Source organism: Chloroflexota bacterium (genome assembly GCA_020850535.1).
GTDB lineage: Bacteria > Chloroflexota > UBA6077 > UBA6077 > JACCZL01 > JADZEM01.
In genome coordinates this window covers 1-53,439 of record JADZEM010000194.1, presented here as the reverse complement: position 1 = coordinate 53,439, position 53,439 = coordinate 1, and the positions used below count along the sequence as shown (strand labels likewise).

Annotated in this window: 40 protein-coding genes; 11 read left to right on the top strand and 29 right to left on the bottom strand. The window is 68.9% G+C overall.

Annotated features, from left to right (window positions below; translation table 11 throughout):
- Positions 1–441 precede the first annotated feature (441 nt).
- Together IT306_28080 and IT306_28075 are read left to right on the top strand one after the other, a co-directional pair.
- The gene (locus IT306_28080) at positions 442–1,785 is read left to right on the top strand and encodes a DUF1800 domain-containing protein (GenBank protein ID MCC7372306.1); all 1,344 of its coding nucleotides are present in this window, start codon (positions 442–444) and stop codon (positions 1,783–1,785) included.
- 63 nt (positions 1,786–1,848) lie between these two features.
- Positions 1,849–3,438, top strand: coding sequence for a DUF1501 domain-containing protein (locus IT306_28075; GenBank protein ID MCC7372305.1), 1,590 nt, complete (start codon positions 1,849–1,851; stop codon positions 3,436–3,438).
- 142 nt (positions 3,439–3,580) lie between these two features.
- On the opposite strand, the gene IT306_28070 is transcribed toward IT306_28075, so the two are convergent.
- Positions 3,581–3,970 (bottom strand): hypothetical protein, encoded by a 390-nt coding sequence (locus IT306_28070; protein MCC7372304.1) that lies wholly within the window; start codon positions 3,968–3,970, stop codon positions 3,581–3,583.
- 252 nt (positions 3,971–4,222) lie between these two features.
- Here IT306_28070 and IT306_28065 point away from each other — a divergent pair, with 252 nt between their 5' ends.
- Positions 4,223–4,591, top strand: a complete 369-nt coding sequence (locus IT306_28065; GenBank protein ID MCC7372303.1) for a cupredoxin domain-containing protein — start codon at positions 4,223–4,225, stop codon at positions 4,589–4,591.
- Between the two features lie 59 nt (positions 4,592–4,650).
- Here IT306_28065 and IT306_28060 read toward each other — a convergent pair whose 3' ends face one another.
- From IT306_28060 to IT306_28015, 10 genes are all read right to left on the bottom strand, one after another.
- Complete coding sequence (locus IT306_28060; GenBank protein MCC7372302.1) at positions 4,651–5,577, bottom strand: SH3 domain-containing protein; 927 nt, start codon at positions 5,575–5,577, stop codon at positions 4,651–4,653.
- Between the two features lie 212 nt (positions 5,578–5,789).
- Positions 5,790–6,413, bottom strand: a complete 624-nt coding sequence (locus IT306_28055) for a dCTP deaminase (protein ID MCC7372301.1) — start codon at positions 6,411–6,413, stop codon at positions 5,790–5,792.
- Positions 6,414–6,614: 201 nt separating this feature from the next.
- On the bottom strand, positions 6,615–6,929 hold the full coding sequence (locus IT306_28050; protein ID MCC7372300.1) for a hypothetical protein: 315 nt from the start codon (positions 6,927–6,929) through the stop codon (positions 6,615–6,617).
- A complete protein-coding gene (locus tag IT306_28045; GenBank protein MCC7372299.1) occupies positions 6,926–7,576 on the bottom strand; it encodes a hypothetical protein in 651 nt (216 codons plus the stop codon). Before IT306_28045 ends, IT306_28050 begins: the two co-directional genes overlap by 4 nt.
- A 40-nt stretch (positions 7,577–7,616) precedes the next feature.
- Positions 7,617–8,234: a phosphoribosylglycinamide formyltransferase gene (locus tag IT306_28040; protein MCC7372298.1), complete on the bottom strand. Its 618-nt coding sequence runs from the start codon at positions 8,232–8,234 to the stop codon at positions 7,617–7,619.
- A gap of 93 nt (positions 8,235–8,327) precedes the next feature.
- A complete protein-coding gene (locus tag IT306_28035; GenBank protein MCC7372297.1) occupies positions 8,328–9,437 on the bottom strand; it encodes a phosphoribosylformylglycinamidine cyclo-ligase in 1,110 nt (369 codons plus the stop codon).
- The gene (gene purF / locus IT306_28030; protein MCC7372296.1) at positions 9,437–10,888 is read right to left on the bottom strand and encodes an amidophosphoribosyltransferase; all 1,452 of its coding nucleotides are present in this window, start codon (positions 10,886–10,888) and stop codon (positions 9,437–9,439) included. The genes IT306_28035 and purF overlap by 1 nt, the downstream gene beginning before the upstream one ends.
- Positions 10,889–10,940: 52 nt before the next feature.
- On the bottom strand, positions 10,941–13,205 hold the full coding sequence (gene purL / locus IT306_28025) for a phosphoribosylformylglycinamidine synthase subunit PurL (GenBank protein MCC7372295.1): 2,265 nt from the start codon (positions 13,203–13,205) through the stop codon (positions 10,941–10,943).
- A complete protein-coding gene (gene purQ, locus IT306_28020; GenBank protein MCC7372294.1) occupies positions 13,202–13,975 on the bottom strand; it encodes a phosphoribosylformylglycinamidine synthase I in 774 nt (257 codons plus the stop codon). The genes purL and purQ overlap by 4 nt, the downstream gene beginning before the upstream one ends.
- Positions 13,976–14,156: 181 nt before the next feature.
- Positions 14,157–15,089 (bottom strand): hypothetical protein, encoded by a 933-nt coding sequence (locus IT306_28015; protein MCC7372293.1) that lies wholly within the window; start codon positions 15,087–15,089, stop codon positions 14,157–14,159.
- 212 nt (positions 15,090–15,301) lie between these two features.
- Here IT306_28015 and IT306_28010 point away from each other — a divergent pair, with 212 nt between their 5' ends.
- A complete protein-coding gene (locus IT306_28010) occupies positions 15,302–16,027 on the top strand; it encodes an RraA family protein (protein MCC7372292.1) in 726 nt (241 codons plus the stop codon).
- A gap of 357 nt (positions 16,028–16,384) precedes the next feature.
- On the opposite strand, the gene IT306_28005 is transcribed toward IT306_28010, so the two are convergent.
- The 7 genes from IT306_28005 to IT306_27975 form a co-directional block, all read right to left on the bottom strand.
- On the bottom strand, positions 16,385–17,332 hold the full coding sequence (locus IT306_28005; protein MCC7372291.1) for a hypothetical protein: 948 nt from the start codon (positions 17,330–17,332) through the stop codon (positions 16,385–16,387).
- A complete protein-coding gene (locus IT306_28000; protein ID MCC7372290.1) occupies positions 17,329–18,087 on the bottom strand; it encodes a molecular chaperone TorD family protein in 759 nt (252 codons plus the stop codon). Before IT306_28000 ends, IT306_28005 begins: the two co-directional genes overlap by 4 nt.
- Positions 18,074–19,150: a nitrate reductase gene (locus IT306_27995; protein MCC7372289.1), complete on the bottom strand. Its 1,077-nt coding sequence runs from the start codon at positions 19,148–19,150 to the stop codon at positions 18,074–18,076. The genes IT306_28000 and IT306_27995 overlap by 14 nt, the downstream gene beginning before the upstream one ends.
- A gap of 307 nt (positions 19,151–19,457) precedes the next feature.
- Positions 19,458–20,594, bottom strand: a complete 1,137-nt coding sequence (locus tag IT306_27990) for a dehydrogenase (protein MCC7372288.1) — start codon at positions 20,592–20,594, stop codon at positions 19,458–19,460.
- A gap of 6 nt (positions 20,595–20,600) precedes the next feature.
- On the bottom strand, positions 20,601–23,990 hold the full coding sequence (locus tag IT306_27985) for a molybdopterin-dependent oxidoreductase (GenBank protein MCC7372287.1): 3,390 nt from the start codon (positions 23,988–23,990) through the stop codon (positions 20,601–20,603).
- 150 nt (positions 23,991–24,140) lie between these two features.
- A complete protein-coding gene (locus IT306_27980; protein MCC7372286.1) occupies positions 24,141–25,289 on the bottom strand; it encodes a hypothetical protein in 1,149 nt (382 codons plus the stop codon).
- Entirely contained in the window at positions 25,286–25,648 is a 363-nt protein-coding gene (locus IT306_27975; GenBank protein MCC7372285.1) for a cupin domain-containing protein, read from the bottom strand. The genes IT306_27980 and IT306_27975 overlap by 4 nt, the downstream gene beginning before the upstream one ends.
- A gap of 317 nt (positions 25,649–25,965) precedes the next feature.
- Here IT306_27975 and IT306_27970 point away from each other — a divergent pair, with 317 nt between their 5' ends.
- The 3 genes from IT306_27970 to IT306_27960 all read left to right on the top strand — a co-directional run bounded on the left by IT306_27970 (position 25,966) and on the right by IT306_27960 (position 31,412).
- A complete protein-coding gene (locus IT306_27970) occupies positions 25,966–27,150 on the top strand; it encodes a radical SAM protein (protein MCC7372284.1) in 1,185 nt (394 codons plus the stop codon).
- A complete protein-coding gene (locus tag IT306_27965; protein ID MCC7372283.1) occupies positions 27,143–28,456 on the top strand; it encodes a TIGR04053 family radical SAM/SPASM domain-containing protein in 1,314 nt (437 codons plus the stop codon). Before IT306_27970 ends, IT306_27965 begins: the two co-directional genes overlap by 8 nt.
- A 310-nt stretch (positions 28,457–28,766) precedes the next feature.
- Positions 28,767–31,412: a hypothetical protein gene (locus tag IT306_27960; protein ID MCC7372282.1), complete on the top strand. Its 2,646-nt coding sequence runs from the start codon at positions 28,767–28,769 to the stop codon at positions 31,410–31,412.
- A gap of 127 nt (positions 31,413–31,539) precedes the next feature.
- Here IT306_27960 and IT306_27955 read toward each other — a convergent pair whose 3' ends face one another.
- Positions 31,540–33,186, bottom strand: a complete 1,647-nt coding sequence (locus tag IT306_27955) for a thiamine pyrophosphate-requiring protein (GenBank protein MCC7372281.1) — start codon at positions 33,184–33,186, stop codon at positions 31,540–31,542.
- Between the two features lie 435 nt (positions 33,187–33,621).
- Between IT306_27955 and IT306_27950 the strand changes: the two genes are divergently transcribed.
- The 3 genes from IT306_27950 to IT306_27940 all read left to right on the top strand — a co-directional run bounded on the left by IT306_27950 (position 33,622) and on the right by IT306_27940 (position 36,977).
- On the top strand, positions 33,622–34,515 hold the full coding sequence (locus tag IT306_27950; protein ID MCC7372280.1) for a sugar ABC transporter permease: 894 nt from the start codon (positions 33,622–33,624) through the stop codon (positions 34,513–34,515).
- Complete coding sequence (locus tag IT306_27945) at positions 34,512–35,432, top strand: carbohydrate ABC transporter permease (protein MCC7372279.1); 921 nt, start codon at positions 34,512–34,514, stop codon at positions 35,430–35,432. The genes IT306_27950 and IT306_27945 overlap by 4 nt, the downstream gene beginning before the upstream one ends.
- Positions 35,433–35,522: 90 nt before the next feature.
- Positions 35,523–36,977 (top strand): hypothetical protein, encoded by a 1,455-nt coding sequence (locus tag IT306_27940; protein MCC7372278.1) that lies wholly within the window; start codon positions 35,523–35,525, stop codon positions 36,975–36,977.
- A gap of 55 nt (positions 36,978–37,032) precedes the next feature.
- Here IT306_27940 and IT306_27935 read toward each other — a convergent pair whose 3' ends face one another.
- The 5 genes from IT306_27935 to IT306_27915 form a co-directional block, all read right to left on the bottom strand.
- Positions 37,033–39,858 (bottom strand): chemotaxis protein CheW, encoded by a 2,826-nt coding sequence (locus IT306_27935; GenBank protein ID MCC7372277.1) that lies wholly within the window; start codon positions 39,856–39,858, stop codon positions 37,033–37,035.
- A gap of 189 nt (positions 39,859–40,047) precedes the next feature.
- Positions 40,048–41,517, bottom strand: coding sequence for an undecaprenyl-phosphate glucose phosphotransferase (locus IT306_27930; GenBank protein ID MCC7372276.1), 1,470 nt, complete (start codon positions 41,515–41,517; stop codon positions 40,048–40,050).
- 215 nt (positions 41,518–41,732) lie between these two features.
- Positions 41,733–42,731: a glycosyltransferase gene (locus IT306_27925; protein MCC7372275.1), complete on the bottom strand. Its 999-nt coding sequence runs from the start codon at positions 42,729–42,731 to the stop codon at positions 41,733–41,735.
- Positions 42,732–42,763: 32 nt separating this feature from the next.
- Positions 42,764–44,377, bottom strand: coding sequence for a glycosyltransferase family 39 protein (locus tag IT306_27920; GenBank protein MCC7372274.1), 1,614 nt, complete (start codon positions 44,375–44,377; stop codon positions 42,764–42,766).
- A gap of 96 nt (positions 44,378–44,473) precedes the next feature.
- A complete protein-coding gene (locus IT306_27915) occupies positions 44,474–45,442 on the bottom strand; it encodes an amidohydrolase (GenBank protein ID MCC7372273.1) in 969 nt (322 codons plus the stop codon).
- A 393-nt stretch (positions 45,443–45,835) separates the two neighbouring features.
- On the opposite strand from IT306_27915, the gene IT306_27910 reads away from it, so the two are divergent.
- Positions 45,836–47,365 carry an extracellular solute-binding protein gene (locus IT306_27910; protein MCC7372272.1) on the top strand — a complete coding sequence of 510 codons (1,530 nt, stop codon included), beginning with the start codon at positions 45,836–45,838 and terminating at the stop codon, positions 47,363–47,365.
- A 143-nt stretch (positions 47,366–47,508) separates the two neighbouring features.
- Here IT306_27910 and IT306_27905 read toward each other — a convergent pair whose 3' ends face one another.
- The 5 genes from IT306_27905 to IT306_27885 all read right to left on the bottom strand — a co-directional run bounded on the left by IT306_27905 (position 47,509) and on the right by IT306_27885 (position 53,038).
- The gene (locus IT306_27905; protein ID MCC7372271.1) at positions 47,509–48,447 is read right to left on the bottom strand and encodes a PAC2 family protein; all 939 of its coding nucleotides are present in this window, start codon (positions 48,445–48,447) and stop codon (positions 47,509–47,511) included.
- A 326-nt stretch (positions 48,448–48,773) separates the two neighbouring features.
- Positions 48,774–49,604, bottom strand: coding sequence for a carbohydrate ABC transporter permease (locus IT306_27900; protein MCC7372270.1), 831 nt, complete (start codon positions 49,602–49,604; stop codon positions 48,774–48,776).
- A complete protein-coding gene (locus IT306_27895) occupies positions 49,595–50,536 on the bottom strand; it encodes a sugar ABC transporter permease (protein ID MCC7372269.1) in 942 nt (313 codons plus the stop codon). Before IT306_27895 ends, IT306_27900 begins: the two co-directional genes overlap by 10 nt.
- Before the next feature lie 76 nt (positions 50,537–50,612).
- Complete coding sequence (locus IT306_27890; protein MCC7372268.1) at positions 50,613–52,121, bottom strand: sugar ABC transporter substrate-binding protein; 1,509 nt, start codon at positions 52,119–52,121, stop codon at positions 50,613–50,615.
- A 167-nt stretch (positions 52,122–52,288) separates the two neighbouring features.
- On the bottom strand, positions 52,289–53,038 hold the full coding sequence (locus IT306_27885) for a GntR family transcriptional regulator (GenBank protein ID MCC7372267.1): 750 nt from the start codon (positions 53,036–53,038) through the stop codon (positions 52,289–52,291).
- Positions 53,039–53,439 lie beyond the last annotated feature (401 nt).

Genomic DNA, 53,439 nt, shown 5'->3' with positions numbered 1-53,439 from the left:
GCGCCAGCAGCTCGAAGCGCCGCTTGATTGCCTCCAATGGCTCCATCGCCCGATAGTCTAGCTCGCGCCGCCCCTGCCGCCCGTCACACTGCCATCACAATGCGACACTTATTTCTCGGCGATTCCTTTACGTCGTTTTCGCCACCTTTACGCACGCTTAACGTCCACCTGTCTGGGCCAGTAGTACGATCGCGCTATTCCTGGTCGGACGCCCCCAATCTGGCCCACCGGGCCGTCTCTGAATCGCCCGTGATCTCGTTACCTCGGAGCACACGGCGGCGGGATCTGGTGAGCCTGCCTGTCACCACCTGACCGATCTGGGATGCGGGACACACTCGATATGGATAGGCGCCTGGGCTTCCCTGGGAGCGAACGGGTTTACAACGCGAAGTGCTGGCACGCGGAGCTGCTCGGAGCCGCGGCGTGGCGGAGGTGGGACCGATGGCCGAGCTGACAGGGCGACGCCGCTTCAACCACCTGTTCCGGCGAGCTGGCTTCGGCGGCACGCTGAATCAGGTCAGCGATGCGATGGCACGGCACCCCGACGAGGACACGGCGTTCGCGATGACGGTGGACGCCCTGCTGAACTACAACGCCGTGGCCGAGGTGCCCGATCAGGTCACGGTCGATCCGGCGAACAAGGACACCCTGATTCGCTGGTGGCTGGACCGGATGGTCCGCACGAGCCGTCCCCTGCTCGAAAAGGTGGTGCTGTTCTGGCACGACCATTTCGCCACCTCGTTCGACAAGGACGGCATCGACGTGCCGAAGATGCAGGCGCAGAACCTCCTCTTCCGCACGATGGGGATGGGGCAGTTCGAGCCGTTCTTGAACGCCGTCTCGCGCGATCCGGCCATGATGATCTGGCTGGATCTAACGCTGAACCGCAAGAACAGCCCGAACGAGAACTACGCCCGCGAGGTCATGGAGCTGTTCGCGCTGGGGATCGGCAACCCGAACGACCCAAACTACACCGAGTCCGACATCCGTCAGGCGACGAAGGCCTTTACTGGCTACACCCTGGACACCAACGGCAACTGGATCCTCAACGCCAACCAGCATGATGGCTCCACGAAGACGGTGCTCGGGACGACCTGCGAGTCGGGCGATCAGGTCCACTCGATCCTGGTGGCGTACACGAAGAACGGCCGGAAGGTCTGCGCCCACTACCTGACGGCCAAGCTGTTCAGCTGGTTCGCCTACCCGGTCACCCCCGACGATGCGGTGGTCACGCGGTTGGCTCCTGGCTTCGCCGCCAGCGGCCACAGCATCATCTGGCTGGTGGAGATGATCCTCAAGTCGCCGGAGTTCTCCTCGAACGCCGCCTACCGGGCGCTCATCAAGTCGCCGGTCGAGCTGGCCGTCGAGACGCTCCACATCCTGAGCGCCGAGCGCATCCCGAACGGCGGCGTGCTGAGCCGCCTCACCGAGCAGGGCATGCGGCTGTTCCACCCGCCGGACGTCTCGGGCTGGCCGAGCGGCTCGTCATGGATCAACGCCAGCACCGTCCTCTCGCGGTGCAACATGGGCGCATCCATCGTGAACAGCATGGGGAAGGTGGCGGCGACCGAGGCCGGCGGGCCGGCTGTCGCATCGCACCTGACCGGCCAGACAACGGCGGCCGGCAAAGTCGACCTGATCCTCGCGATGCTCGTCGACTCGAGCGTGAACACGGCCACCCGTGACGCCTTGATCGCCTACGCCAACAGCATGGGGACCAGCGACGAGAAGATTCGCGGCCTGTTCAACCTGATTCTGGCGCTGCCGTCACACCAGCTCAACTGACCCCGTCCGCACGTTGGCGGCTGGCGGCGCGCACCCGTCAGCGCCAGTCTGGAGCACCGAGCCGTGGCCATCCTCTCCAACACGATCTCGCGGCGCAGCCTGCTGGCGAAGGGCGCGACGCTGGTCGCCGCCGGCATGGCGGTGCCGTCGTTCATCGCCGAGACCGCCCGCATCTTCGAGAGCGGCATCCAGTTGACGCCAACGGTCCACGCGGCCGGCCGCCGCATCCTGGTCATCATCCAACTGGCGGGTGGCAACGACGGCCTGAACACCGTCATCCCGATCAACAACGCGGCCTATACCGCCGCCCGCCCGGGCATCGCCATTCCGAACGCGCAGATCCTCTCGCTGAACGGGTCGGTGGGGCTACACCCCAGCCTGACCCGCCTCAAGTCCCGCTACGACCTCGGGCAGGTGGGCGTGGTGCAGGGCGTCAGCTACCCGAACCCGAACCGTTCGCACTTCCGGGGCACGGACATCTGGGAGTCGGCGGTTCCGACGCGCCTGGAGGCGAAGGGGTGGGTGGGCCGCTACCTGGAGACCTGCGGCTGCCAGCGGGCCGACCACCTGGAAGCGATGACGGTCGGGAGCAGCCAGACGGCCGGCGCCTTCTGGACCGAGATGGCGCTGGTGCCGGCCGTGGCGAGCATCAGCAACTTTCGCTACACCAGCGTGAACAACGGCAACACGACGCAGCGCAGCTCGGAGATCGCGACGCTGCGGACGGCGCTGGCCCAGTCCGAGGGGACCCAGCAGGGCGAGCTGTTGCGCCAGTCGATCCTGACGGCGCTCACCGACGCCGACATCCTGGCGGCGGCGGCAGCCAGCTACACTCCACGGGGCACCTACCCGGCCAACGGCTTCGGGAACAGCATGAAGCTGATCTCGCAGCTGGTGGCGGCGGACGTGGGCACCTCGATCTTCTACGTCTCGCTGGGCGGCTTCGACACCCATTCCGGCCAGCTCGCGGCGCATGCCAGCCTGATGGCGACGCTCGACCAGGCGGTGGATGGCTTCCTCTACGACATGGAGCAGATCGGCAAGCTGGACGACGTCACCCTGATGACGTTCAGCGAGTTCGGGCGGCGGGTGGCCCAGAATGGCAGCTCCGGGACGGATCACGGCGTCGCCGCGCCGATGTTCGTGATCGGCGGCGGGGTGCAGGGCGGCCTGCACGGGACCTACCCGAGCCTGACCGACCTGACCAGCGGCGACCTGAAGATGTCCGTGGACTTCCGCTCGGTGTACGCGGCGGTGCTGGAGAAGTGGCTCAACGTGCCCTCGGCCACGCTGCTGGAGGGCACGTTCCCGACGCTGAGCCTGTTTGAGGAGCCGGTCAACTGCTCGCCGCGACCGCAGGTGCGCGTCGCCACGAGCGTCTCGGGTGGTCGGATGAACGTGACGGTCACGGCGGGCGGCGGCAAGGTCCGCTCGATCCGCTTCGGACCGACCCAGAACGCGCTCATCGACGTGGACGGGCTGACCTCGCAGACGGGGACGTTCACGCGGACGTTCGCCTCGCCGGCGACGGCCCAGGCGTTCTACGTGCGGCGGCAAGCGCCCGGCCCGGTGACGGTGCCCATCGTGGTGACCGACGACTGTGGCGCGTGGAACACGTTCGTGGGCGGCGGGGCCGGCACAACAGGCTTCTGAGCCGGCTGGGAGGGTTTCCGGAAAGCCCGTACATGGTTCGCCGGGGAAGATCCCTCGACTGCGCTCGTTCCTCGCTGCGCTCGGGATGACGGAGGAAACGCCGTCAGCGAGGCGACCCGACAGCTCACGATTGACAGGGTATCTAGCGTTGGTCGGCGAACAGGGCCTTTGTCTCGTCCTTCAGCAGCACCACCAGCGCCCACACTCCGAGCGGCAGCGACACCACGCAGCAGAACGTGCAGGGGATGCAGGCGGCCACCGCGCCGGCCATGCTCCAGTTCCAGTTGCGGAGGCTCCGCATCTGCAGCCCGCCGTAGATCGTCACGCCGTCGAGCACGACGCGCAGCAGCGCCAGCACGACCCAGAGGCCGACGCCGAACAGCGCGTCTTTGCTGTCCTCCGAGACGAAGATCAGCGTGCTGGCCGAGAGCAGCACGATCAGCCAGACGACGGTCCCGGCGAGGCTGAGCCCCCCTGCCACCAGCAGCCCGATGGCTGGCGCGCTGACCGGCTGTGCCGGGTCTTGTTGCATGACACCCTCCGTACCCTCGGTGCGTTGAACTGTGCAGAACGGCAGGCCGGGCGGCCCGAATCGCCCTGACCGATGGGCAGCAGAACCCCCGAGGCGGCCACCGTAAGCCGCAACCGAGGTCCGAGACGTCCGTTTCCCCTAATGCGCGCGGAGATGGACAACCGAACGACGGTCCTTGCGCGTACATTCATCGTCACCAGGAGCATGCCGCCCGACGCGGCACGCTTTGACGCGATCGGAGACGTTTCGCTGATGCTCGTGTTGCGGCTGGTTCACACGTCCTGGCGCAGGTGGTTGACGCTCCTGTTCGCCGTGGCGGTGATCGTCGGACTTCCAGGCGACGCGCTCGCCGCCGACGCCCAGATCTCGATCGTCCAGCCGGGCGACACGATGACGTTGCGCTACGAGCCGTCGTCCCAGTCGATCTCGGTTGGCTCCTCGGTGACCTGGGTCAACAGTGGATCGACGCCCGTGACGATCACCTCGCCTGATGGCCTCTTCGACTCTGAGACGGTCGCGCCCGGCGGCTCGTTCAGCCATGTGTTCGATACGCCCGGCACCTTCCGCTACTTTTGCGTGCCGTACCCGCACATGAAGGGCGTGATCGTCGTCACGCCGTAGCGGCAGCAACCGGTTCTGGCTGTGCAAGAGGGGGCGTCCGAAGCGCGGACGTCCCTTTCTCATGAGATGACGATCGGCACTTCGCGGGTCGCGCGGCCATCGCCCTCGCCGGCGCTGATCCGGTAGCGCCAGGTCCCCGGGATCGCATCCTCGGGCACCTTCCAGGTCCAGGAACAGAAGCCGTCGGCGTCGGCGGTTGTGAAGCCCAGGCCATCCGTCGGCGCGGTCTGCGGCCCGAAGATGAACACGCGCAGCTCGCACCTGGTGCCCGGCCGCGTGACGATCTTGAGCGTCGCCTCGCCGCCGCGCGCTGCTGGCGAGGTGATCTCCTCGACGCGGATCGACGGCGGCGGCAGCAGAGCAGGCTGCCCCGGGGTGGACTGGATCGGCTGGAGATACTCGACGATCACGAAGCCGGTGCTGCCGTCCACGTCGCGGACGTTGCGCCAGGTGTAGCCGTCGCCACGCTGCTCGCCGCCGACCAGCTCCACGACGGTCCCCTCGGGGACCACCTTCACGCGCTGGGCCGAGACACTGGCGGCACGGCGCATGTTCGCGCCCTGCCCCTCGGTGTTCACGATGCGAGCGCTGCGGGCCGGCTCCGGAGTCGGGGTGCTGGTGGCTGTGGGGCTGGCAGCCGGCGTTGGGGAGACGGCTGCGCCGGGGCTGGCGTCGCGGCCGGGCACCAGCACGGCCTGTGTCGGGGCCAGGGTGGCAGCGGCCGGCGCACTGGTTGCCGTGGCGATGACCACCACGCTCTGCGAGCCAGGCCGCGGCGTCGGCGTCGGGTTCGGCTGCGCGGCAGCAGCGGGGGCTGGCGTCGGCGGGGTCGGCTGCGCGCCAGCAGACCGAGCCACGGACCAGACCATCAATCCGCCAAGCACCACCAGCGCCGCGACGATCACCGGCGTCGCCAGCATCGCGACCCGTAGAGCTGGTGGCTGCGCCTGGAGCCAGCGCCAGAATCCTCCGAGCTGCTGCAGCACGTCCCCCTCGTTCGAACCTCGCGGCGGGCGAGAGGTCGCCAGTCGCTGAGGGCACCGCTAGGATACCGAAGTGTAGACCCCACAACACGCCGTTCTGACAGGCCGTAGGGACATTGTTATGGTCAGTTTGTGCGGGCCACGGCGAGTGCTCGCGCCAGAGCGGATCGTGCAGCGGCAAGGTCCGAGGGCGCGAGCGCGTCGCGGGCGGCATGTCAGTGCAGGCGGCCGTTGGCGACGGGGTCGGGGCCGGCCGCGCAGGTCTCGGGCGGCAGATTCCGCAGCTCCAGGTGGTAGCGGCTCGGCGTCGGCTCGGTGTCGCCCTGGTACTTGCTGGCGAGACCGCCGCCGCCGTACGGGTTGTCCACGGGGCTGGTCATCTGGATGAACGAGATCTGGCCGATCTTCATCCCGGCAAACAGGGTGATCGGGAACGGCGCCAGGTTCATCAGCTCCAGGGTCAGCCGGCCTTCCCAGCCGGGATCGACCAGGCCGGCCGTCGCGTGGATCAGCAGGCCGACCCGCCCCAGCGAGCTCTTGCCGTCGAGCCGGCCGACGAGGTCTTCGGGGATCGTGATGTGCTCCATCGTGACGCCGAGCGCGAACTCCAGCGGGCGCAGGAAGAACGGCTGGCCCGGCTTCAGCTCGACGACCTCGGTGAGATCGGCGGTGTCGTTCCGCAGGTCGATGTGCGAGATGTGGCTGTTGTGAAAGACGCGGATCTTGTTGTCCATCCGCAGGTCGATGCTCGACGGCTGGATCGCGTCCTCGGCGAGCGGCTCGACGCGGATGCGTCCGCGAGCAATCTCCTCTCGCATCGTGCGGTCGCTCAGGATCACGGTCAACTCTCCCAGGGCGTAAGGGATACGGCGCAGTGAGCGGGCAGCCCGCTGCGGCAAGTGGGCCGATGGTACGGGGAGCAGCGGCGCTGGAGAGCAGATGTCGGTGCGGTGTGATGGGCGGTTGACGCCGCTGGTGCGATCTCGTGACCTGGCCCCGGAACGCGGCTGTGCGCTCCGGGGCCAGGAGGCGCGCAGGCTCTACAGCCCGAGGGTCCGCCGTGCCGCGAGGTACTCGCGGTCGTCGGCGAAGACGGTCTCTGGCTCGGAGATGGGCGCGAACGGGGCGAGCGTTGGAGCATCGCGCGCCGCGTCCCAGGAGAGCCAGAAGCTGTGGACGGCCGCCGTGCCCTCGAGGACGAAGCCGGAGACTGTCTCCAGGCCGTTCGGCAGCAGGCGGCCTTCCTGCTGCATCAGGAACAGCGCGTACCGGCGGATGCCGTGCTCGGCCAGCAGACGGTGGATAGCCTGCCGCTCGGGTGAGCGGGCGCGGCCACGCTCCTGACGGCCGGTCATGGGCGGTACGTCGAGCGGGTCAGGCCGCGCACGTACGCTTCGCCACGGTCCGGGCGGAAGTGGGTGGTGATGCGGCGACCGTCCTGCGTCAGGCTGGTGAAGCGGTTGCCGGACTTGTCGTAGAAGCCAAGCCGCTGGGCGTTGGACTCACGATCCACGTAGGTGAAGAGCGTCCCGCCGCGGACCGTCTCACGGGCCGAGGCGTCGTAGGCGGACTCGGAGGCCCAGGGGCCTTCGTCGCCATGCTTCTCGAAGTGCGAGGCCAACTGGCCGGGCGTCCAGGTCGCCTCGCGGACGATGCGCTCACGGTCGATACCGGCCGGATCGGCCGGCTTCGCGGGGGCAGCAGCGGTCGGCTGCGCCGCCGACGCGGCGGTCGGCTTCGTGGCCGAAGCAGCGGTCGGTTTGGCAACCGATGTGGCGTTCGGCTGAGCAGCGGCTGCAGCGGTTGGTTTGGCCTGTGCCGCTGCTGACGGACTGGCTGCCGCTGACGGGCTGGCTGGGCGCTCGGTGGCCGTCGCTGCCACTGGTGCGACCGGTGCGACCGGCGGCGTGCCAGCCCGCCCGGCCATAAAGAACAGCGCGCCGGCCACGAACAGCAGCAGGATCCCGACGACGACAGCCGCCCGCACAATTGGAGATCGCATGGCCCAGAGTGTACCGGGCGGGGACCGCGCATCTGCGAATTCAGGCCAGGATGCGTACGCAGCGGCCGTCGAGCGTCAGGCGGCCCTCGGCGAACAGGCGGACCGCCTCCGGCAGGGCCTGGTGCTCCTCCGCGAGGATGCGCGCCGACAAACTCTCCACGGTGTCGTCTTCGAGGATCGGGACGGCCCGTTGCAGGATGATCGGGCCGGCGTCGAGGTCGTCGGTGACGAGGTGGACAGTGCAGCCGCTGACCTTGGCGCCGTAGGCCAGCGCCTCGGCCTGGGCGTGGAGCGTCTGCCCGAAGGCCGGCAGCAGCGACGGATGCACGTTGAGCATGCGCCCGGAGAAGTCGCCTACGATGGACGGCTGGAGGATCTCGTCGAAGCCCGCGCACACCACGAGGTCGATGTCCGACGCCAGCAGCGCTGCCCGGATGCGCTCCTGGCGGGCTGCGCGTTTCGGGAAGCGGGCGCGGTCGGCCACGAGCGTGGGGATGGCGCGGCCGCGGGCGTACTCCAGGCCGCCGGCGTCGGGGCGGTTGGCGGCCACCAGGACGATCTCAGCGGGCACGTCGCCGCGCTCGATGGCCTCGATGAGGGCCAGGAGGTTGGAGCCGCGGCCGGAGATCAGGACGGCGACGCGGCAGAGGTCAGGCATGTGTCCTCTCACGACGGGAGGTGAGCGGCATCCCCGGAGTGCGGGAGAGGGGCGTCCGCCCACACCTGGTGGTGAGGGCCTCCCGGCGTTCCGTCAAGGTGCGCCGAGCAGGCGCACGCGCGGGCCGCCCTCGCCGTCGGCGCGCACGATCCGGCCGACCAGCAGCGCGTCTGGGGCGATCTGCTGCACGTCTGCGCCGTCCGCCTCGGAGGTCACGAAGACCCAGCCCAGCCCCATGTTGAAGACGCGGGTCATCTCCTCGAAGGCGATGCCGCCCTGGCGCTGGATCAGGTCGAAGATCGGCGGGACGCGCCAGCCGCCCCAGCGCAGTTCGACGCCGAGCCCCTTCGGCAGCATGCGCGGGATGTTCCCCTCGAAGCCGCCGCCAGTGATGTGGGCCATGCCCCGCACGATGCCGGCCGTCAGCAAGGGGCGCATGGTGGGCAGGTACGAGCGATGCGTGGCGAGGAGCACATCGCCGATGGTCCCGTCGAGGCCGGGGTACGGGTCCGTCAGCGGGAAGTCGGCCAGCACTTTGCGGGCCAGGGTGTAGCCGTTGGTGTGCAGGCCCGTGGACTCCAGCCCCCAGACGAGGTTGCCCTCCTCGATCTTCGAGCCGTCGATGATGCCGTCCCGCTCGACGACCCCGACGATGAAGCCGGCCAGGTCGTACTCGTCGGGGGCGTAGAGGTCCGGCATCTCGGCCGTCTCGCCGCCGACGAGCGCGCAGCCGTTGGCCTGACACTCGGCGGCCATGCCGTCCACAATGGCCGCCAGCCGCTCGGGGACCAGTTTGCCCATCCCGACGTAGTCCAGGAAGAACAGGGGCACCGCGCCACAGGTCAGGATGTCGTCCACGCAGTGCGCCACGAGATCCCGCCCGATGGTGTTGTGACGGTCAAGCTCGATGGCGATCTTCAGCTTGGTGCCGACGCCGTCCGTGCTGCTGACGAGGACCGGCTCCTCGAACCGGCTCCCGAGGGCCACCATCCCGCTGAACGCGCCGAGGTCGCCCAGCACGCGGGGGCCGTTGCTGTCCGGGCCGCCGAACGCTGCCGCCAGCCCGGCCCAGCTGGCTCGGACGGACGGCTTGATCAGGTCCACCGCCCGCTCGCCGGCGACGATGTCCACCCCGGCCCGGGCGTAGGCCGAGGCGGCGGGCGGGTAGCTGCCCGAGCCGGCAGGGTCGGTGGTCGAGGGCATCAGTGGCGCTCCAGCACAAACTTGCCCGCATCGGTCTCGATGGGCAGCGGGTAGCGACCGTGGAAGCAGGCGTTGCAGAGCATGGCTTCCGGCAGGTCGATGGCCTCGATCAGGCCCGGCAGGCTGAGGTAGCCGAGGCTGTCCGCGCCGATGTGCTCGCGGATCTGCGGCACCGTCATGTTGGCGGCGATCAGATCCTCGATGGCGGCGGTGTCCACCCCCAGGTAGCAGGGCCACATCATCGGCGGCGAGGAGATCCGCATGTGAACCTCCTTCGCGCCAGCCCGCCGCAGCTGCGAGACGACGCGCGGCGTGGTGGTCCCGCGTACGATGCTGTCGTCCACGACCACGACACGCTTGCCGCGCAGCACCTCGGGCAGGGGATTGAGCTTGAGAGCCACCGAGCCTTTGCGCTGGCCCTGGGCCGGCTGGATGAAGGTCCGCCCGATGTAGCGATTCTTGACGAACCCTTCCTTGAGCGGGATGCCAGCCTCGGTGGCGTAGCCGATGGCAGCCGGGACCGACGCATCCGGCACTGCGATCACGATGTCGGCCTCGACGGGCTGCTCGCGGGCGAGGATCTGGCCCATGCGCTCGCGGGCGGCGTAGACCAGCTTGCCGTCGATGACGCTGTCAGGCCGCGCGAAGTAGATGTGCTCGAAGGAGCAGGCCGCCCGGCGTGGGAAGCCGACCATCGGCAGGGAGATCGGCGCGCCGACGCGCTGACTGTGGGCCGTGGCCTCGGGCGCGGTGACGAACTTCTCGGTGTGGATGCCGTCGGCGTCGATCCGGAGCAGTTCGCCCGGCTCGACCTCGCGGATGAAGCGCGCGCTGATGGTGTCGAGCGCGCAGCTCTCAGATGCCACGACCCAGCCGCCGCCGTCGAGGCGCCCGACGCAGAGCGGCCGAATGCCGAGTGGATCGCGCACGACGTAGAGGGCGGCGCGGGTCAGCAGCGTCAGGCAGAAGGCGCCGCCGAGCAACGGGAGGGTGGCGCGGATGCGCTCGATCCAGGTGGCACCCTCGGCGTTGGCGCAGAGGTGGGCCAGCATCTCCGAGTCGGTGGTGGAGGTCGGGACGATGCCGAGCTGGTCGAGCATCCGCCCGAGGGTGGGCGTGTTGGTCAGGTTGCCGTTGTGCGCGACGGCCAGTTGCCCGAGGTCGCTGTCCACGACGAGCGGCTGAGCGTTCTCGACGCGGCTCGACCCGGTGGTGGAGTAGCGAGTGTGGCCGATGGCGGCAAAGCCGGTCAGACGGGCGAGGTCTGGCTCGTCGAACACCTGGGCCACGAGGCCCATGCGGGTATGGACGTGGAGTCGGTCGCCGTCCGCCGTGGCGATGCCGGCGCTCTCCTGGCCCCGGTGTTGGAGCGCGTAGAGGCCGAAGTAGGCCAGCCGCGCAACGTCCTCCTGAGGCGCGTAGATCCCGATGACGCCGCACGCCTCCCGCATGCCGGTCGGCCGGTCCAGGGTGTCCAACGACGAATCAGCCCACGCGGCCCTGTTAGAAGGGGGTGTTCCAGGCACGGGCAAGGTCCTCCACGGGGATGGAGAGCGCGTCTGACCATTCGAGCGTGTCACCGCCGACGACGCCAAGGTACTGGAAGCCAACCGCCCGCGCGAGACGGAGCGACTGACCAGCATCGGAGAGCAGGGGGTCGAGGATGCGGCCCACCAGCTCGGCAAGCTGGAAGCGGGCCTCGGGCGAGCACGAGAGCACGAAGCGCGACTGCCCCTCGCCGAACAGGACGCCGTCGAGGCGCGACCGAACGGAGCTATCGTCGCCGACCCGCGTGAGTGCGGTCAGGGATGCGGCGTCGCCCCGGAAGCCGAGGCCGCCGCCGATGCACGATTCGGCCAGGGCGATGCCCAGGCCACCCTCGCTGCAATCCTGGGCTGAGCGCAGGAAGCCGGCGCGGGCAGCTTCCAGGACGATCTGCTGCACCAGCCGCTCGATCTCCAGATCGAGGCCTGGGGCCGGGCCGAGGTCGTCGGCGCGGCCAAGCTGCTGCGCGAGATACTCGGAACAGCCGATCTCTGGGGCCGTGGTTCCGAGCAGGTACACGTAGTCGCCGGCCTGCTGGAAGGCGCTCGGGACGATCTTCGAGCGATCCTCGATCAGGCCGACCATCCCGACGATCGGGGAGGGCTTGACGGCGACGCCGTTGCTCTCGTTGTAGAGGCTGACGTTGCCGGAGATGATCGGGACATCCAGGGCGCGGCAGGCCTCGCCCAGCCCGTCGATGGCCTCCGACAGCTCCCAGTAGACCTCCGGCTTCTCGGGGTTGCCGAAGTTCAGGCAGTCGGTGACGGCAATCGGCTCTGCGCCCCGGCAGACCAGGTTGCGGGCCGCCTCGGCAATGGCGATGGCCGCGCCGCGCTTCGGGTTGGCGTAGACGTAGCGCGGGTTGCAGTCGGTGGTGAACGCCAGCGCCTTGTTGGTGCCGCGAATCCGCACCACGCCCGCGCCCAGGCCCGGCTCGACCACCGTATCCGCGCGGACGGTGTGATCGTAGGTCTGGAAGACCGGCCGCCGGCTGCGGATGTTCGGGGAGGCCAGCAGCCCGAGCAGCACGGCGTTCAGGTCGGCGGGCATCGCGGGCGGCGGGGGCATCTCCGGCTCAGGGCGCGGCAAGCCCTGGCGGGTGTAGGTCGGGACGTCGTCCGTCAGCAGCGGGATCGGCAGCCGGGCGACTTCGACGCCGTGCTCCAGCACCACGAAGTCGCCGTCGTCGGTGATCTCGCCGGCCAGGTCGGAGTGCAGCTCCCACGTTGCGAAATGGGCCTCGACCTCCGCGACGGCCGCTGGCGGCACCACCAGCAGCATCCGCTCCTGGCTCTCGGAGAGCATCATCTCGTACGGCGTGATGCCCGACTCGCGACGGCTGATCTTGCCGACGTCCAGCCGCATGCCGCGCTTGCCACGGGCCGCCACCTCGACGCTGGAGGAGGTCAGGCCGGCCGCCCCGAGATCCTGCATCGCCCGCACCACACCCTTCGGGAGCAGCGCGAGGCACGCCTCCAGCAGCAGCTTTTCGAGGAACGGGTTGCCGACCTGGACGTTCGGGCGGCTGGCCTCGCGGTCGTCGGCCAGCTCGGCCGAGGCGAAGGTCGCGCCGTGGATGCCGTCGCGGCCGGTCGGCGCGCCGACGATCAGGACCACGTCGCCGGGGTCGCCGGCCTTCGCCAGCGTCAGCCGCTCCCGCTCCACGATCCCCACGCACATGGCGTTGACCAGCGGGTTCTCGGAGAAGCTCGGGTCGAAGTAGATCTCGCCGCCGATGGTCGGCACGCCGATGCAGTTGCCGTAGTGCCCGATGCCCGCTACCACGCCGTTGAAGAGGTAGCGGTTGCGCCCCTCGTCGGGCGGGCCGAAGCGCAGCGAATCGAGCAGGGCAATCGGCCGCGCGCCCATCGTGAAGATGTCGCGCAGGATGCCGCCGACGCCCGTCGCCGCGCCCTGAAACGGCTCGACGGCGCTCGGGTGGTTGTGCGACTCCATCTTGAGGACGGCCAGCAGGCCGTCGCCGATGTCCACCGCACCAGCATTCTCGCCCGGCCCCTGCACCACGCGCGGCCCGGTCGTGGGCAGGCGGCGCAGCAGCGGACGGGAGTTCTTGTAGCCGCAGTGCTCAGACCACATCGCCGAGAGGATGCCCACCTCGACGTGGTTGGGCGTGCGGCCCAGACGTTCCAGAATGCTGGTGTACTCGGCGTCGGTCAGGTCGGAGGTGGGAGAAGGGACCAACTGACGCACGAGCTCGCTCATCGGCTGGCCGCCCCCGTCCGGGCCGCCCCAACCTGGACGGTGCTGCCGTGAGCAGCGCTCCCCGTCAGGTGCGCGGCGGCGCGGCTCCCGTATGAGATCAGCGCCCGCAGTAGCGGCAACCCATCCTGTGAGGGCAGCTCCGACTCGGCGGCGCGCTCCGGGTGCGGCATCAGCCCGACCACGTTGCCGCCGGCGCTGGCGATCCCGGCGATGTTGCCGAGGGAGCCGTTCGGGTTCGAGGCGTCGGTGACGGCCCCGACCGCATCGGCGTAGCGGAAGATGACGCGGCCGCTCGACTCAAGCTCGGCCAGCGTCTCGGGCGGCGCGACGTAGCGGCCCTCGCCGTGCGCGATGGGCAGGCGCAGGACCGTGCCTGCTGGCACGCCAGCCGTGAGCGCGGACTGCTCGCTCTCGACGCGGCAGTGGACCCACTGGCTGGCGAACGCTCCGCCGGCGTTCGGCAGCAGCGCGCCCGGCAGCAGGCCGGCCTCGCACAGGACCTGGAAGCCGTTGCAGATGCCGACGACGATGCGGTCACGCTTCGCCTGCTCGGCCACGGAGCGCATGACCGGCGAGAAGCGAGCGATGGCCCCGGCCCGGAGATGGTCCCCGTAGGAGAAGCCGCCCGGCAGCACGATGGCGTCGAAGCGGGCGAGGTCGGTGTCGGCGTGCCAGACCGGCTCGGCATCCTGCCCGAGCACTGCTCCCAGCACGTAGAGGGTTTCCTGGTCGCAATTCGTGCCTGGGAAGACGACGACCGCGATTCGCAAGACGGCTCCCGAGGAGAACGGTCCGGCCGCCGGAGGGTGGCCCAACAGAACGCTGGGACACGGCCGTCATGACGTCCGGCCACACTGCCACTCACCGAAGAGTATACCCGGCGCCGGGTTGTCGGGCGGTTACAGGAGCGTCGCAGCGTGGGAGTCGGGGGGCGGCGCCCCCCGACGACGGCTAGACCCGCCGGAACTTCGTCAGGCCGTTGTTCCCGCCGACCTCGCCCACGTAGAAGCTGCCCTCCCCGTCGATCCAGCAGCCGTGCGGCCCGTAGGCGAACTGGCCCCGCTCGGCGCCCTTCTCGCCCCACGCTCCCAGCTTCTTGCCGTCCGCCGTCCAGATCTCGACCACCCCGCCGCCGACGATGTGGAAGATGCCGTCGGCGTCTACGGCCACGTCGCACGGGCGGTTGACGCCGGTGACCTCGGAGAGGAACGCGCCGTCCAGGGTGAAGACCTGCCAGCGCAGGTTCTCGCGGTCCATCACGTAGACCTTCGAGTCGGGCGTGACCATCACGTCGTGCGGCAGGTTGAACTTGCCCGGCTCGGTGGCGGTGCGGCCGGTGACCGGCTCGCCCCGGAACTTCTGGATGAAGACCGGATCGCCGCCGCCCCAGGAGAGGATGTGGTCGCCAGCCTCGGTGAAGCGGTGCATCCAGTTCTGGCCGTAGCCGTCAGACACCACGAGGTCGCCGTTGGGCGCCTGGACGATGCCGGTCGGCATGTTGAACGGCTTTCCGGGCGCGCCCGGCTCGCCCTTCGTCCCGAGCGTCATCAACAGCTCGCCGCTCGGGGCGTGCTTGGTGATGGTGTGCAGGCCCGTGTCCGCCACGAAGACCTCGTCGGCGGCGTTGATCCAGACGGCGTGCGGCGAGGAGAAGGTGTCTCCCCAGTTGTCGGCGACCGTGCCATCGGGGTTGAGCACGAGGATGTGGCCCACGCCGGGCAGGATGTTGGCGACGCCGCCGCCCGGCGGGATGTTGCGGACGCCGACGTAGGCGCGGCCCTTCGAGTCAACTGCCACCGTTGCCGCGACGCCCTTGACTGGCTCGGCCGGCCAGTTCTCCACGACCTCGAACTGGATACCGTCAATCCCGAATCGCTTTGCCACGCTGCTCATCCTCCCATGTCGCGCCCGAGGCGACAATGCCCTTGCGCACCTGCCAGTCCCCGAGTATAGGCTGGATGCGTACAGGCCGGATGCCCCGGCCTGTGCGGGCCGGCGCGGTATGCGGCGGGTCGCCCGGCCTGCCACACTTGACGTGCTGCGCGGCGCTGCTTGGATGATCCCACGTGCCGCGCCTCCAGGGAGGAGCGTGACCGGTGACAGACACCTACCAACTGGCACAGTACTTCAAGCACTTCCGCACGACCGACGTGGTGGACGGGCTGGACGCCGTGGGCCGCGCCGACCTGACCCTGATGGATGAGCGCGTCAAGCCGCTCTGGCAGGGCATCCGATTCTGGGGGCCCGCCGTGACGGTCCGGGCGATCCCGGCCAACAAGCGGATGCCCGTGCTGACGCCCGAGGAAGCGATCCGCTCGCACCAGATCTGGTTTGCCGAGCATGGCGGCATGCTGGTGGGCGACGCCGTCAAGCCGGGCTGCGTGGTGGTGACGGCGACGGCTGGCTGCCCCGAGACGGGGATCTGGGGCTCGAACAACACCCTGGCGATGATCGACAGGGGGGCGGTCGGCGTGCTGACGGACGGTTACGCCCGCGACACCGACGAACTGATCCTTCAGAAGACGCCGATTGCCTGCCGTGCCCGTGGCCGCCCGATCATCCCTGGCCGGGTCACCTTCACGGGCCTCAACGAGCCGGCAGCCGTCGGCGGCGTGTTGGTGCGGCCGGGCGACATCGTCGGAGTGGACGGCGACGGCGCGGTGGTGGTGCCGGCCGAGGTGGTGCAGGACGTGATCACCATCGCCAAGGGCATCCTGATCGACGATGCGAAGAAGCGCCGCCGGCTCTACGAGCGGCAGGGCATCCCGTTCGACGAGACGGTGGACTACGAGGCGATGGAGGCGTTCCTGGCGGACTTCTGAGCACGATGGCCTGCTGGTCGCACGCGGCCCCAGGGCCGGATCGCTTCCCGCAGTGTCAGGCGTGCTCCTCGTGCAAGTGTCAGGCGTGCTCCTCGTGCAAAGGACGCAAGCGCCACTGTCGTCCTGAGCTTGCGAAGGACCGCACCCGCTGACCGTCAACTACCGCGTCAGCGGGTGAGGTCCTTCGCAAGCTCAGGACGACAGAGGTACTCAGGATGACAGAGGTGCTCAGGGCGACAGAGGTGCTCAGGACGACAGGGGAACTCGCAGGCGCTCCTGTGCATCTGCCGTTGGTCACGCTGTTGAAACTGCCCACCCCGAATCCCGCGTGTGGGAGGGGGGTGAGCAGGTTTCCGGTCAGGCGTGGCCGCCGCTTCCCGCCACGATCAGGGCTGGCGTTGGCTCGGGCTCGGCCACCGGCTGGGCTGCGCGCAGCGGCGTCTGCGCCACCAGCAGCAGCCCGGCCACCGACACCAGCGCCGCCGACGAGACATCCAGCTTCAGGCCGGCCAGCCCGAGCATCGTCAGGCCGACCAGGATGTCGGCGTCCCAGCCCAGCCGCCGCCCGGCCAGCAGCGTCACCACAACGCTTGCCAGCGCCGCACCGTACAGGAGTGGTGGCAGGTAGAGGCTGAACCCGAGCGTCCAGATGGCGACCGTCGCCATGCCCCACGGCTGGATCGACGTGCCCAGGGTCAGCAGGCCGCCGGCTGCCAGCCCGAGCGCGGCCTCGGTGCGGGTGGGCCGGATGCGGCCGGCCCAGGGCAGCGCGAGCGCGGCCAGCACGGCGAGCAGCTCAGTCAGAGCGCTCGGGGGCAGGCCGTACGCAGACAGCCTCGCCGCGCTTGCCGCCGGGATCACCGCCAACACCTGCGCCGCGCCGGCCAGTACGAGCGGACCACCCAGCTGCGTGCGCCACACGTACGCGCCGAGGATCGCGGCCACGCCAAGGCCGGTCAGCAGCGCGTGCAGGGATGCCAGGTCATCCGTCGAGAGCACGGCCAGCAGCACTGACAGACCAAGGTTGGCCGCGACCACGCCGGCCAGGGCCAGCCCGAGCAGCCAGCGAGTGCTCTGGGTCGCCCGCAACGCCTCGCCCGCGGCCAGTGCGAGCAACGCTGCCGCCGCCAGCACGCTCACGTTGAGCGCGATGACGCCGACGCGCTCCACGATGGCGAACAGCGGGAGCAGATCGACGCCGGTGGGCAGGACCGGCCCGAGCCGTAGCGCCAGCCGCAGCAGCACGACCTCGGTGAGCAGGGCCACGAGGACGGCCAGTACCAGTTGCCGGCGCAGCGCGCTCATCTCGAAGCACTCCCGGCGCACTCGGCCATCGAGGGCCACGGCGCATCGACCGGTGACTGCTGCACACCCTCGTCGGACACCGGCTCGGCCGCCTCGATCGGGGCCGGGCGTGCGGTGTTGAGCTGTGCCTCCTCCAGTTCCAGCAGCCGCAGCAGGAGTGCGCCAACCGCCGGGTAGAACGTGCGACGGTGGTGCTTGTCGAGCCGCTCGACGAAGGTCGGCAGCCAGAGCTGCAGATGCTCGGCGATCAGCTTGCGGCGAGCATGACGGGTCAGTTTGGCCCGCCCTGACCAGCCCTCCTCCCGGGCATACGCCTCCTTCATCAGCAGGACGGCCAGCAGCTCGCACTCCGCGCCCAGGTGGTCGGGCATCTCGGGCGCGTCCTCGGCGATGCTGAGGCCAAACGCCGCGTACAGCCCGCCGATCTCCGAGAGGTGCGTCGAGCGGTCCGCGCCACGCTGCAGCACGTAGCTGCTCTCGTAGGGGGGCACCCGCACGTGCCGCCCGAAGAGGAAGGTGTGCTCCTCGGTCAGGCTGACGTTGCTGGCGTCTGGCAGGTCGACGGCCTGCCAGACGGCCTCCAACAACGGCCCGAGGGCGCCGGTCTCGTCGGCGGACTCGGCCAGGAGGGCCAGCCGGGTGCGCCCGGCTGGATCGCTGAGCGCCTGTTCGAGCGCCGGGAGCGGGTAGGCGAAGGCGCGCGCGACCCAGCTCCAGAGGGTCGCGCGTGCCATCAACGTGTCATTGATCGTCATCTCGCCGCTCCGATCGGCGGGCCCAGCGGCGGCCATGCGACTCGCCGAGCACGCCCATGGCCACCAGCAGGCCGACGATGGACAGCCCGACGGCGACGTGCCACCATTCCCACGCGGCAGCGCCGCTGGTGATCGGCTGGGGCGCGGCCGGCGGTGGCGCGGGAACCTCCGGGGGCAGGATGCGGACCGTCGCCATGCCGGAGAGCTGCTTGCGCGCGCCGACCTCGGCGTTGGAGCCGTTCCAGACGGCGAACGCGACGGGGGCCTGCTTCTCGTTGGCGAGGCTGGCCGCCTCAGCGCCCGTCGTGGCGAGTGGCCGCACGAAGGTCACCTGCCAGTGGCCGTTCGTCCAGACGCCCTTGCCTTCGACCGTCTGCTGAGCGCGGTGGGTGGTCGTGCCGAAGCCGGCCGAGAGCATCTCTTCGACGGGCGTCGTGCGGGCCGGCTGGCTCATGGGGTTCCCGGCCGCCTGCCCGATGATGTAGCGCTTCGCATCCGGGGATGCGAAATCGACGGGCATGCGGTACGGGGGCGTGCCCGTGACGAACGGGTAGTAGTCTTTGAAGAAGTTCGGATAGGCGTCGACGACCTCCTGGTAGCCCTTGTCGAGATCCTCCTGCCAGTCGGCCTTCCAGTGCCAGAGGTTGGTCACCTGCCCGGGCGAGCCCATGCAGATGTTGGGCGTGCCCTGCGGCGCGGCCAGCATGACGGCGGCGGCATCGCGGAACTCGGTGGGCTGGAGCGCGTGCGCGTCACGGGTTGGATCGTCCCAGTCGAGCCGGAAGCCGATCCGCTCGCCGTCGTTGAGCGCGCGGACGTAGACCGTGGACACGGAGGGCGTGGCCAGCCGTGGCAGCGCGACCATCTGGGACGTCAGCGGCACGACCGACAGCGGCGCCGTGGACCAGGACGGATCGAACGGGTCCGCGGACACGCGCTGGACGTGGGTGGCGCTGACGGTAGGAACCTGTTGTGCGAGTGCAGAACCGTTGAACGACAGGGCGACGGCGACTGCGACGAGCAGTCCGACGACGACCTGCGGGGTGCGTGCGAATCGTTTCATCGGCGTCTCCGAGCGTTGAGCGCCAGGTGCAAATTCGGACGAACGTTTCAGATATGTGCCTGGGAGCGTGTATGTGACCGCGATGCAGTTGCAGGGCTCTCCGTCATCCGAGCGGAACGAGCTTGCGAGTGAAGTCGAGGGATCTTCTTCTGGCGTCAGGAGGAAGATCCCTCCACTCCGCTCGTACCTCGCCGCGGTCGGGATGACAAGAGGGAGTGTTCGTACCTCGCCGCGGTCGGGGTGACAACTCGTTTGCCTTTGACGTTGCGCTGTACGAGCACTGGAGCGGACTCCCAGGGGACTCGTCTCAGGTGATGTTGTGGCGGTACACCCCGCGCTCGATGTCGAGCAGCGGCCGTACGAAGATCGGCTCCTTGAGTGGCACGTTGGCGATCTCATCGCCCTTGGCGTCGTAGCCGTAGACGCGGTCACCCTTGACGCGGAACTTCTCGATCCAGCGATCCGTCGAGCCCATGAGCATCATCACGCCCATCAGCTCGGGGTCGTCGCGCATCTGCTTGTAGGTGGTGATGGCGTTCTCGACGCCCGGCCCGAACATCTGCTCCAGGTAGCGCGGCGGCACGTGGATCGGCGGGACGTAGTAGATGTTCACGCCCAGCCCGAACTGTGGATAGAGCGGCAGCGCCACCTTGCGGGTGTGGATCAGGAAGTCGGTCGGGTTCTCCGGGTCGGCGTTGGCCGGATCGTGAATCCAGCCGTTGATCCGGATGCGCCCGATGCAGCTGATGGTGCAGTACGGCTGCAAGCCCTGCTCGACGCGTGGGAAGCAGGCGATGCACTTCTCCGAGACGCGGGTGGCGGCGTTGTACATGACCTTCTTGAAGGGACACGACCGCACGCACTCGCGGTACCCTCGGCAGCGCTCCTCGTCCACCAGGACGATGCCGTCCTCCTCGCGCTTGTAGATCGCCTGGCGCGGGCACGAAGCGAGGCAGGCGGGATAGGTGCAGTGGTTGCAGACCCGCTGCAGGTAGAACGACCAGACCGGGTGCGGCAGCGTGAAGTAGGTGCCGCCGTCGATCTGCCCGAACGGCTCGTCCTCGCCGAGGTTGGGCGCGGCCCAGTCCTCGCCCTCGGGCAGCCAGCCGGTGACGGCGTGGCCGTCGCCGGCCGTGGGCGCGGCCTCGAAGATCGTCTTGCCCGTGTACGTCGAGCCCTTCCAGGTCTGGGGGCCGAGCATCTTGAGGATGTTCAGATCCCAGCCCGTCGGGTAGAAGCCGTACGGCTTCGTCTCGACGTTGTTCCAGAGCATGTACTCCTGCCCCCGGCCAGAGGTCCAGGCCGTCTTGCACGTCATGGTGCAGGTCTGGCAGGCGATGCACTTATTGATGTCGAAGACGGCCCCGAACTGCTTCTTCGGGAACGCAGCGTCGTACGGGTACTCCATCTCGCGGTTGATCTGCCAGTTGAACACCTTTGGCATGGAAGATCACCCCTTCTCGATGAAGCCACCGCCGAGGTAGCGCTTCATCTCTTCGTTCTCGTAGGTGGGCCGGATGCCGAGCGTGGCCGGGCGCCAGATGCCTTTCGAGCCCATGCCGCCGTCCTCGGCCTTGGTGACGCGGATGAACGCCTCCTTCGGGGCGCCGTTCGCGCAGTACACGTCGGACTCGAAGCCGGCCCCCATGACCTGCCCGATGTTGTTCTTGCGGGCCATCGTGTCGGTCAGGAGGGTGGGGCGGAGCCAGGCGCGGGTGGCGGACTGGTGGCCGCCGTACCGGAACGAGGACTGGTAGTTGGTGCGCGGGTTCTTGGCGAGGCCGTCTGGCCGTGTCTCGTGGCCTTCCACGCTGCCGTGGCTGGCCTGGTACATGTTGAACCACATCCGGATGACGCCCTTGGGCATCCCCGGGTAGAAGCGCGCCCGGCACATCAGCCGCGAGACTTTGTAGTCCGGGTCGTCCTTCTTCCAGCCGCGATACGGCCGGTCCTCTGGATCGGCGTCGATCCAGATGTAGTCGCCTTCCTCCAGGCCGAGCGCCCGACCGTCCGACGGGTTGATGTCGGCGTAGGCCTCGTTGACCCACGGCATGCGCTTGTCCCGGCGGTACACGTCGGTGAACGGCCCGAACAGCATGGCCGAGGAGTCGAGGTCGGTCGGCGTGGTGTGCGCTCCGTGGCGGTACTTCGGGGTCAGGAACAGGTGGGTGAAGCCGTCCTTGTTGCGGGCCGGCTTGGTCTGCTTCAGCTCGGACCACTGCATGACGACGTTCCGGACCTGCCGAACGTCGGTGCTCAAGTCGTCGCGGCGCAGGCCGTACTGCTCGGGCGGGGCCGGCCGCAGGGCCGGGTGGAACTTGTTGCCGACGATGGCGTTCGGCTCGTAGAAGGTCGCATCGACCGGCTCGCGGTAGACGGAGAGGTTCTCGCCGTACTCGATGAACTCGTTCTCGTCGCGGTAGAACTCCAGCCGACCGGAGCGGGTGTACCAGGGGCGGCTCTCGTTGGTCTGCTCCCAGCCGACGACGCGCGGGTAGGTCCGCGACTGCATCAGGACCGGCTGGCCCTGCTTCGCCAGATTCTCCATCGTGGTGAACTGGTAGCCGCGCAGCGTGTTGCTGGCGTTGACGATCCGCTGCAGGTAGACGTCGGTCTGACCGTCGCTGATGAAACGCCAGTAGTCTGCGAAGCGCGGCTCATTCGCCTCGGCGGCCAGCGCCCGGCCGACCCCTGCGAACGTCTCGACATCGGCGACGGTGTCGAATATCCGCTTGAGCGGTGAGCGCGGGTAGACGCTGACGAACGGGTTGCTGACCGAGCCGGCCATGTCCGGGTGCTTGAAGTCGCCCCAGCTGTCCACCCCGAACACGACGTCGGAGTACTCGCAGGAGAGCGTCCACCACCACTCGTTGCAGACGATCGTCTCGACCTTCGGCAACGTGTTGTGCATGACGTCGTAGAAGCCCTTGATGTTGCCGAGCAGCGAGTTCGAGTTGGCGAACCAGAACAGCTTCGTCGGCGTGGGCATGTGGGTGTCGCCGTTGAAGACCTTGTTGCCGATACGCAGGGGGCGGTCGCCGTAGTTGAAGTAGTGCGCGGACTCGCCCTTGGCGTAGCTCTTGACCTTCGAGGGCTGCGAAGCATCGAGCGTGATGTTGAACGGATCTTCGTTGATGTACTGCGGCAGGCCACTGAACATCGAGACGCGGTAGTTGCCAGCGTAGGCGCCGGGCGTGCCGCCCATGTTGCCGATGTTCTTGGTCAGCGAGGCGACCAGGAACAGCGCACGGTCCTTCTGGTCGGCGTTGAAGAAGTGGTTCGGGCCGACGCCGTGGATCAGCAGGGTGGAACCGGCGTTCTCGGCGATGGCGCGCGCCAGGAAGCGGATGCCAGCCTCGGGAACCCAGGTCAGCTCGGAGACGGCCTTGATGGGCAGGGCATCCAGGTACTCGCGCTCCAGCCCGAAGACCGGCCGGACCGGCACCCTCGTGCCGTCCACCAGGGTGACCTCGAACGTGCCTTCCAGGGCCGGATCGATGTTCAGGGCGTCGAAGTAGTCGCCCACCTGATCCCGCGTGACCACCTTCGGGGTGTTCGTGCGGGTGTCCCAGACGACCGAGTCGTCCCAGGCGTCGCGCATCGCCTTCGGGATCTCGAGGGCGTTCTGCATGACGTTCGGGTTGCCCGCTGCACCCGGCTCGATCACCTTGGCGAAGTTGGTCAGCTCGGCCGGCTGGTAGTTCGGGATGATGTCCTTGGCGTGGAGCTTCTTGAGGGTGTCCATGCGGACCAGCAGCGGCAGGTCCGTGAACCGCTTGACGAACTTCTCGTCGTACAGCTTCTCGTCGATGATGATCCGGGCGATGCCCAGCGCCAGCGCCGCGTCGGTGCCGGCCCGCAGCACGATCACGTCGTCGGCCTTGTTGGCGGTGGCCTGGTATTCGGCGGAGATCACCACCACCCGTGCGCCGCGCATGCGGGCCTCCGTCAGCCAGTGGCTGTCGGGCATCTTGGTGGTGGTCCAGTTCATCCCCCAGACCGTGACCAGCTTGGCGTTCTCGACGGTGAACAGGTCGAACTCGACGGTCTGCTGGCCGGTGACCATCGGATGGCCGGGCGGCAGGTCGGTGTGCCAGGTGTAGCTGTCCCAGGGTCGGCCACCGATGGCCTCGTCTGGTCCGACGTTCCGCAGCTTCGCGTCGAGCAGCGCCATGCTGTTCGCCACGCGGTACAGCCCGAAGAGGCGCGTCGCCCCGAGGAACGGCATGCCGCCCCGGAACTTGAGCACCTGGGTGCCGACGCCGTGCTGCTTTGCGACCATCGCCGGATCGTAGCCCTGCTTGAGCAGCCGCTCCTCGCCGTCATGGCCGGTGTAGGTCTTGGCGATGTTGACGATGGACTTCGCGACGAGGGTATACGCCTCGTCCCAGGGGAGCTTGACCCACTCGTCCTTGCCGCGCTGGAAGTAGCGCTCGTCCGGGCGGCCGGTGGCGGCGTCGCGCGGGTAGCCAGCGCGCGCCCACTCCAGGTAGCCCTTGCGAACCATCGCGCCCTTGACGCGGCGGTCGCCGTAGAACTTGCGGGTGAGGCCCAGCCCCTTCGAGCAGGCTCGCGGGTCCCAGCGGTGGGACGCCTGATTGCCGTAGTTGTCGGTTGCCTTGCCGTACTTGTAGGTCGGCTCGATACGGGTGACGATGCCGTTGCGGACTTTGGCCGTCAGCAGGCAGTTGTGGGTGTCGTTCGGAGCGCACAGGAAGGTGTATTCCGAGTCCACCTGATAGAGATCCCGGTAGACCTTTTCCCACGCTCGGTTCGGGTAGAACTTGAGCGGGTTCGGGATCTCGGGAACGGTCTGGAGGAACGCGAGATCCTTGAGCATCGCTGCCGCCGCCGTTGCGACGAGCGCCCCTCCTGATGCCTTGACGAACGTTCGTCGCGAGAGACGACGCACGTTCTGCCTCCCTTCCGCTCGCCGGCCGTCAGCGGCCGCGAGCCAGTCATACCGAAAGCCCAGCCTGGCGTGGGGGGCCTAGGGCTGGGCTGAGGTTACCGCTGCCGCCAATGGCAGCGAGGATTGACGAGGGCAGGCGCGTTTTGAGCGCGTACCGGGCGAACGCCGCGTGGCGCGGAGCGTCAGCGCGGCGAAGACGAGGATGGCGAGGGCGTTGACGAGGCCGGCCCAGGCCCGCAGATCGGGCTGGGTGGTGGTATCGGCCAGGATGCGGACCAGCAGGCTGCCGTGGAGCAGGCCGAGGTGCAGGTAGAAGACCCGGTCGAACGGGACGGCGATGCCGGTCACGGCGGGGATGATCGTCGGGGCGTGGCCGAAGATCATCGAGAAGACGAAGCCGAGGAACAGCGTGTGGAGCATGGCGTCGTACCAGAACGCGCCCGGGAAGTGGCCCGGCCCGACGACCCAGCAGAGCCCGGCCACGCCGAGCCAGACGTACCCGACGAGCAGGCTGACGGCGCTGAAGCGGGGCAGCCCGGCCCGGCGAACGGTGCGGCGGGCGACGTCGTAGCGGACCAGCCACGCGGCCAGCAGCAGCAGCCCGAGGCCGGCCACCTGGATGCCAGGGTACAGCGCCAGGGTGGAGAGCACGACGCCCGCGCCGAGCACGGCAGCAGCCGCCAGCAGCAGCAGTCGGACGCGGTGCGCCAACAGCACCTGCGCCAGCTCCAGCCGCTCGCCGACGATGGTCAGCACCAGGAAGGCGGCCCACCATGGCACCAGCTCGACGACCGCCCGACCCGAGAGCCAGAGCGCGTTGCTGGCCGCCCAGGCGAGCGCGCCGGACGCCATGACGGCCGTCGCCCATTCAGGACGACGGCGGTAGACCTCGACGTAGACGGCGACGACGACAAGGCTGCCAGCCAGGAAGGCGGCAGCCACCAGGGTCGTCGGCAGCCCGGCGATCAGGCCGAGCCCGCCCGCGCCGGCCAGCAGCGGGGCAGCGTAGGCCCAGCCCCGCCCCAGGGCAACGGCCCGTTCCAGCCCGATCACCACACCCAGCACGCCGGCCACCAGCAACGGCCCGTGCCGCGGGGTCAGCGTCTCGCCGGGCAGCGCCCACCCCAGCCGGACCAGGCCGGCCCAGAGGCCCGTCAGCAGGCTGACGGCGGCGAGCGCCATCAGCAGCAGCCGGTAGGGCGGGCGGCGGGGCGGCTCGGCGTTCATCGGAAGGTGCGCGCTTTGAGCTTGGCGTGAACCTCGACGTGATCCTCCTCGGTGGGCGGCGGGGTCACGACGTGCGCGGCGATCAGCTGGGTCGTGGCCTTGATGCCGCGAGCCGACCCGGCCGGCACCACCGCGATCGCGCCCGGACCGACTGCCTGCTCCTCGTCGCCCGCCACGATGACGCCCTCGCCTTCGAGGACGATCAGGGTCACGTCTGCGCCAGGGGTGTGCACGGGAATGAACTGGCCGGGCTCGAAGCATGCCAGGACGACCTTCGTGCGGTCGGACTGGCCGAGGATCACTGGCGAGAAGCGATTCGGGAGGAACGCCGCCCGGTCCCGGTAGTTCGTCACGATGATTGGCAGCAGCGTCTCAGTGGCAATGCTCACAGGGCATCCTTCTGGTCGTGATCACACAGAGTCGCCATCCATTGTCAGCCTCATCAAGCCCGGCCTACCCCACCTGTCGGGGTGGTTTTCGGAGGGGACGGATGTCCCGGGACGCCGTCGACGGAATCGAGGACACCGGCCTACCCCTTCGGGTAGGGCTGCTGGCGAACGCCGACCGGTACGCTCCGAGGTAGCTGGAGTAGGTGGTTCCAAACGCTTCCGCGCGCCCGCGCGCGAGGGCTTCTGCTGATCATCTGATCTGATTTCCCACTTCGGGGGTGCTCCTCGTGCTTGGTGTAACGCGGCTGCTCTGTGGCACGACAACCGAAACCGATGGCCTGCGCTATGGCCCCACGCATCGACGCTTCGAGGACGGCATCCCCCGTCCGGTGGTGGTCTGGACGACCACCCGCCGCTGCAACCTCGACTGCCTGCACTGCTATGCCGCTGCCGCCGACCGTCCCTTCAAGGGCGAGCTGACGACCGAGGAGGCGCAGACGTTCATCGCGGACCTCGGGCGGTTCGGGGTGCCGGTGCTGCTGCTCTCCGGCGGCGAGCCGCTGATCCGCCCGGACATCTTCGAGCTGGCGGCGTTCGCGCACGAGCAGGGCATTCGCACCACCCTCTCGACCAACGGCACGCGCATCACCCGCGAGGTGGCCCAGCGGATCAAGGACGTCGGGTTCGGGTACGTCGGCATCAGCCTGGACGGCATCGGTGCGCGCCACGACTACTTCCGGGGGCAGGATGGCGCGTTCGAGGCGGCGCTCGGCGGCATCCGCAACTGCGTGGCCGTCGGCCAGCGGGTCGGACTGCGGCTGACGCTCACCCGCCACACCGTCCGCGACCTGGACAACATCTTCGCGCTGGTCGAGCAGGAGCGGATCAACCGCGTCTGCTTCTACCACCTCGTGCCGAGCGGGCGCGGGCGGCAGATCGCCGGCGACCTGCTCTCGCCCGAGGAGGCCCGCGACGCCGTCGAGCGGATCTTCGCGAAGGCCCAGGACTTCCACCGGCGCGGGCTGGAGAAGGAGCTGCTGACGGTAGACAACCATGCGGACGGCGTTCTGCTCTACCTGAAGGTGCTCCGCGAGGATGGCCCCGAGCGGGCGGCCGAGGTGCTCGCGCTGCTGCGCCGCAACGGCGGCAACAGCTCGGGTGCCAGGCTCGCGCATGTAGACAACCTCGGCAACGTCCACCCGGATCAGTTCTGGTGGAAGCAGCAGCTTGGCAACGTCCGCCAGCGCCCGTTCAGCGAGATCTGGTCTGGCGAGGACGTGCCGTTCCTCCAGGCGATGCGGAATCGGCGCGAGAAGCTCCAGGGTCGCTGCGGCAGCTGCCGGTTCCTGGACATCTGCAACGGGAACTTCCGCGCACGCGCCGAGGGGCTGACCGGCGACCCCTGGGCCGACGACCCGGGCTGCTATTTGACGGATGCCGAAGTGATGCAGCGGGAGGCCGTCCATGCCTGACCGACCCTCCGCCCCGACCAGCGCCCCGGCTGAGACCGCCGCGCCGCCGATCCCCACCGCCAAGCCCAGCTACTTCGCCGTGGACTTCGACCAGACCCCGTTCACGGTCGCCTGGGAGATCACCCGGGCCTGCGCGCTGGCCTGCATCCACTGCCGGGCCGAGGCCATCCCGCGCCGCGATCCGCGTGAGCTGACCACCGACGAGGGCTTCCGCCTGATCGACTCGCTGGTGGAGATCGGGCGACCGATCCTGATCGTGACGGGCGGCGATCCGCTGATGCGGCGTGACGTGGAAGAGCTGGTGAAGTACGCCGTGGGGCGCGGTCTCCGCGTCGGCCTCTCGCCGAGCGCCACGTCACTGGTCACCCACGAGCGGCTGGAGCGGCTCCAGGCGTTGGGCCTCTCGATGGTCCACCTGAGCCTGGACGGCTCCTCGGCCGAGACCCACGATGCCTTCCGGGGCGTCGGCGGCTCCTTCGACCGCACGCTGGAGATCCTGGCCTACGCCCAGCGTCTGAACCTGCCGATCCAGGTCGGCACGACGGTCACGCGCCGCAACTGGCAGGACTTGCCGGCCGTCGCGGAGATCGTCGAGCGGCTGGGCGTGCGGATGTGGAGCGTCTTCTTCCTGGTCCCAACGGGCCGGGGGCAGGTGTCTGACATGCTGGACGCCGCCGAGCACGAGGGCGTTCTCCAGTGGCTGCACGCCGTCTCGCAGCGCGCGCCGTTCGCGGTGCGGACGACGGCGGCCCAGCACTACCGGCGCGTCGTCATCCAGCGGGAGCGGCTGGCGCGCGGCGAGGCCGCCGATGGCGAGTCGAGCGCCGTGCGCTGGGATTTGACGGGGGCGGGCTACGCTTTCCGGGGCGGGCAGGCGCCGGCCGAGCAGGGCGTGAACGACGGCAAGGGGTTCGCCTTCATCTCCCATCGCGGGGAGGTCTACCCGAGCGGCTTCCTCCAGGTCTCGGCGGGCAACGTCCGCGAGCACTCGCTGGTGGAGATCTATCGCGAGTCGCCGTTGTTCCGCGAGCTGCGCACGCCAGAGCTGCTGAAGGGACGCTGCGGCGCGTGTGACTACCGGCGCGTCTGCGGCGGGAGTCGCGCGCGGGCCTACGGCCTGACCGGCGACTACCTGGCCGAGGACGAGACCTGTCTGTACGACCCGGCCGTCGGCGGGCTGCCCGAGGTGTCGATCCCGCTGCCGCAGCCGCGCTTCGTGCGCGAGGTGCCAGGCGGTGTGACCGGCCGGCCGCCCCACACGATGGGCGCCGGCGGGCAGCGCCCCGCGCGGCCGCCGATGGCGTAGCCCCGGGCGCCCCTCACCCCGGGGTTGCCAGCTTCGTGCGCTTGGGGAGCGGACAGTCTCTCAGCGTGACACGCGGTCGTATCAGGTGCATACGTGCGACGCCCCATGTCACTCACGATGACAGGGGAGCTGGTGCGCATTCCTGTGCATCGGCCGGCGGTCACCGTCCGGTCCGGACCTTTCGAGCGGTGCGCCTGCCGCCTCCGCCCGATCATAATCGGTGGATGGCGGCCGCGATTCTGACCGCCCTAGATGAGCGATGACACCGGCTGGCAAGGTCTGCTGACCGGTCGAGAGAGGCGAACGTGGCATGAGCGATGGAGCGATCGCGGTTGCGGTAGTGCGCGATCCGTCAGATGCGGTGGCCTCGGCGGGGCCGGGCGGATGGGCCGTCTCGGAGCTACAGTCGGCGCTTGAGATGCGCGGGGCGACCGTCCGAGCCGTGGGCAGCGTCAGGGAGACCGCCGACGCAGATGCCGTCGTGGTGGTGGCTGGCACGGGGTCGGCGGCAGCGCAGACGGTGGCCCGGGCGGGCGGCGTCACCTTGCCGACCGAAGCCGAATCGCTGGCGCTGGTCTCAGGCACGCTGGAGGGGCGAACAGTCCTGCTGGCGGCCGGGGCGGACCCGCGCGGCGTGGTCTACGCCGTGCTGGAGCTTGCCGACCGACTTCGGAACGGTGCAGACGTGGGGGCCGCCCTGTCTGCACCGTCAGCCATCGTGGAGCGGCCAGCCAACCCGATCCGTGGCGTCACGAAGCTGCAGGTCAGCGACGTGGAGGACCTTCCCTGGTTCCACGACCGCGAGGGCTGGGAACGCTACCTGACGATGCTCGCGACGCAGCGGTTCAACCGGATCCACCTCGCGTTCGGCATCGGGCACGATTTCCTGCGGAACGTCCTGGACGCCTACCTGCTGTTCCCGTACCCGTTCCTGATCGACGTGCCTGGCGAAAATGTTCGAGCCATCAGGACATCGGACGGCACACCCCTCCCCGACGAGGAGCGCGCGAAGAATCTCGACACCCTCCGCTTCATCAGCGACGAGGCGGCGCGACGCGGTCTGCACTTCCAGCTTGGCATCTGGACCCAGCAGTACCAGTGGACCGAGAGCCCGAACGCCAGCTACATCACCGAGGGGCTGTCTGAGGCCAACCACGCCACCTACTGCCGCGATGCGCTGCGCCGTATCCTCGAAGCGTGCCCCGGCATCGCAGGGGTGACCCTGCGCGTCCACGGCGAGAGCGGCGTCCCCGAGGGCAACTACGACTTCTGGCGGATCGTCTTCAAGGGGATCGTGGCGTGCGGGCGGCCGGTCGAGCTTGACCTGCACCCGAAAGGCGTTGACCGCGAGATGATCGATGTGGGCCTGGAGACGGGCCTGCAGATCAACGTCTCGCCGAAGTACACCGCCGAGCACCTGGGTTTGCCCGGTCACCAGGCGGCGATCCGCCCGACCGAGAGTGCCCCCCGTCGGCTTGACGGCGATCACTTCGTGCAGGGGCTGATGAACCGCAGCCACTTCGACCTGAGCTACACTCGCTACGGCTACGCCGACTTCCTGGAGGAAGGGCGGACGTTCGGGGTCTACTACCGCATCTGGCCGGGCACGCAGCGCATCCTGCTCTGGGGCAGCCCGGCCTTCGCGGCGGGCTACGGCCGGCACGGGACCATCGGCGGCTCGCTGGGCGTCGAGCTGATGGAGCCGCTCTCCTTCAAGGGCCGACGCGGCTCCGGGCTGCCGGGCGGGCGCAACGCCTACGCCGACGAGCGCTTGAAGCCCGAGCGCGACTGGGAGAAGTTCACCTACACGTTCCGGCTGTTCGGGCGGCTGCTCTACAACCCGGACGCCGACGCCGAGACGTGGCAGCGGCAGTTGCGGGCCGAGTTCGGGGCGGCAGCGGGGGCGGTCGAGACGGCGCTGGCCCAGGCGAGCCGTATCCTGCCGCTGATCACCACGGCGCACCACCCCTCGGCCGCCAACAACCGCTTCTGGCCCGAGGTCTACACCAACATGCCGATCCTCGAACGGGACCGGCCGCATCCGTACCGCGACACGGTGTTCCCACGTCGGTTCGGGACCGTCAGCCCGCATGACCCGGTCACCTTCTCCAGCATCGAGGACTTCGCGGATGGGGTGGTGGCAGGCCGGTCAGACGGGCGGTACTCGCCGCTGCGCGTGGCCGACTGGCTCCAGGCGTCCGCCGAGGCGGCCCTGGCGGCGCTCGCTCAGGCCGAGCAGGCTGTCGGCGATGCGAGCACCGTCCCGTTCCGTCAGGTGGCCGTGGACGTGCGGATCGTGGCCGGCCTGGGGCAGTTCTTCGCCGACAAGCTGCGGGCGGGCGTCGGGTACGCCCTCTTCAAGCGGACCGGCGCCCGTGACTCCCTGGAGGAGGCCGTCCAGGCGTACCGCGCGGCTCGCGATGCCTGGGCCGGCGTGGTTGAGCACGGCAAGGCGTATCGCGACGATATCACCGTCGGCGGCGAGGCCTGGCTGCGCGGCCAGTGGGCTGACCGGATCCAGGCGATAGAGGACGACCTGGGCGACATGGAGGCCGAGCTTGCCGCGACCCCGGCGAGCGACGGCAGCGCTGTACACCGGCCGCTGGCGACGCTCGATCCGCTGCCGCCCGCCGTGACCTATGCCCATACGCCGCCGTCCTCATTCCGGCGCGGCGCGGCCGTCGCGGTGGCGTTGACGGCCCGGACGGCGGACGGCTCGCCGCTGACGGGGCGGCTGCACTACCGCCACCTGAATCAGGCCGAAAGCTGGGAGGCGGTCGGCCTGGAGGCAGACGGTTCGACGCTCCGCGCCACGATCCCGGGTGCGTACACAGACGCCCCGTACTCGCTGCTCTATCTGTTCGAGCTGCACGCGGCGGACGGCCGAGCCTGGCGCTACCCGGGCCTCGACGACTCCCTGGCCACGGCGCCGTACGCGATCGTCCGGCAAGGTTGAGTCACCCACAGCTCCAGATTCGCCCCTCACCCCCGCCCCGCTGCGCGGCGCACACATCGACTTCGTCGACATCATCTCCCGTACGCGGGCGGGGGGTGAGTCCGGTGCGGTGAGGGGCCGCGATCACCTACCGCCGGGATGACCGCGAGATCACCGTGTCGGGCCGGGTCATGATCTCCAGCAGGGCTGGCCGGCCCTCCATCGCGATCTGCGCGCCGCGCTGCAGCGCCGGCCCGACCTCCGACACCTTCTCCACGCGCTCGCCGTAGCCACCGAGCGTCTCGGCCATCCTGGCATACTGGCCGGTCAGGTTGGCGAAGCCGAACTGCTGTACCGCCGTCGGGTAGCCGTTCGGGTAGCCGGCCATGCCCTGATTGTTGATCAGGATGGTCAGCAGGCCGATGCGCTCGCGGGCCGCCGTCTCGATCTCCATGCCGACCATCCCGAACGCGGCGTCACCCATGAAGTTGATGGCGAGCTTGTCCGGGGCGGCCAGCTTCGCGCCCATCGCCAGGCCCAGGCCCCAGCCGAGGTGCGTGGACTTGCCCCAGCCGAGATAGCCACGCGGCGTGACGGCCTCGTAGAACGGCAGGATCTGATCGCGCGGGTTGCCGGCGTCGTGGGTGACGATGGCGTTCTTGCGGTCGAGCACCCGATTCATCTCATGGATGACCCGGTACGGGCTGATCGGCTCGGAGTCCGAGGTCAGGCGCGGCAGCCACTTCTCCAGCGAGGCCGCCTTGACCTTGGCGATCTCGGCCTGGACAGCGCTGCCGTCGCGGCCCTTGCCACGGAGCTTCGCCGAGGCCGCCTCGATCAACTGCCGGAGCACCAGTCTGGCGTCGCCGATGAGCCCGAGATCGGTCGGCAGATCCTTGTTCAGGTCGCGCTCGTCGGTGGTGACCTGGACGATCTGCTTCCCCTGGGGCATCGGGTAGGAGTAGGTGTTCGCCGAGAAGCTGGCCCCGACGCCGAAGATCAGGTCGGCTCCGTTGAGGAAGGTGTCGCTCAACTCGGTGCAGGCCGCGCCAGCCGTCCCCAGCGAGAGCGGGTGATCCTCTGGAAAGACGCTCTTGGCGTTCATGGTCGCGGCAACGGGGATCTGGAGCAGCTCGGCCAGCTCGCGGAGATCGTCCCAGGCCTCGGCGTAGAGGACGCCCTGCCCGGCGAACAGGACCGGCCGCTCGGCCGCGAGCAGCAGCTCGACGGCCTGGGCCACGCCGGCCGGGTCCGCCTGTGAGACGAACCGCTTCGGCGGGACGTACGCCTCGACAGCCGCATCGTCCACGTCCTCGCGGGTGACATCCATCGGCGTGTCCAGCATGACCGGCCCGAGCCGCCCGTTCCGCAACTGGCTGAACGCCCGTCGCATCATCGAGGGCAGCCGCTCGACGAGGTTGATGCTCTCGACCCACTTGGTGGTGTTGCGGTAGTGGTCTTTGGCCTCGAACGAGTACGGCACGCCGTGCTGCGTGCGCGGGTTGCCGCCCGGCAGGACCAGGATCGGGGTGTTGTCGGAGAAGACCTGCGCCACGCCGCCGAACATGTTCTCGGAGCCGGACGCCCGCTGGAAGCAGCAGACGCCGATCTTTCGGCCGTTGTGCATGCGGGTGTAGCCGTCCGCCATGCTCAGAACGGTGCGCTCGGTGCGGGCGAGGATCGGGCGGATGCCCTCGACGGCGCAGGCCTCGATGAGCGTGTTGCTGGGGTAGCAGAACAGGTACTCGACGCCCTCACGCTTGAGGATGCGGGCGATGGCGGTGTTCGCCTTCATGGTCTGACGTCTCCCGGTCCGGTGTGTCGTGCGGGGGGATGCAGACGAGCCGGCCGCGGGATGCCGAGCGCGGCCGGACGTCACGAACGGTCTGGAGCCGAGGTGAAGCTCGCCCAGGTTCCGAAACCGGTGAGATCCCGTGGGCGGTGCATTATCCACGGCGGCTGCCGGGGTTGCCAGACGGTCTCTGGGATCCGGAAGTCCAATGATTGACAGGCCGCGTATTCCCTGGTAGAGTCCCCGCACGCCGCCGGCTTCTCCGTTCGTTGCTGGTGGCGCGGTGTGTTCTGAACGCTCATACGCCGCCCCGTTGACGGTGTCGTCAATCTCTCCATGTAGGACAGACTCCCGGGAGCAATGATGGCTCTCAGGCTGCGCTCAGCCACGCAGGAACGAGCCTCTTCAGCGTCGCCGGCGACTCGCGGGGCGGGCAACATGGCCCGCCGTGAGGAGCTGTACGGCTGGCTTTTCGCCTCGCCGTGGATCATCGGCTTCCTGGTGTTCACGGCCGGCCCGATGCTCGCCTCGTTTTACCTCGGGTTCACCGAGTACAGCATCGCCAACCCGCCGAAGTGGGTCGGGACGGCCAATTATGAGAAGGCGCTGCTCGGGAAGGACGCCCAGTTCTGGCCGTCGCTCGGGCGGACGTTCCTCTACGCCGGGATGATCGTGCCGATCGGGCTGGCCGGCTCGATGCTGATCGCCGTGCTGCTCAACCAGAAGCTGCGGGCGGTGGCCCTCTTCCGGACGATGTTCTTCCTGCCGTCGCTGGTGCCAGTGGTGGCCTCGGCGGTCCTCTGGCAGTGGCTCTACCAGCCGGATTTTGGGGCCATCAACGGCCTGTTGGCGATGGTCGGCATCAAGGGGCCGCTCTGGCTCTCGGACTCGCGGTCGGCGCTGCCCTCGCTGATGGTGATGGCCCTCTGGGGCACCATCGGCGGCAGCACGATGATCATCTTCCTGGCCGGCCTCCAGGGCGTTCCGGCCGAGTTGCACGAGGCCGCCGAGATCGACGGGGCCGGCGCGGTCCAGCGCTTCTTCACGATCACGCTGCCGCTGCTGACGCCGACGATCTTCTTCAACCTCGTCATCGGGGTGATCGCCGCGCTCAAAGTCTTCGAGGCGGCGCTGGTGGCCACCAAGGGCGGCCCGAACTTCGCCACCTGGTTCTTCATCGTCCACCTGTACCAGACGGCGTTTCAGAACATCGAGATGGGGTATGCCTCGGCGCTGGCCGGCGTCTTCTTCATCATCGTGGTCACCCTCACCATCATCAACGTCCAGCTCTCGAAGCGCTGGGTCTACTACGAGGGGGAGGAGAAGGCATGACCGTCCAGACGATGGGCCGGGCGGCCTCGGCCACCCCGACCGCGCCGCGCTGGCCGGCGTCCTACCTGGCGGGGCGGGTGCTGCTGCACGCCTTTGCGGTGCTGCTGGCCGTGATCTTCACCGCGCCGTTCTTCTTCGCGATCTCGACCTCGCTCAAGACACCCGTTGAGCTGCACACGTTCCCGCCGTCGATCTTCCCGGCCGATCCGCAGCCGTTCAACTATGCGCGGGTCTTCCAGGTCGCGCCGTACGGCGTGTTCTACCTGAACACCGTCATCATCGCGGTCACGGCGACGATTGGGAATGTGATCTGCGCGTCCATCGCGGCGTACGGCTTCGCGCGGTTCCGCTGGCGGGGACGCGAGATCTGCTTCATGGTGCTGCTGAGCACCCTGGTGATCCCCGAAGAGGTCGTCATCATCCCCAAGTTCCTGATGTTCCACATCGTTCCCGAGTTCCTGTTCGGCACGTCGTGGATCAACACCTGGTGGCCGCTGATCCTCCCGTCGTGGATCGGCGGCGGGGCGTTCAACGTCTTCCTGCTGCGCCAGTTCCTGATGCAGCTCCCGCGTGACCTGGACGAGGCCGCCAAGATCGACGGGGCCGGGCCGTTCCGGATCCTCTGGAGCATCCTGCTGCCGCTGACGCAGCCGGCCATCGCCACGGTGGCGATCTTCTCCTTCCTGAACCACTGGCGGGACTTCATCCACCCCCTGATCTACCTGAACTCGCGCGAGAAGTTCCCGCTCTCGCTGGGCCTGCGGTGGTTCCAGCAGCTGCCGCTGGAGGCCAGCGAGCCGCGCGAGCACCTGCTGATGGCGGCGGCGTTGCTGATGGCGCTGCCCTGCATTCTCCTGTTCTTCACGATGCAGCGGTACTTCGTGCGCGGCATCGTGATGTCCGGCATCAAGGGCTGACGAGTCATCGGTTCTCAGTTCTCAGCGATCGGTGGACAAGCGCCACAGGCCCGCGCTGACAACTGATCGCTCGCACGCAAGGAGGCAACCATGCAGCGTCGCACGCTCTCCCGACGACATCTCCTGGCGCTGACCGGCAGCTCGGCTGTAGCGGTGGTGCTGGCGGCCTGCGGCAGCCAGCCAGCCGCCGCGCCCGCGAAGCCGGCCGAGACCAAGCCAGCCGAATCGAAGCCCGCCGAGGCCGCCAAGCCGGCCGAGAGCAAGCCGGCCGCGCCGGCTGCTGCCGCCGCGGCGACCTCCGCACCGGCCGCCGCCCAGCCCGCCGCTGCGCCGAAGCAGGCGCAGGGCGAGGTGAAGGTCCACTTCCGCAACAACGACGATGCCAAGTGGCAGGACGACAAGTTCATCCCGTCGTTCAACGCCAAGAACCCCGGTCTGAAGGTGGTGCAGGAGATCCTGCCGGACCAGCCGGAGTATTTCCCCAAAGTGGCGGCCCTCCACGCGACGGGCACCATCGGCGATGTGATCTGGGCGTCGATGGCCGGCTTCCGCAGTTTGGCAGTCCGCAAGATCTCGCGGTCCGTCGACGACCTCGCGACTGCCGACAAGTACGACATGAGCGACTACGAGAAGATCGGTATCTCGGAGATGACCTGGGACGGCAAGCTCTACGGCCTGCCGTGGGGTGCGCACGCCGGCTCGTCGGTGCTGCTGTACAACGCCGACATGCTGGACAAGGCAGGCGTCAAGGCGGCGGACCTGGACAGCTACGAGAAGCTGATGGAAGCCGCCAGGAAGCTGCAGGTGGTCAAGGACGGGAAGACCGAGGTCTTCGGCTTCACCCCGGGGCCGGCCGCGACCGACATCTTCCAGTGGATGCGGGCGTACGGCGGCAACCCCTGGGACGAGAAGGGCCAGAAGATCACCATCAAGTCGCCCGAGAGCCTGGCCGGCTTCAAGGCCTGGGCCGAATACTACGTCCAGGATCTCTCGCCGGTCTCGACCGCTGCGACGATGTATCAGCAGTTCTTCGCGGGCGGGCGCATCGCGATGATGCAGTCCGGCTACCAGATCGACTGGAACCCCGGGAAGGGCATCGGCGACAAGTTCAAGTGGGACGCCGTCTCCATGCCGAAGGGCCCGGGCGCCAACGGCAAGATCCCCACGAATTTCACCATCAACGGCATCACAATGGCCGCCAAGGCGAAGAACCCGGAGGGCGCCTGGCTGTACATGAAGTACCTGATGGACCAGGAGACCCAGATCGACCTCGTGAAGTCGGGGGCTGGGCGGCCAGCGCCGCGCAAGTTGATCCTCGATCACCCGGAGCTGATGGGCAAGTTCAAGGGCCACACGATTCAGCGCCCGCACTTCGGGATCGCGCAGGGGTGGCTGGAGCCGGCCAACCTCCGGATCGAGGAGGCCCGCAGCCTGATGGATCAGCTGGTGGGGCCGATCGCCAGCAAGGAAGCAACGCTCGAAGCGAAGATCGACGACATCGAGAAGCAGCTGCAGGCGGTGCTCGACAAGCCGCGCGCGGAGTAACGCGGGAGGCCCTCACCCCGGGGGTGAGGGCCTCCTGACTCCTGGCTCTCCGGTCTCAGCTGTTCGGCAGCACCCGCTCGGGGTCCAGGAACAACACCAGCCGGTCGCCCAGCCGCGCGACGCCACGGATCTGGCCGTCGTTCGCGCCGGCGATGATCGCTGGCGGCGGCTCGATGTCCGTCGTGGAGATCATCACGACCTCGGAGACCGCGTCCACCATCAGGCCGACGGTGTGCCGCCCCAGCTCGGAGACGACGACCCGGCTGCGGCGCGTCTCCCCACCGCCCTCGATGCCGAGGTGCTTGCGGAGATCCATGACCGGGATCACCTGGCCGCGCAGGTTGATGACGCCTTCGAGGAAGCCCGGGCCGTTCGGCACGCGGGTGATCGGCGGGACGCGGATGATCTCGCGGACCTGCTTGACGGGGATGCCGTAGGACTCGTTGCCGACGTCCAGCACCACCATCTGCTCTTCCTCGGGGCGCGCCCGCTCGGCCGCTTCCTTCGGCTCGGCCGGCTTCTCGGCGACGGGGGCGGTGGACGGCTGCGCGGCAGCCGCCGCGCGGGCCGGGGCCTCGTTGGCCGGGGCGACGGGCGGCTCTATCGGCGCGGTCAGCGTGGCAGACCCGCCGCCAGCGCCGTTGGTGTGGCCGTTGGCGCCATTCGTGCCGGCCACCACCAGCTCGCGCGACTCTTCGAGGATGATGCTTGCCTCGATGACGGCGTTCCCGACGACTTCAATCGGCCCCTCGAACGCTGGCATCAGGCCGGCCTCGCGGGCGGTGGTGCGCTCGCTCAGCTCGGCTTCCAGCGCCGCCAGCATGTCGTCGGCATCGCTCAGGTCCAGGTGCTCGTCGGCGTCGGCCTGCTCCACCGAGGCGATGGCCGCCACCAACTCGACCGGCAGCTCTGCACCAGCGGTCACCAGCGAGAGCACCGAGATCTCAGGTACCTCGCGGAGGGACGCCATGATCTGCTCGACGCTGCGCGGCGAGTCGAACTCGACGTGTATCTGGTGGCCGACTTCCTGCCGCTCGATCTCGGCCTTGGACGGCACGCAGGACTGGATGGAGCCAGCCTCGTCGGCCACCAGCCAGACCTGGAAGGCTCGCACGGCCCGCCAGTCCGTCTCCTCGATGTTGACGTCGAGCACGTAGCGGATGGGGCCACTCGGTGCAGCCGCCGCCGGCGCGGGAGCAGCCTCGGCCTCGGCCGCCGGGGCAGTCTCACCCTCGGCCTGTAGTTCCATCACTCTGACCTCTGGCACCTCGTCGAGCGCCAGGAGAAGCTCGTCGCGGCTGCGGGGCGAGAGGAAGGTGATGTCGATCCGCTGCCCGACTTCCTGCCGCTCGATCTCGGCCTTGGACGGCACGCAGGACTGGATGGAGCCAGCCTCGTCGGCCACCAGGTAGACCTGGAAGGCCCGCACGGCCCGCCACTCAGACTCGCTGATGTCCACGGTCAGTCGGTAGACGGTCGGCACGGCAGGGGCGGCGCCTGGGATGGCGTCTGGGACGGCGACAGGGGCTTCGTCGGGCGCCTCCTCGGCGCTGTAGGCAGGCTCATCGATGGACACGGCCATCTCCTCTTCCACATGTGGGATGACCGGCGCCGAGACAGCGGGGACCGCATCGGACGGAGCGTCGACAGGGTGCTCTGTGAGCGGGGCTGCTGGAGGAGCCGGAGGGGTCTCTGCGAGGGCAACGGGAACGGCGTCTGGTTCTGCGATGATCTCGGGTTCAAGATCGGATGCGGAGGGAAGCACCGGCAGGCAGGCCCGGAAGACGCTCGCGAGCAGGGCGAGCGCCACGTGGCGGTGCCAGCCATCCCAACCCCGAACGCGGTACACGTCGAGGCTGACGCCCGCGCAGCGCTCCGCGAGCATGCGGACGGACTGCCAGCGCGCGGCCATGACGCGTTCGAACATCTCGGCGGCTTCATCCTCTGGAGCGTTCGAGAGGAACGCGACGGGGGCGCCGCTGAGCGCGTCGGTGCAGCCGAGCAGCCAGTGCGCGCGCTGGGCCTCGACGGCACGGGCCGCATCGGCGTGAGCCACGTCGGCACGGGCCACGTCGGCACGGGCCACGTCGGCAGGCAGCCAGACGCGGCAGAGCTGGAGCGGGCTGCGGGGCTGGCCCGCGAGCAGCGTCGTGTACGGGCGCGGCTCGGCGGCGTTGGGGGCGTCCAGGAACGTGGCGGCAGCCGGGACCGGGAGCAGATACCGCCAGCCATCGGCGTCGAGGCGGGGGCGGAGATCCTCCTCGAAGCCCTCGCCATGCCAGGAGGTGACCCACTGGCCCGGCAGGTGGCCGAGCTGGCGCGCCTCGCGCAGCAGCTCGATGGCGAGCGTGCTGCGAGACTTGTACTCCAGGCTGGCCGGCACGCCGGCCTTCTCGCGGCGGTCGGCGTCGTCAATCCAGCTGTGCGGCATGTAGATCGCCGCGTCCACCAGGGCGCTGGAGGTCAGCGAGCCGTAGGCCAGGAAGACGCCGATCTGCGAGTTCGAGGTGCGTCCGAGGTGGTGGACGAACTGCTTCTCGACGCCCACGGCGTTGTCGCCACGCTTCACGAAGTTGTCGATGTTCAGCGTGTAGAGGCCGTCCGGCGTGCCAAACGTCTCGCCGACGTACAACTGCAGCGCGTCGACGACGGGGCGCGTCGGCCAGGGCGACTTGTTGAGCAGCCAGCCGAGCGCGCGGGCGCTCGCGCCATCGACGGTGTCGGCCAGGCTGGTCACATTCCGGCGCTCAGCCTTGCCGTTCAGCAGGCCGCCGAGATACTGCTCGGCGCGCTGCCGCCCGATCTTGCGGCCGAAAAGTGGTGCGAAACGCTGCCGGAACGTTGATACGAACGCGGAGGGCACATGCTCGTCGTGGGCCACCTGTTTCCACCCCTTCATGCTGACCCAGTCTGTGCCAGCTCATCGGCGTCGCGCCCGGCTATGGGGCGCCCATCGACCGTGAAAACGAGGCGGCAGCAGGCAGAGGGACGGATTAGCGGGGCGGGATCAGACGAAATGTAGGAAATCGCGTCCGGGGCCGCATCGGACCGAGCCGGGGTACTCGGCGGCCTAGTAGGCGTTCTTGTCCCGGAAGATCGCCCCGATCGTCTTCAGGCAGATCTTCACGTCGAACGCCAGCGACCAGTTCTCCACGTAGAACAGGTCGTACTTGGTGCGCTCGGTGATCGAGGTGTTGCCGCGCAGGCCGTTGACCTGCGCCCACCCCGTCATCCCGGCCTTCTCGTTGTGGCGCTCGGCGTAGCGCGGGACCTCGCGGCTGAACTGCTCCACGAAGTGCGGGCGCTCGGGGCGCGGCCCGACAAGGCTCATCTCGCCCACCAGCACGTTGACCAGCTGCGGCAGCTCGTCGAGGCTCCAGCGGCGGATGAACGTCCCGATGACGGTCCGGCGGCGGTCATCCTGGGTGGCCCAGACCGGCCCGGTCGAGGCCTCGGCGTCGGCGCGCATCGAGCGGAACTTGATCAGGTGGAACGGCTTGCCGTCCAGCCCGACGCGCTCCTGCGTGTAGAAGACCGGCCCCGCACCGCCCCACAGCTTGACGGCCACGGCGAGCGCCATCAGAAACGGCGAGATCAGCACCAGGGCGATGGCGCTGACGACGATGTCCATGGCCCGCTTGATGGTCAGGTTCCAGCCGCGCAGGGCGACGTCGCGCACCTGGACCATCGGCAAGCCGGTCAGGTCGCTGGTGGTGACCTCGCTGGACATGATCTGCACGATGTCCGGGAACAGCTTGACGTTGACGTGAGCGCGAGCGCAGTTCGAGACCAGCTCCAGGACGTCGCGCTGCTCCAGCCGGGGCGCGGCGATGATCAGCTCGCTGACGTGGTGCTGCTCGATCAGCCGGGGCACGTCCGAGAGCGTCCCGAGGATCGGCGTGCTGTTCTCGAAGAGGTCAAGGTGGACGTCGTCCACGAACCCGACGATCCGGTAGCCCAGCTCCGGCGCGTGGCGGATCTTCTCGCGGATGATCTCGCCGGACTCGCCGGCCCCGACGATCAGCACGTTCGCGGTGTCCACGCCGTGCGCCCGCCCGAGGCGTAAGCCGGTGTCAAGGATGACACGCGCCAGCCAGATCAGGAGGATCGAGGAGACCCACCAGCCGGCCAGCACCACGCGCGGCAGGCCAAGCTCGCGGAAGGCCAGCGTCAGCACGGCCAGCCCCACGATGAACGCCGCGCTGACCCCCAGGAACAGCGAGTAGAGCAGGTCGATGCGCGAAAGGCCGCGCCTGGGGATATAGTGGCGGAAGAACGCCAGCACGCCGAACAGGCAGACGGCCATCACGATGACGGTGTCGGTGTAGGCCTCGGGCGGAGGGATCTCGACGCCCGGCCGCATCACCAGACGGTAGCGGATGAGGTACGCCAGCCGATAGGCAGCATGGAGCATCGCCAGGTCCGCGGTAATGAGTGCGATGACCTGGAGCGCGCGCAGGAGCCGCCACCGCCGAGGCGGGTCACCAGTGGGCGCTGGAGCGACCGTGACCTCGGGTGGACGTGTGAGCGTATCCGTCACGGCACGGGTCGGCCGCGCCTGAGAGGGCGTGGTCGTGCCGCGGCGCGCGTGGCGCCCGGAGGCGCAGGTTCGAGCCGCGTCGAGCGATCCATGTCTTCGGAGGATACTGCCGTCACGACGTTTCCAGCAAGCGCCCAAGGGGGCGTTTTCGGGTGGACTCTCGGTGGACTCGCGACGGACTCTCAAAGGGCAATGGCGTGCCTGACCGGCTCGGCCTACCGGCGTGGGTGACCGTCAGGGATCGCGTCGCGGTGCCGCAGCCGCCACCAGAGGCCGGCCGGGTAGCCCGCCATCTTGGCCGCGTCGCCAACCAGCCGGAGCAGCGGCACCCAGGCCAGCGCCACAAGCCTCCCGCGCGTGTCCAGGCCGGCAAACTGTGGACGCAGCCGGCGGTACGGCTTGCGAACGTACCCGACCGCCGCCAGCAGCATCGGCAGGAGCAGCCACGGACGCCGCCGCGCCAGCGCCAGCCCCAGGGGCAGACCCAGGTAGGTGGCGTACCGAATCAGGTGCCGCCTGCGCCAGAGATCGGCCTTGCCGTCGCCGCGCGCGTAGCGGTAGTACTGGAGCCAGAACGCGCGGGGCGTGGAGCGGGGGCGGAAGTGCACCAGGGCGTCTGGCGCCCAGGCCCGCCGACAGCCCTCGTCCTCCAGCGCGAAGTCGAAGAGCAGATCCTCGCAGTAGTCGAGCCACTCCGGGTAGCCGCCGGCCAGCTCCCAGGCCGCCCGCGTGAACGCCACCGAGCGGCTGGATGGGTAGAACCGCTCCGGGCGGATCTCGTCGACGGCGGGGAGGGTCGTCGCGCCGAGGGCCATCTCGAAGGGCGTGCGCGGGTCGGACTGGAAGAAGCCCGCCACCACGTCCGGCGGGTCAGCCTCCTGGAACGGGTCGGCGAGGGCTGACAGCCAGCCCGGCTCCAGCCGCACGCCGGCGTCGGTGACGGCCACGATCTCGGACTGGGCGCGGCTGATGGCGGCGTTGCGCCCGGACGAGATGTTCGCGCCAGGGATGATCGCCAGGGTGATGGGGAGGCCGCGCGCCTGCCACGCCTCCACGACGGCTGGCGTGCCGTCCTGTGAGCCGCCGTCCACCACCACGATCTCGTCTGGCTGGCGGGTCTGCCCCGCCAGGCTGGAGAAGAGGGCGTCCAGGTTGTCCGCCTCGTTGAGGACGGTCAGGCAGAGGGCAACCGTTCTCCTGGCAGGCGACGGCATATCAGCGGCAACGACCTGGGACGTGGGTGCGGTCATGGCGCTCTCAGTGTGAACGAATCTGGCGCGCTGACGGTAGCCCGCGCCAACACCCACGGTGACGGCGCGCTGGCGACTGCGCGCAGATCGTACAGCCGCAATTCCACTCGCCCGAAGCTCTGCGTCCCGAGCCGCCGGCCGCGTCCCTCAAGCCAGCCGAGAATCAGGTCATCAGGGTCGGCTTCGTTGGCGGCCCAGCGCACCAGCCAGACGCGGTCATGGGTCTCCGCCAGGGTGTCCAGGCGCGCGCGGGTGTCGGCCACGTCGATGGGGCGCTGGCGTGGCAGCGGGAACAGGTCGGACGGTCCACGGTAGTAGTAGTTGAAGATCTCGATCTGGCCGGGCGCGGTCAGCACGATGGCGTCGTCGGGCTGCTCGCGGAGCATGACCGTCTGCGCGAGGCCGCGATAGTTGTCGCGGGCGTAGACCGGATCCCAGTAGTACGAGGCCAGCGAGCGGACGGTCGGGATCAGCAGCAGCCCGGCCAGCACGACCGCCACGGCGATCACCGCCAGTTGCCGGGCCATGGGCGGGAAACCCGTGCGAGCGGCCAGCAGCCGGCCCGCGCCGCTCCAGAGCGCCGCCAGCCCGGCCCCCAGCAGGACGGCCCAGGCGGGCAGCACCAGCAGCAGGAAGCGCGGCTCGTAGAGGGGGCGGGTGCGCGAGAGGATGACGATGCCGACGATGGGCAGGAGCAGCCAGAGGAGGAGCAGGACGAGATGGTGTCGGGTGTCGGGTGTCGGGCTTCGGGGGGGCAGTAGGCCGCTCAGCCACCCGGCTCCGAGCGCTGCCAGTCCCAAGAACGGCGCCAGCCCGGCCCGGAACGCGAAGCGCGTGGTCGCGATGCCCAGCGAGAGGACGTTGACGGCGTCCAGCGCCAGCGCCCAGGCCGGCTGGGGGGAGCCCAGGCCCGGGTAGTAGCCGGTCTGACGCAGCGCTACCGGCAGCCACGGCAGGAACAGCAGCGTGGCGATGCTGCCGGCCAGCCCGAACCAGACCAGGATCTGCCAGCGGCGCGTCAGCGCGACCAGCAGCAGGGCGTAGAGGCCCTGCGCCACCACCACCAGCGAGCCGTAGTAGTGGGTGTAGAGCAGCGCGCCGGCCAGGAGTCCGTAGAGCGCGGCCAACTGCGCCAGCCGCCGTCGTCTGGGCGTGGCAGCGTCGGCCAGGGCGCGCAGCAGCACGAGCGCAGCCCAGCTGCTCGCCGCCGCCAGCAGCCCGGCCTGCGCGTACATGCGTACTTCCTGGCTGTACTGCACGGCCAGCGGCGAGACGGCGAGCACCGCCGCTGCCGCCAGCCCGGCGACGCGCCCGGCCACCAGCAGCCCAAGTCTCCAGGTCACCCAGATGGTTGCCATTCCCAGCAGGACGGACAGCGAGCGGAGCGCGATCTCGCCCTGCCCGAAGGTGGCGGCCCAGGTTGCCAGCAGCCAGTAGTAGAGCGGCGGGTGGATATCGACGGACGTGGCAACGGCGATCTCGGCAAAGCTCCTGGGCGTCATGTAGGCGCTGACACCCTCGTCGTACCAGAGGCTCTGGCCGTCGAGCAGGAAGAGGCGCAGGCCCAGCCCCAGCAGGAGGATCAGTGCGAGCGGCAGATGCTGAGTCATGGGGCGTGGGGCATGGATCGTGGGTCATAGGGCGTGGGGCATGGGGCGTGGGGCGTCTCCCCCACCACCCTCGACCTACGATCCACCATCCTCGACCTACGATCCACCATCCGCGCCCAGCGGGATGTCGAACAGCCGCGCGGCGTTCCCGCCGAAGATCTTCTGGATGGCATCCTCCGGGAAGTTCAGGAAGCGGCAGGCCCGCATCTGATCCTGCAAGTAGCGGATGCTGTACCCGCGCGGGAACCAGCTTGAGTCGCTCCCGTAGACGATCCGCTCCGGCCCGACTGTCTCGTAGAACTTGCGGAACAGGTCTTCCAGGGTCAGCGGGTACGGCATCCAGCGGATCCACTGATTCGAGCCTGAGGTGTCCACGTTGACGTTCTGGCAGGCCCAGCAGAGGAACAGCAGCTCCTTGACGTACTGAATCCCGAAGTGCGGCACCACGAACTCGACGGTCGGGAAGTCCCTGGCGATCTGCTCGAGCAGGCCCGGGTTGTCGCGGCCGTTCCACGAGATGCCGCCGCCCGCCCCCAGCATCCCGAAGTGGATCAGGACCGGGATACCCAGCCGCTCGCAGACCTCCCAGATGGGGTAGAGCTCGCGCTCGTTGACGGGGCGCTCCAGGGCCGGGGCCAGGATCTTCAGACCCTTGAGGCCGAGCTGCGTGACAGCGCGCTCCAGCTCCTCAGCGGCGCCCGGCTCGAACAGGTTGTGGTGAGCGAACCCGATGAAGCGGCCTGGGTGGCGGGCTACGACGGAGGCCAGCGAGTCGTTGCCGCCGCCGGTGGCGAACCCGACATGGCTGATGCCGTAGCGGTCCAGCTCGGCAAGCCAGCGGTCCGCCTGCACCTCCAGGCTGGGCGCTTCCCTCTCCGGCTCGGGGAAGTCCCAGGCCTGGCGCCAGGCGACACGGTACTTCTCAGCCTGCTGCTTCAGGTAGTCGGCCTTCGCGCCGGCCGCGCTGCCAGGCTCGTAGGTGCGGGCTGCCGCGCCTGACATCGACAGGTCGTTGGCAGCCGGGAAGTGACAGTGGAAGTCGATGATCGTGAGATCCTGAAACATCGGTCAGCTCCATCGCGGACGAACTGCGTGCCTATTGTTGTGCGATTCGGCGCGCGGCGGGCAGGCTGATTGTGCGCCCATACTGGCAAAAACCTTCTTGTAGACATGATTGTCTGCGGATGCTACACTCCGCCCGCCATTCGCAGGGCGTCCGTGTGGATGCTCTGCGGCGAGACACGGCGTTGACGAGCACCGGCGACGAAGCCCTATCGCCTGTTGACACGGATGGTGACCGCTCCCGAGGCAATGGCGCACCGGGCCTGTCCGATATCCTGGCCCCAGGCGACAGCGGTTTCTGGCCGGGCGGCCTGCAGCACTGGCGCTGTACGCCGGCGCTTCTGACGGCGACGGGTCCGCTGAGGGTATCCCACGCACGCGTACAGGGAGGCAATGATGCCAGACGATCGTGATCGACGTGCCCGCGTGAGGAGCCACCTGAGCCGCCGAGGCTTTCTGCAGACGGCAGTGGGGCCGACTGGCCTCTTGCTGCTGACAGCCTGTGGCGGCGCCACCGCGCCCCAGCAGCCGACCGCTGCTCCGGCCAAGCCAACGGAGGCCCCGAAGCCTGCCGCCCCCGCCGCCGCGCCGGCATCGTCGCCGGCCGCTGCCGCGCCAGCAGCGGGGGCGTCACCGGCCGCAGCCGCAGCCGCCCCGGCCTCCTCGCCAGCGGCAGCGGCGTCGCCAGCCGCCGGCGCGGCAGCCCAGGCTCCGGCCGTGCCGAAGGTCAACCTCTCGGGCGCGCAGGTCAGTTACCTTGGCTGGGCCTCGTTCATCCCGACGGCGGACGCCTTCATCAAGAAGCAGATCGAGGACTGGGCCAAGGATGTCGGCGCGAGGGTCAGCGTCGAGTTCGTCAACACGAACGATATTCAGCCGAAGCTCGCGGCCTCTATCCAGGGCGGCAGCGGCCCCGATATCGTCCACATCCGCGACAACTGGGCGCAGACCTTCATCCAGGGTATGAGCGACATCTCGGATCTGGTGGCGGACATCCAGAAGCTGTACGGCGACTTCTACCCGATCTTCAAGGCGAACGACGTCGGTCCGGACGGCAAGTGGTACGCCATGCCGCACGACAACAGCGGCGGCGCGATGCACTGGCGGCAGTCCTGGTTCAAGGATGCCGGCGCGTCGGCGTTCCCGGAAAAGCTGGACGCCTACTTTGAGGTCGGCAAGAAGCTGAAGGCGAAGAACCAGCCGTACGGGCAGGCGTTCGGGCACAGCTTCGGGGATCCGCCGGGCTGGTGCTACTCGATGATGTGGGGCTACGGCGGCCGCGAGGTCAACGAGCAGGGCAAGGTCGCCATCAACTCGCCCGAGACGATCAAGGCCGTCGCGGACATGGCCGTTGCGTTCAAGGACTGCTTCGACGACACGGGCCTCGCCTGGGATGACTCGGCCAACAACCGCTCGTTCCTGGCCGAGCAGATCTCCGCGACGCAGAACGGGTCGAGCATCTGGTTCGTGGCCCGCAACGACAAGAGCCCGTTCTTCGACGACATCGGCCTCTCGCTGATGCCGGCCGGCCCGAAGGAGCGCGCGCTGCTCGTCGGCACGGACCACTACTGCATCCCGAAGTACAGCAAGAGCATCGACGCGGCCAAGGAGCTGCTGCGGCACCTGATGAAGCCGGAGATCTACGAGGCCCGCTTCCAGGAGAACCAGAGCTACATCGCTGGCGTCAGCCCGAAGCACGATCAGATGCTCGGCTGGGACAAGCTCCCGCCGGTCGTCAAGATCTTCCGAGACCTCGGGCCGGTCGCGCGGGCCGTCGGGTTCCCTGGCCCGGCCAACCAGAAGGCCGGCCTGGCCTGGTCGAAGTACATCGTCGTGGACATGTTCGCCAAGGCGATCCAGGGCGAATCCCCCGAGGCGGCCGTCAAGTGGGCCGAGACCGAGCTGAAGCAGGTGTACGAGGTGTAGTCGGCAGGAGGTCGGCGGTACGTCGGGAAGCGGCCCGGCGGGGGCGTGGCATGCCCTGCAGGCGTGGCATGCCACGCCCCACGGTGGGGCGATGGCAAGCCCACCTGGGCGTCGGCCGGCCCGCGCCCCACGACGGCGGGCTGTCAGCCGGTGCCGCCTTCAGGATCGCTGCTCTCGCTCCCGCGCTCGCCGCGCAGGAACCGCTCCAGCTCCTCCACCAGATCGCGCCCGGATGGCAGGTCGCTCGCCGACTCGTCGGCCTCGCTTGTGGGCGTCGGTGGGTCTGCGTCAGGCGGGGAATCGTCGGCCGGATCGGCTTCCAGCAGCTGGTTCAGCCGCTCGGCTACCTCCGGGTTCGCCCGGATCGCTGACTCGACTTTCCGCAGGAAGTCGGTGGCGATGCCTTGCAGCCGTCCCAGCTCAAGATCGGCGTCGAGGGCGCGCTCGGCGGCTTCCAGCAGCGACAGGGAGACGGCCGGGTTCGGCGCACCCAGGTACCCGGGACTGGCTGCCCAGAGGCTGGCGGCGGGGATGCCGGCCTCGTCCAGCCCGTGCAGCAGCGCCGTCACGAACGCCGTCGGTCCGGCGTAGGCCGTGTCCTCGAAGCCGAGCGCGGCGAGCCGGGCGTCGAGGTCGGCGTTCGGCGTGCGTCGCACTATCGGGATGCGCCGGTGCGAGACCGGTCCGATGAACGCACCGAACGTCACTGCCCTCTCGACGCCCAGGCTCAGGGCGTACTCGGCGACGGCCCGCGCGATGGTGGGCCAGGATGCGTGCGGCTCCGGACCGCGCAGCACCAGCAGATCGCACTCGGCGTCTGGCCGCACGAGGGCGTGGAGCGTGATCTCGGGGTACTCCAGCTTCCAGCGTCCGCTCGCATCGCGGCGCGTGACTGGCCGCTGCACGGTGAAGTCGAAGCAGGCTTCAGGGTCGAGGACGGCGCACGGCGACGGCGGCGGGTCGCCCAGCAGGTAGGAGAGGGCGCCTGTCGCGGCGGCGCCAGCATCGCCCCAACCGCCGAACCCCGCCAGAAGGATCGGCCGGCGCAGGTCCGGCCGGTCGGCGATCCGTAGAACACTCATGGCGGAATTGTAGCGAGCGGCGCTGCCTGCTCCCCGGAATGCGCGGAGCAGGCCAGGGCGATTGCATGATGGGCGGGTCGTGCGGCGTGGTCGGGGCTTGAAAGCCCCGCCTACCATCCTGCAGTCGCTTCGCGACGCTCCAGTCCCACCGATCAACGCTGTTCCGGGCGTCCGTCGCGCAGCGACGGAATGAGTGTAGGCGGGGGCTTCAGCCCCCGACTGCGCGTCTTGCGACTTTTGGGAGCACCAACGAACCTGCAATTGCCCTGCGGAGCAGGCGGCGAAAGTCGGCGAGACGCCTGGGGTGAGCGCCATCGAACGAACGGCTACTGCTTGACGGCCCCCAGGGTCAGCCCACTCACGATGTGCCGCTGCATCACCAGCGCCATCGCCACGACCGGCAGCGTGATCATGGTGGCGGCGGCGGCCAGCGGTCCCCAGTTGAACTGCTCGAAGCTCATCAGGTTGAACACGGCGACGGGCAGCGTCCGCGTGTTCGGGCCGGCCAGGATGACCGAGAAGTTGAAGTTGTTCCACGAGAAGATGATGCTCAGGATGGCCGTCGCCACCAGGCCCGGCTTGACCAGCGGCACGGCGATGCGCCAGAGCACCCCGTAGATCGAGCTGCCGTCGATCAGCGCGGCATCCACCAGCTCCGTCGGCAAGTCCTCGAAGAAGCCGATCATCACCCAGACGATGATCGGCAGGCCCACGATCAGGTGACTGAGGATCAGGGCGGCGTGCGTGTCGATCAGCCCGAACCAGCGGAACGTGATGAACCAGGGCACCAGGAAGCTCAGGCCGGGGGTGATGCGTGCCAGCAGGATGCCGAGCGCCAGGCCGTTCTGCTTCCACCGCGCGATGCTGAACGCGGCGGGGACGCCCAGCAGCATCCCGATGGCGGTGCAGCCGAACGCCACGATGGTGCTGTTCATGACGTACTTGAAGAACGGGTTGGACGGGTTGTCGAAGACGTAGCGGTAGCCGTCCAGGGTCGGGTTGCGGGGGATGAACAGCGGCGGCGAGGCCGTCGCCTCGATGTTGGTGCGGAACGAGATCGAGACCATCCAGAAGAAGACGAACGCCATCGGCGCCATCAGGATCAGCATCAGGATGGTGTAGGCCGCCGTCTCGCCATGCTTGCGGATCAGAGCCATGACGCCCTCCGGATCCTCATCGCCAGGACCGAGACCCCCAGGATGATCGCGAAGAAGATGACCACCATCGAGGACGCCATCCCCATGTGGAAGTACGAGAACGCGGTGTTGAACAGGTAGATGTTGATGGTGTCCGATGCCCCGCCCGGGCCGCCCTGCGTCATCACGAAGATGATGTCGAACGTCTTGAGCGAGTCGATCAGGCGGAACAGGGCCGCCGTCACGATGGTCGGGCGCAGGAGCGGCAGGGTGATCGTCCAGAGCATCTGGGCCTTGCTCGCGCCGTCGATCATCGCCGCCTCGTACGGCTCGCCGGGAAGCGCCGCCAGCCCGGCCAGCACGATCAGCATGATCAGCGGCGTCCACTGCCAGGTGTCCACGATCACCAGCGCCGGGATGACCGTCCCCGAGGCGTAGGTCCAACTCCACGGCGGCAGCCCGATCACCGACAGGAAATAGTTCATCACGCCGAGGGTCGGGTGGTACATCAGCACGAAGATCAGGGCGATGGCGACGGGCGTGGCGACCATCGGCAGGATCGCCAGGGTTCGCAGCAACCCCCGCCCCCAGAACTGCCGATTGAACAGCAGCGCCAGCGTCACCCCGAGGAACGTCTGGACGGTCACCCCAAGCAGGGTGAAGTAGAACGTCACGAAGATCGAGTTCTTGAAGCGTGTATCGGTCGTGAAGAGGGTGATGTAGTTGTCCAGCCCGACGAACTTCGGCGCGGCGGTGCTCGCCAGCGAGAAGTCCTGAACGCTCAGGTAGAGGGTGTACGCCAGCGGGAACGCCAGCATCAGGGCGACGGTCGCCACGGCCGGGAACGGCAGGACGAACGACGCGCGCCGCTCGAACCATGCGGACAGCCCGTGCGTCGAAGCGGCGGGCGCGGCTGGCGCAGGGCGAGGGCTTGCGACAGAGTGATCGGCCATGGTGACCTCGGTGGGGGCCAGAGACACACGGAGGGCCGTCACGGTGTGCGTGACGGCCCTCCAGCGTGATCGCGAGCTACTTTTCCTTGTCCAGGATCGCCTGGAAGGCGTCGTTCGCCTTCTTGATGATCTCCTTGGCGCTGCCGCCCTCGATGGCGCCCTGGAAGAGCGCCCCCACCGTGTCGCGGTACTCGCTGACGGCGGCGATGGCCGGCAGGCCCGGCGAGCCGATCTTGTTGCCCTGGATGAACGCGTCCACCCAATCCTGCGGCATCTTCTGGGCAGCCTTCACGGCCGGGTCATCCCAGGTCGAGAGCCGCGCGACGCCCACACCGGCGACCTGCGCCTTGATGCCCATGGTCTTGCCCGTCGCCCACTGGGTGAACAGGAAGGCCGGGCCGGCCTTCTTCGACTTCGCGCTGATCGCGAAGCCCGGCGTGTAGGTCGGCGGGATCTGGCCGCCGGGGCCCTTCGGCACCAGCGCGTACCCGACCTTCCCCTTGACTTTCGACTTGGTCTCGTCCTCGTACTGGCTCAGGAAGTTGATGCCGTCTTCCATGAACGCGACCTGGCCCTGCATGAAGGCGGCGGTCACCTCGGACCAGTTGAAGTTCACCACGCCGGGGACGCCGTACTCGCGGTTCATGCGCGCGTACCAGTCCAGCGAGCCTTCGCCGGCCGGCGTGTCGAGGGTTGCTTTGCCGTTCTCGAAGTACTTGCCGCCCCAGTTGAGGAACTGGCACGGCCACTGGGTCATGTTGGCGTTCTTCAGGCCGCGCGCGCACCAGCCGTAGACGCCCCCGGACGGGTTGTGCAGCGCCTTGATGGCCGCTTCAAGCTCGGTGTGGTCCGTCGGAACCTTCAGGCCCTTCGCGTCGAGCAGGTCCTTGCGGTACGCCATGATGCTGACGTCCACAAAGGAGGGGATGCCGACGATCTTGCCGTCCGCCAGCGTGACTTCCTTCTTGCCCGGCTCTGGCACGTCGTTCCAGTCGAACTCCGGGCTGAGCAGCTTCTTGTCGGCGATCATCTCGTTCAGCGGCATGAACCAGCCGCTCTTCGAGAACTGGACCTTCTCGACGTGGTAGCTGGCGTTGAAGGCGTCGAGGTTGCCGCCGCCGCCCGCGAACTCGACCACGAGCTTCTGGCGACCCTGAATCTCCGGCAGATCCTCGAACTGGACGTTGATGCCGGTCAGCTTGGTGAACTCGGGGATGTTCTGCTCGATGACGGTGTTGTGCGGGTGCTTGTTGAACTGGACGTTGATCGACTGGCCCTTGAACTGCTGCCAGTCGAAGGCGGCATCGGTGGGCTTGGCCGGATCGACCTTCGCCGGGGCGGCCTGGGCAGCGGCGGCCGGCGGGGCGGTGGTGGCGGCTGGCGCCGCGGCCGGGGCGGCCGGCTTCGCGGCCTCGGCGGGCTTGGCTGCCTCGGCCGGCTTCGCGGCTTCGGCGGGCTTGGCCGGCGCAGCCGTGGGCGCCGGCGCAGCCGACTGCCCGCAGGCGGCCAGCAGCGAGGCGCTCATCAGCCCGATGCTCAGGCCGAGATAGCGGCGACGGGTGATCTTCGGTGCAGGACGTGACATCTGATGCCTCCGCCATTGGAGTGCCGAACCGACGGAGCAGGCCCACCAGACCAGGGGTGCGCGTGCTTCGTTGTCGATAGGGTGGATCGTACCAGTCCACTGATTGATGGACAATCGTTCAAGGCGATGTGGCGGCGGCTCAGGAAGCCAGCGCCCCCTGCTGCTGCCTACCCCGGGACTTCCTGCTCCTCCCCTCCCGCCTGGGCGATCTGGCGAATCGCGAGCTGACACGAGCTCTCAAGGTGCCGTTCGAGGGCGACGACGGCCGGAGCCGCATCGCGGTGGTGAATCGCCTCGGCGAGGGCGTCGACGATCTGCTGGTGTTGCGGCCCGAGCACCTGCAGATCGATGTGCGGAAGCTGCGAGATGGTGAAGACCAGCAGCCGCAGCAGCCGCGTCTGGTCGTACAGGTCGAGCAGGCGTGGCGAGCCGCTCATCTCGCACAGGGCGCGGTGGAACGCGATATCCCGCTCCAGGATCGAGACACGGTCGCCAGACTCACCGGCCCGCTCCATCTCGGCCACCAGTTGCCGCAGCGGATCGAGCGCGGCCTCGGTCAGCCGCCCCTGCTCCACCGCCAGCCGCAGCGCGAACGTCTCGAACATGCGGCGGACGGTGTAGACGTCCTGCACGTCCGCCTGATCGAGCGAGGCGACGTAGCTCGCCTTGTGGCGTGCGCGCACCACCAGTCCATGCCGCTCCAGCACCGCCAGCCCGTCGCGGATCGGCCCACGGCTGAGGCCCATCTCCTCGGCCATGTCCCGCTCGACGATCCGCTGCCCCGGCTTGATCTGGCCGGTCAGCAGGGCGTCACAGAACGCGCGAACGACTTCCTCGTGGAGGGCCGCGACGGGCACGCGCTTGAAGCGCCGGCCGGCCGGACGCCGGGCAGAGATGTCGGAGGATTCGGCGGCCATGCGGGCGGATCGGCCTCCTCGCCGAAGGGGCCGCGGCGCGCGAGACCCCTTGACGGTCAATGGTTAACCATCGACCGCGCGGCGAGTGTAGCAGTGTGCGGCAGCCTCGTCAATGGGGTGTCGATGCGGTCACAGGGCAATCGCATGGCTCCAGGCTGGAGGCCCTCACCCCCCGACCCCCTCTCCCTGTGCGCGGGCGAGGGGGAGGAACGAAACTGCCGTGTGTCTCCCCCCCGCCCGCGCACAGGGCGAGGGGGTCGGGGGGTGAGGGCCTCCCTCGGGGTCGGGGGCTGACTTCCCGACAGTTATTGCGAAGGCGGGTCCACCATCTGCGGAACCCGGAGGTTGAATGACCGAAGGGAGGCAGATGATGGACCCGCTAGGAGGATGGCAAGGATGGG

Excerpts from the sequence above, each read along its gene's own strand:
- IT306_28080 (MCC7372306.1), top strand. The coding sequence starts at position 442 with ATGGCCGAGCTGACAGGGCGACGCCGCTTCAACCACCTGTTCCGGCGA.
- IT306_28070 (MCC7372304.1), bottom strand. The coding sequence starts at position 3,970 with ATGCAACAAGACCCGGCACAGCCGGTCAGCGCGCCAGCCATCGGGCTG.
- IT306_28065 (MCC7372303.1), top strand. The coding sequence starts at position 4,223 with ATGCTCGTGTTGCGGCTGGTTCACACGTCCTGGCGCAGGTGGTTGACG.
- IT306_28050 (MCC7372300.1), bottom strand. The coding sequence starts at position 6,929 with ATGACCGGCCGTCAGGAGCGTGGCCGCGCCCGCTCACCCGAGCGGCAG.
- IT306_28045 (MCC7372299.1), bottom strand. The coding sequence starts at position 7,576 with ATGCGATCTCCAATTGTGCGGGCGGCTGTCGTCGTCGGGATCCTGCTG.
- IT306_28040 (MCC7372298.1), bottom strand. The coding sequence starts at position 8,234 with ATGCCTGACCTCTGCCGCGTCGCCGTCCTGATCTCCGGCCGCGGCTCC.
- IT306_28035 (MCC7372297.1), bottom strand. The coding sequence starts at position 9,437 with ATGCCCTCGACCACCGACCCTGCCGGCTCGGGCAGCTACCCGCCCGCC.
- purF (MCC7372296.1), bottom strand. The coding sequence starts at position 10,888 with ATGCGGGAGGCGTGCGGCGTCATCGGGATCTACGCGCCTCAGGAGGAC.
- purL (MCC7372295.1), bottom strand. The coding sequence starts at position 13,205 with ATGAGCGAGCTCGTGCGTCAGTTGGTCCCTTCTCCCACCTCCGACCTG.
- IT306_28005 (MCC7372291.1), bottom strand. The coding sequence starts at position 17,332 with ATGAGCGCGCTGCGCCGGCAACTGGTACTGGCCGTCCTCGTGGCCCTG.
- IT306_28000 (MCC7372290.1), bottom strand. The coding sequence starts at position 18,087 with ATGACGATCAATGACACGTTGATGGCACGCGCGACCCTCTGGAGCTGG.
- IT306_27995 (MCC7372289.1), bottom strand. The coding sequence starts at position 19,150 with ATGAAACGATTCGCACGCACCCCGCAGGTCGTCGTCGGACTGCTCGTC.
- IT306_27990 (MCC7372288.1), bottom strand. The coding sequence starts at position 20,594 with ATGCCAAAGGTGTTCAACTGGCAGATCAACCGCGAGATGGAGTACCCG.
- IT306_27985 (MCC7372287.1), bottom strand. The coding sequence starts at position 23,990 with ATGCTCAAGGATCTCGCGTTCCTCCAGACCGTTCCCGAGATCCCGAAC.
- IT306_27980 (MCC7372286.1), bottom strand. The coding sequence starts at position 25,289 with ATGAACGCCGAGCCGCCCCGCCGCCCGCCCTACCGGCTGCTGCTGATG.
- IT306_27965 (MCC7372283.1), top strand. The coding sequence starts at position 27,143 with ATGCCTGACCGACCCTCCGCCCCGACCAGCGCCCCGGCTGAGACCGCC.
- IT306_27960 (MCC7372282.1), top strand. The coding sequence starts at position 28,767 with ATGAGCGATGGAGCGATCGCGGTTGCGGTAGTGCGCGATCCGTCAGAT.
- IT306_27955 (MCC7372281.1), bottom strand. The coding sequence starts at position 33,186 with ATGAAGGCGAACACCGCCATCGCCCGCATCCTCAAGCGTGAGGGCGTC.
- IT306_27950 (MCC7372280.1), top strand. The coding sequence starts at position 33,622 with ATGGCCCGCCGTGAGGAGCTGTACGGCTGGCTTTTCGCCTCGCCGTGG.
- IT306_27945 (MCC7372279.1), top strand. The coding sequence starts at position 34,512 with ATGACCGTCCAGACGATGGGCCGGGCGGCCTCGGCCACCCCGACCGCG.
- IT306_27940 (MCC7372278.1), top strand. The coding sequence starts at position 35,523 with ATGCAGCGTCGCACGCTCTCCCGACGACATCTCCTGGCGCTGACCGGC.
- IT306_27925 (MCC7372275.1), bottom strand. The coding sequence starts at position 42,731 with ATGCCGTCGCCTGCCAGGAGAACGGTTGCCCTCTGCCTGACCGTCCTC.
- IT306_27920 (MCC7372274.1), bottom strand. The coding sequence starts at position 44,377 with ATGACTCAGCATCTGCCGCTCGCACTGATCCTCCTGCTGGGGCTGGGC.
- IT306_27915 (MCC7372273.1), bottom strand. The coding sequence starts at position 45,442 with ATGTTTCAGGATCTCACGATCATCGACTTCCACTGTCACTTCCCGGCT.
- IT306_27910 (MCC7372272.1), top strand. The coding sequence starts at position 45,836 with ATGCCAGACGATCGTGATCGACGTGCCCGCGTGAGGAGCCACCTGAGC.
- IT306_27905 (MCC7372271.1), bottom strand. The coding sequence starts at position 48,447 with ATGAGTGTTCTACGGATCGCCGACCGGCCGGACCTGCGCCGGCCGATC.
- IT306_27900 (MCC7372270.1), bottom strand. The coding sequence starts at position 49,604 with ATGGCTCTGATCCGCAAGCATGGCGAGACGGCGGCCTACACCATCCTG.
- IT306_27895 (MCC7372269.1), bottom strand. The coding sequence starts at position 50,536 with ATGGCCGATCACTCTGTCGCAAGCCCTCGCCCTGCGCCAGCCGCGCCC.
- IT306_27890 (MCC7372268.1), bottom strand. The coding sequence starts at position 52,121 with ATGTCACGTCCTGCACCGAAGATCACCCGTCGCCGCTATCTCGGCCTG.
- IT306_27885 (MCC7372267.1), bottom strand. The coding sequence starts at position 53,038 with ATGGCCGCCGAATCCTCCGACATCTCTGCCCGGCGTCCGGCCGGCCGG.